The 56,257-nt window shown below is 64.1% G+C and carries 55 protein-coding genes (2 of these 55 running past the window's edge); 27 read left to right on the top strand and 28 right to left on the bottom strand.

All coding sequences use genetic code 11. The features are described 5' to 3' along the window. The 4 genes from ACOOE2_RS08840 to ACOOE2_RS08855 form a co-directional block, all read left to right on the top strand. Window positions 1-2,706, top strand: the 3' portion of a protein-coding gene (locus ACOOE2_RS08840; protein WP_420382645.1) for a beta strand repeat-containing protein. 675 nt of this gene lie to the left of the window's left edge; the window shows 2,706 of its 3,381 coding nt (coding positions 676-3,381); its start codon lies beyond the left edge, outside the window; the stop codon is at window positions 2,704-2,706. A gap of 300 nt (window positions 2,707-3,006) precedes the next feature. After that, entirely contained in the window at window positions 3,007-3,330 is a 324-nt protein-coding gene (locus tag ACOOE2_RS08845; protein ID WP_420382646.1) for an HdeA/HdeB family chaperone, read from the top strand. 75 nt (window positions 3,331-3,405) lie between these two features. Next, window positions 3,406-3,822 carry a hypothetical protein gene (locus ACOOE2_RS08850; protein ID WP_420382647.1) on the top strand — a complete coding sequence of 139 codons (417 nt, stop codon included), beginning with the start codon at window positions 3,406-3,408 and terminating at the stop codon, window positions 3,820-3,822. Between the two features lie 13 nt (window positions 3,823-3,835). Further along, entirely contained in the window at window positions 3,836-4,201 is a 366-nt protein-coding gene (locus tag ACOOE2_RS08855) for a hypothetical protein (protein WP_420382648.1), read from the top strand. Window positions 4,202-4,349: 148 nt separating this feature from the next. Here ACOOE2_RS08855 and accC read toward each other — a convergent pair whose 3' ends face one another. From accC to ACOOE2_RS08880, 5 genes are all read right to left on the bottom strand, one after another. Then, window positions 4,350-5,693: an acetyl-CoA carboxylase biotin carboxylase subunit gene (gene accC, locus ACOOE2_RS08860; RefSeq protein ID WP_420382649.1), complete on the bottom strand. Its 1,344-nt coding sequence runs from the start codon at window positions 5,691-5,693 to the stop codon at window positions 4,350-4,352. A gap of 9 nt (window positions 5,694-5,702) precedes the next feature. Beyond that, the gene (gene accB, locus ACOOE2_RS08865; protein WP_420382650.1) at window positions 5,703-6,173 is read right to left on the bottom strand and encodes an acetyl-CoA carboxylase biotin carboxyl carrier protein; all 471 of its coding nucleotides are present in this window, start codon (window positions 6,171-6,173) and stop codon (window positions 5,703-5,705) included. A gap of 126 nt (window positions 6,174-6,299) precedes the next feature. Continuing rightward, the gene (gene aroQ / locus ACOOE2_RS08870) at window positions 6,300-6,734 is read right to left on the bottom strand and encodes a type II 3-dehydroquinate dehydratase (RefSeq protein ID WP_420382651.1); all 435 of its coding nucleotides are present in this window, start codon (window positions 6,732-6,734) and stop codon (window positions 6,300-6,302) included. Between the two features lie 97 nt (window positions 6,735-6,831). Then, on the bottom strand, window positions 6,832-7,200 hold the full coding sequence (locus ACOOE2_RS08875; RefSeq protein WP_420382652.1) for a hypothetical protein: 369 nt from the start codon (window positions 7,198-7,200) through the stop codon (window positions 6,832-6,834). 34 nt (window positions 7,201-7,234) lie between these two features. Then, window positions 7,235-8,104 carry a helix-turn-helix domain-containing protein gene (locus tag ACOOE2_RS08880; RefSeq protein WP_420382653.1) on the bottom strand — a complete coding sequence of 290 codons (870 nt, stop codon included), beginning with the start codon at window positions 8,102-8,104 and terminating at the stop codon, window positions 7,235-7,237. A gap of 101 nt (window positions 8,105-8,205) precedes the next feature. Here ACOOE2_RS08880 and pobA point away from each other — a divergent pair, with 101 nt between their 5' ends. Beyond that, window positions 8,206-9,375 (top strand): 4-hydroxybenzoate 3-monooxygenase, encoded by a 1,170-nt coding sequence (pobA, locus tag ACOOE2_RS08885; RefSeq protein ID WP_420382654.1) that lies wholly within the window; start codon window positions 8,206-8,208, stop codon window positions 9,373-9,375. Between the two features lie 177 nt (window positions 9,376-9,552). Here the strand turns inward: pobA and ACOOE2_RS08890 are convergent, their stop codons facing one another. From ACOOE2_RS08890 to trpB, 4 genes are all read right to left on the bottom strand, one after another. Then, window positions 9,553-10,860, bottom strand: a complete 1,308-nt coding sequence (locus ACOOE2_RS08890; protein WP_420382655.1) for a bifunctional folylpolyglutamate synthase/dihydrofolate synthase — start codon at window positions 10,858-10,860, stop codon at window positions 9,553-9,555. Between the two features lie 237 nt (window positions 10,861-11,097). Further along, complete coding sequence (gene accD / locus ACOOE2_RS08895) at window positions 11,098-11,946, bottom strand: acetyl-CoA carboxylase, carboxyltransferase subunit beta (protein ID WP_420382656.1); 849 nt, start codon at window positions 11,944-11,946, stop codon at window positions 11,098-11,100. Then, window positions 11,943-12,746, bottom strand: coding sequence for a tryptophan synthase subunit alpha (gene trpA / locus ACOOE2_RS08900; protein WP_420382657.1), 804 nt, complete (start codon window positions 12,744-12,746; stop codon window positions 11,943-11,945). The genes accD and trpA overlap by 4 nt, the downstream gene beginning before the upstream one ends. Next, entirely contained in the window at window positions 12,743-13,993 is a 1,251-nt protein-coding gene (trpB, locus tag ACOOE2_RS08905; protein WP_420382658.1) for a tryptophan synthase subunit beta, read from the bottom strand. Before trpB ends, trpA begins: the two co-directional genes overlap by 4 nt. A gap of 147 nt (window positions 13,994-14,140) precedes the next feature. On the opposite strand from trpB, the gene ACOOE2_RS08910 reads away from it, so the two are divergent. Then, complete coding sequence (locus ACOOE2_RS08910; RefSeq protein WP_420382659.1) at window positions 14,141-14,614, top strand: hypothetical protein; 474 nt, start codon at window positions 14,141-14,143, stop codon at window positions 14,612-14,614. Window positions 14,615-14,661: 47 nt separating this feature from the next. Here ACOOE2_RS08910 and ACOOE2_RS08915 read toward each other — a convergent pair whose 3' ends face one another. From ACOOE2_RS08915 to radC, 6 genes are all read right to left on the bottom strand, one after another. Beyond that, window positions 14,662-15,306 (bottom strand): phosphoribosylanthranilate isomerase, encoded by a 645-nt coding sequence (locus tag ACOOE2_RS08915; protein ID WP_420382660.1) that lies wholly within the window; start codon window positions 15,304-15,306, stop codon window positions 14,662-14,664. Window positions 15,307-15,338: 32 nt separating this feature from the next. Then, on the bottom strand, window positions 15,339-15,863 hold the full coding sequence (locus ACOOE2_RS08920; protein ID WP_420382661.1) for a GNAT family N-acetyltransferase: 525 nt from the start codon (window positions 15,861-15,863) through the stop codon (window positions 15,339-15,341). Next, a complete protein-coding gene (pyrF, locus tag ACOOE2_RS08925; protein ID WP_420382662.1) occupies window positions 15,860-16,543 on the bottom strand; it encodes an orotidine-5'-phosphate decarboxylase in 684 nt (227 codons plus the stop codon). Before pyrF ends, ACOOE2_RS08920 begins: the two co-directional genes overlap by 4 nt. Before the next feature lie 13 nt (window positions 16,544-16,556). Then, complete coding sequence (locus tag ACOOE2_RS08930) at window positions 16,557-16,880, bottom strand: DUF1049 domain-containing protein (RefSeq protein ID WP_420382663.1); 324 nt, start codon at window positions 16,878-16,880, stop codon at window positions 16,557-16,559. A 115-nt stretch (window positions 16,881-16,995) separates the two neighbouring features. Beyond that, window positions 16,996-18,309 (bottom strand): adenylosuccinate lyase, encoded by a 1,314-nt coding sequence (gene purB / locus ACOOE2_RS08935; protein WP_420382664.1) that lies wholly within the window; start codon window positions 18,307-18,309, stop codon window positions 16,996-16,998. Between the two features lie 95 nt (window positions 18,310-18,404). Next, complete coding sequence (gene radC / locus ACOOE2_RS08940) at window positions 18,405-19,157, bottom strand: RadC family protein (RefSeq protein WP_420382665.1); 753 nt, start codon at window positions 19,155-19,157, stop codon at window positions 18,405-18,407. Between the two features lie 48 nt (window positions 19,158-19,205). Between radC and ACOOE2_RS08945 the strand changes: the two genes are divergently transcribed. The 8 genes from ACOOE2_RS08945 (at window position 19,206) to ACOOE2_RS08980 (ending at window position 26,144) form a co-directional block, all read left to right on the top strand. Beyond that, complete coding sequence (locus ACOOE2_RS08945) at window positions 19,206-22,532, top strand: intermembrane phospholipid transport protein YdbH family protein (protein ID WP_420382666.1); 3,327 nt, start codon at window positions 19,206-19,208, stop codon at window positions 22,530-22,532. Further along, window positions 22,529-22,723, top strand: coding sequence for a YnbE family lipoprotein (locus tag ACOOE2_RS08950; protein WP_420382667.1), 195 nt, complete (start codon window positions 22,529-22,531; stop codon window positions 22,721-22,723). The genes ACOOE2_RS08945 and ACOOE2_RS08950 overlap by 4 nt, the downstream gene beginning before the upstream one ends. Next, on the top strand, window positions 22,723-23,112 hold the full coding sequence (locus ACOOE2_RS08955) for a YdbL family protein (RefSeq protein ID WP_420382668.1): 390 nt from the start codon (window positions 22,723-22,725) through the stop codon (window positions 23,110-23,112). Before ACOOE2_RS08950 ends, ACOOE2_RS08955 begins: the two co-directional genes overlap by 1 nt. 454 nt (window positions 23,113-23,566) lie before the next feature. After that, window positions 23,567-23,917 (top strand): AtpZ/AtpI family protein, encoded by a 351-nt coding sequence (locus tag ACOOE2_RS08960; protein ID WP_420382669.1) that lies wholly within the window; start codon window positions 23,567-23,569, stop codon window positions 23,915-23,917. Window positions 23,918-23,944: 27 nt separating this feature from the next. Continuing rightward, on the top strand, window positions 23,945-24,730 hold the full coding sequence (locus ACOOE2_RS08965) for a F0F1 ATP synthase subunit A (protein WP_420382670.1): 786 nt from the start codon (window positions 23,945-23,947) through the stop codon (window positions 24,728-24,730). A 34-nt stretch (window positions 24,731-24,764) separates the two neighbouring features. After that, complete coding sequence (locus tag ACOOE2_RS08970; RefSeq protein ID WP_420382671.1) at window positions 24,765-24,989, top strand: F0F1 ATP synthase subunit C; 225 nt, start codon at window positions 24,765-24,767, stop codon at window positions 24,987-24,989. Window positions 24,990-25,141: 152 nt separating this feature from the next. Further along, complete coding sequence (locus ACOOE2_RS08975; protein WP_420382672.1) at window positions 25,142-25,636, top strand: ATPase; 495 nt, start codon at window positions 25,142-25,144, stop codon at window positions 25,634-25,636. Beyond that, window positions 25,629-26,144, top strand: coding sequence for a hypothetical protein (locus ACOOE2_RS08980; RefSeq protein WP_420382673.1), 516 nt, complete (start codon window positions 25,629-25,631; stop codon window positions 26,142-26,144). Before ACOOE2_RS08975 ends, ACOOE2_RS08980 begins: the two co-directional genes overlap by 8 nt. Before the next feature lie 264 nt (window positions 26,145-26,408). On the opposite strand, the gene ACOOE2_RS08985 is transcribed toward ACOOE2_RS08980, so the two are convergent. The 7 genes from ACOOE2_RS08985 to paoA all read right to left on the bottom strand — a co-directional run bounded on the left by ACOOE2_RS08985 (window position 26,409) and on the right by paoA (window position 35,764). Then, window positions 26,409-27,434, bottom strand: a complete 1,026-nt coding sequence (locus ACOOE2_RS08985; protein WP_420382674.1) for a LacI family DNA-binding transcriptional regulator — start codon at window positions 27,432-27,434, stop codon at window positions 26,409-26,411. 26 nt (window positions 27,435-27,460) lie between these two features. Continuing rightward, entirely contained in the window at window positions 27,461-28,219 is a 759-nt protein-coding gene (gloB, locus tag ACOOE2_RS08990; protein ID WP_420382675.1) for a hydroxyacylglutathione hydrolase, read from the bottom strand. A 188-nt stretch (window positions 28,220-28,407) separates the two neighbouring features. Next, complete coding sequence (rpsA, locus tag ACOOE2_RS08995) at window positions 28,408-30,156, bottom strand: 30S ribosomal protein S1 (protein WP_420382676.1); 1,749 nt, start codon at window positions 30,154-30,156, stop codon at window positions 28,408-28,410. Window positions 30,157-30,412: 256 nt separating this feature from the next. Continuing rightward, the gene (locus ACOOE2_RS09000; RefSeq protein ID WP_420382677.1) at window positions 30,413-31,843 is read right to left on the bottom strand and encodes a glutamate ligase domain-containing protein; all 1,431 of its coding nucleotides are present in this window, start codon (window positions 31,841-31,843) and stop codon (window positions 30,413-30,415) included. A 114-nt stretch (window positions 31,844-31,957) separates the two neighbouring features. Further along, window positions 31,958-34,168 carry an aldehyde oxidoreductase molybdenum-binding subunit PaoC gene (gene paoC, locus ACOOE2_RS09005; protein WP_420382678.1) on the bottom strand — a complete coding sequence of 737 codons (2,211 nt, stop codon included), beginning with the start codon at window positions 34,166-34,168 and terminating at the stop codon, window positions 31,958-31,960. Between the two features lie 4 nt (window positions 34,169-34,172). Further along, window positions 34,173-35,120 carry an FAD binding domain-containing protein gene (locus ACOOE2_RS09010; protein WP_420382679.1) on the bottom strand — a complete coding sequence of 316 codons (948 nt, stop codon included), beginning with the start codon at window positions 35,118-35,120 and terminating at the stop codon, window positions 34,173-34,175. Further along, entirely contained in the window at window positions 35,117-35,764 is a 648-nt protein-coding gene (paoA, locus tag ACOOE2_RS09015; protein WP_420382680.1) for an aldehyde dehydrogenase iron-sulfur subunit PaoA, read from the bottom strand. Before paoA ends, ACOOE2_RS09010 begins: the two co-directional genes overlap by 4 nt. Window positions 35,765-36,024: 260 nt before the next feature. On the opposite strand from paoA, the gene ACOOE2_RS09020 reads away from it, so the two are divergent. Beyond that, entirely contained in the window at window positions 36,025-36,972 is a 948-nt protein-coding gene (locus ACOOE2_RS09020; RefSeq protein WP_420382681.1) for a magnesium transporter CorA family protein, read from the top strand. Here the strand turns inward: ACOOE2_RS09020 and ACOOE2_RS09025 are convergent. Continuing rightward, complete coding sequence (locus ACOOE2_RS09025; protein WP_420382682.1) at window positions 36,956-37,372, bottom strand: nuclear transport factor 2 family protein; 417 nt, start codon at window positions 37,370-37,372, stop codon at window positions 36,956-36,958. The two genes, ACOOE2_RS09020 and ACOOE2_RS09025, sit on opposite strands and share 17 nt — an antisense overlap. On the opposite strand from ACOOE2_RS09025, the gene ACOOE2_RS09030 reads away from it, so the two are divergent. After that, on the top strand, window positions 37,365-37,547 hold the full coding sequence (locus ACOOE2_RS09030) for an acylphosphatase (protein ID WP_420382683.1): 183 nt from the start codon (window positions 37,365-37,367) through the stop codon (window positions 37,545-37,547). The genes ACOOE2_RS09025 and ACOOE2_RS09030 overlap by 8 nt on opposite strands. 120 nt (window positions 37,548-37,667) lie before the next feature. Here ACOOE2_RS09030 and ACOOE2_RS09035 read toward each other — a convergent pair whose 3' ends face one another. From ACOOE2_RS09035 to ACOOE2_RS09045, 3 genes are all read right to left on the bottom strand, one after another. Beyond that, window positions 37,668-38,435 carry an SDR family oxidoreductase gene (locus tag ACOOE2_RS09035; protein WP_420382684.1) on the bottom strand — a complete coding sequence of 256 codons (768 nt, stop codon included), beginning with the start codon at window positions 38,433-38,435 and terminating at the stop codon, window positions 37,668-37,670. 320 nt (window positions 38,436-38,755) lie between these two features. After that, window positions 38,756-40,108: an IS1380 family transposase gene (locus ACOOE2_RS09040; RefSeq protein ID WP_420382685.1), complete on the bottom strand. Its 1,353-nt coding sequence runs from the start codon at window positions 40,106-40,108 to the stop codon at window positions 38,756-38,758. Between the two features lie 343 nt (window positions 40,109-40,451). Then, window positions 40,452-40,907: a PA2169 family four-helix-bundle protein gene (locus ACOOE2_RS09045; protein WP_420382686.1), complete on the bottom strand. Its 456-nt coding sequence runs from the start codon at window positions 40,905-40,907 to the stop codon at window positions 40,452-40,454. Between the two features lie 169 nt (window positions 40,908-41,076). Between ACOOE2_RS09045 and ACOOE2_RS09050 the strand changes: the two genes are divergently transcribed. From ACOOE2_RS09050 to dnaN, 5 genes are all read left to right on the top strand, one after another. Further along, the gene (locus tag ACOOE2_RS09050; RefSeq protein ID WP_420382687.1) at window positions 41,077-41,904 is read left to right on the top strand and encodes an LD-carboxypeptidase; all 828 of its coding nucleotides are present in this window, start codon (window positions 41,077-41,079) and stop codon (window positions 41,902-41,904) included. A 32-nt stretch (window positions 41,905-41,936) separates the two neighbouring features. Next, window positions 41,937-42,872, top strand: a complete 936-nt coding sequence (gene fabD / locus ACOOE2_RS09055; protein ID WP_420382688.1) for an ACP S-malonyltransferase — start codon at window positions 41,937-41,939, stop codon at window positions 42,870-42,872. A 2-nt stretch (window positions 42,873-42,874) separates the two neighbouring features. Next, window positions 42,875-43,639 (top strand): 3-oxoacyl-ACP reductase FabG, encoded by a 765-nt coding sequence (gene fabG, locus ACOOE2_RS09060; protein ID WP_420382689.1) that lies wholly within the window; start codon window positions 42,875-42,877, stop codon window positions 43,637-43,639. Window positions 43,640-43,776: 137 nt separating this feature from the next. Next, entirely contained in the window at window positions 43,777-44,283 is a 507-nt protein-coding gene (locus ACOOE2_RS09065) for a hypothetical protein (protein WP_420382690.1), read from the top strand. Between the two features lie 151 nt (window positions 44,284-44,434). Beyond that, entirely contained in the window at window positions 44,435-45,553 is a 1,119-nt protein-coding gene (dnaN, locus tag ACOOE2_RS09070) for a DNA polymerase III subunit beta (RefSeq protein WP_420382691.1), read from the top strand. A gap of 39 nt (window positions 45,554-45,592) precedes the next feature. Here dnaN and ACOOE2_RS09075 read toward each other — a convergent pair whose 3' ends face one another. Beyond that, entirely contained in the window at window positions 45,593-46,906 is a 1,314-nt protein-coding gene (locus tag ACOOE2_RS09075; RefSeq protein ID WP_420382692.1) for an FAD-dependent oxidoreductase, read from the bottom strand. A gap of 48 nt (window positions 46,907-46,954) precedes the next feature. Continuing rightward, window positions 46,955-47,785: an alpha/beta fold hydrolase gene (locus tag ACOOE2_RS09080; protein ID WP_420382693.1), complete on the bottom strand. Its 831-nt coding sequence runs from the start codon at window positions 47,783-47,785 to the stop codon at window positions 46,955-46,957. Between the two features lie 246 nt (window positions 47,786-48,031). Between ACOOE2_RS09080 and ACOOE2_RS09085 the strand changes: the two genes are divergently transcribed. From ACOOE2_RS09085 to ACOOE2_RS09110, 6 genes are all read left to right on the top strand, one after another. Next, window positions 48,032-50,824 (top strand): EAL domain-containing protein, encoded by a 2,793-nt coding sequence (locus ACOOE2_RS09085; RefSeq protein ID WP_420382694.1) that lies wholly within the window; start codon window positions 48,032-48,034, stop codon window positions 50,822-50,824. A 324-nt stretch (window positions 50,825-51,148) separates the two neighbouring features. After that, window positions 51,149-52,951 carry a translation elongation factor 4 gene (gene lepA / locus ACOOE2_RS09090; protein ID WP_420382695.1) on the top strand — a complete coding sequence of 601 codons (1,803 nt, stop codon included), beginning with the start codon at window positions 51,149-51,151 and terminating at the stop codon, window positions 52,949-52,951. A gap of 442 nt (window positions 52,952-53,393) precedes the next feature. After that, window positions 53,394-54,653, top strand: a complete 1,260-nt coding sequence (locus ACOOE2_RS09095; RefSeq protein ID WP_420384584.1) for an MFS transporter — start codon at window positions 53,394-53,396, stop codon at window positions 54,651-54,653. A gap of 31 nt (window positions 54,654-54,684) precedes the next feature. Continuing rightward, entirely contained in the window at window positions 54,685-55,170 is a 486-nt protein-coding gene (locus tag ACOOE2_RS09100) for a flavin reductase family protein (protein ID WP_420382696.1), read from the top strand. Between the two features lie 109 nt (window positions 55,171-55,279). After that, window positions 55,280-55,894: a bifunctional 4-hydroxy-2-oxoglutarate aldolase/2-dehydro-3-deoxy-phosphogluconate aldolase gene (gene eda / locus ACOOE2_RS09105; RefSeq protein ID WP_420382697.1), complete on the top strand. Its 615-nt coding sequence runs from the start codon at window positions 55,280-55,282 to the stop codon at window positions 55,892-55,894. Window positions 55,895-55,952: 58 nt separating this feature from the next. Next, a protein-coding gene (locus ACOOE2_RS09110) for a phosphoenolpyruvate carboxylase (RefSeq protein ID WP_420382698.1) crosses the window boundary here: on the top strand, window positions 55,953-56,257 show its beginning. 2,479 nt of this gene lie beyond the right edge of the window; only the first 305 of its 2,784 coding nucleotides appear in the window; it begins with the start codon at window positions 55,953-55,955; its stop codon lies beyond the right edge, outside the window.

Consider the following 56,257-nt stretch of genomic DNA (forward strand, 5'->3'; position numbering starts at 1 on the left):
AGCCTGTACCTCGACGCCAGCGGCATGGATCTCAGTGGCTTTGTCATTTCGGGGTTTACCTCGCTCAACACCCAATATTTCACCATCGTGAGCGCGAGCGACGTTGCGGGGTTTACGTCGATCACCGGTACGCTGGTGGTCAACGGCACCGCAGCGATCAGCATGGCGGGCAAGTCGCTGGCCAACTTCGCCATCACGCTGGCTCCAGCCGGTGGTTCGATCGATTTCACGGGGGCGACTGTCACTTCCGGCGGCGCCGTCCCGGGGTCGCCCGGCGTTACCATCAATGGTGGTAGCGGACCCAATACCATCACGGGAAGCAGCGGCGGCGATGTGATCAACAGCACCGGACAGGGCGATGTGATCGAGGGTGCCGGGGGCAACGATAGCGTCACTATCAACAACACTGCGACCGGAACGATAACCGGCACGTATGACGGTGGCACCGGCGTAAACACGATGACTTTCAATGGCGGCGACCTGACGCATGCCGCGATCACCAATTTCGAGTCGCTGGCGATATCGGCATCCGGCGTTTCGAGTGTGACGCTGACCACCGAAGAACTGGCGTTTTTCACGACCAGCCTGTCGGTTGCGAACGTGCAATTGACCGATGGGGGCACTGTTTCGCTGGCCGGATCAACAGGGCAGAATACGCAATTCCATTTGTCGGACGCCGCCACGATGCTCGATCTGAGCGGATTTCTGCAAGCGAACGTGATCGTCACAGGCGGTGCCGGCAACGACACGATCTATGGCCTGTCCAGCGGAACAGCGTCGCCCACGACCGGGTATGTCGATCAACTTTATGGCGGTGGCGGCAACGACGTGCTGATCGGATCGTCGGGCAACGATTATCTCGATGGCGGCACGGGGATCAACACCGCAGTCTATAGCGGGGTCAAGAACGCCTATCGCATCACCGAGGCGGCCGATTACAGCTTCGTCCTGGCTGACTTGCGCGCCGGCTCTCCCGACGGGACCGACCATCTGGCCAGCATCCAGGATCTGCAATTTGCCGACGGGGTGGTTGACCTTACCGCCGCCACGCTTGCGTGGACTGGCGATGGCAATACGTTCGAACTGTATGCCGGCCAGACGCTGAGCCTGTATAACGCCAGCGTGACCGGCGATGCGGTCAACGGCAACAACGGTACGATCGACCTGATTGGAGCCAGTCTGGCCGCGACCGGCAACAACCAAACGGTGGACGCCGACACGGGCTCGCTGAAGGTCAGCAGCAACGGCTCGTCCAACACGATCAGGCTCGAAGGGGCGACTTTGGCCACAGTCGGCGGCAACAGCCAGAACGCTGCGGCCGTAGATACGGTGATTTTTGCGCAGTCCGGCACGACGACCAATGGCGGTTCCGTGATCGAAACCGACAACTCATACGTCAATGTAACCGGCGCGAGCCTGATCGCCACATTGGGCAATGCCGACACAATGGTAATCGACGGCGGCAACGAAACGATCCTCATGCCCGACAGCGGCGATATCGTGACAATGACGGGCACCGCGGGCAATTGGGACAGCGTGACGGGGTCGGGCGAAAACCTGACGCTCAATGGCGCGCAGTCGGCGATTACCGGGGGCGGCAATTCGATCGGGTTTGCCGGCAGTGGCGATATCATCGGGCTGTATGGCACCGACGGATCGTGGGATTCGATTTCGGGATCGGCGGGTACGATCTATCTGACCGGCGCGCAGGCGGCCATTACCGGCGGTGGCGATACGATCAGTTTTGCAGGTGGCACCGGCAACGTCGTCGGTTTGTACGACACCGGCGGAAGCTGGGACAGCGTGTGGGCGCCGGGCGGTGACACGGTCTACCTGACCAGCGCGCAGGCGGCGATTGCCGGGGGTGGCGACACGATCAGTTTTGCCGGCGGCTCCGGTAATGTCGTGGGTTTGTACGACACCGGCGGAAGCTGGGACAGTGTGTGGGCGCCGGGTGGCGACACGATCTACCTGACCAGCGCGCAGGCGGCGATCGCAGGCGGCGGCGATACGATCAGCTTTGCCGGTGGCACGGGCAATGTCGTCGGGCTGTACGACACCGGTGGCACGTGGGACAACATCTGGGCGCCGGGTGGGGAAACGATCTACCTGACCAGCGCGCAGGCCGCGATTGCGGGCGGCGGCGATGCGATCAGCTTTGCCGGCGGCACCGGCAATGTCGTGGGATTGTACAACACCGGCGGTACCTCCGATACCGTCTGGGCGCCCGGCGGCGGCACCATCGATCTGACCAGCGCGACCGCGATCGTGACCGGTGGCGGCGATACGATCGGGTTTGCCGGCGGCACCGGCAATGCGGCGACGCTGCAGAACACCAACGGCGTGTGGGACACCGAATGGGGATCGACCGGCACGCTGAACCTCGTGGACGCGCAAGTAGGGATCAATGGCAGCAGCATCACGGTGAACTTTGCCGGCAGCGACACGGTCACGCTGTTCGGGACGACTGAAACACTGGCGTTCAAGCAGGGCATCGGCGGCAAGGATGTGATCAACGGTTTCGCCGCGTCCGATACGTTGCAGGTGAGCGCGAGCGATTTCGACAACTGGGCGCACCTGATGAGTTCGGGCGACATCACCCAGGTCGGCGCCGATACGCTGATCACGCTCGATGCCAATGACAGCATCCGGCTGACCAATTTCACCGCCTCGAAACTGACTTCAGCGCAAGTGCATTTCACCTGATCCTCCCCTGAACGAAGAGACAGACCGCGCCACTCTTGGGGCGTGGTGGAGGGGTGGCGCGCCAGGGCGATGACATTTCGATGACGCGCCGTCGGTTGGTGCCGTCCCCCGCGGCGCGTTTCGAGGGGCGAGCGGTCGTCCGCATTTGCCGCGCTGCGCACACCAGCGCGTTCCGTTCATAACCGCGCTCTGCGCGAGCGTAACCGTATTCGGATTGTTCAAACATTAAATCCTGATCATGTCGGACCCGGATCGGCCGTGCCGCGTATTCCGTTGGAAGACGATTAGGAAAGCCGAGCTATGATGCGCCTGCCCCTGTCGCTGATCCTTGCGGCTGGCATTCTCGCCACCTCCCCGGCATTTGCCGCGACCCCGATGCACGCAACGATCACCTGCCGCGAATTCGTCTCGTACGACGAAGTCACGCTGCCCAAGGTCGTTTGCTGGGCCGAGGGCGCTTGGAGAAAAGGCAGGCCGCAAGATGCCGTCATGGACATCGAGGAAACCGAGCGTCTCATCCCCATCGTAACCGATCAAGGCCGCCGCGGACCGCAGGCGCCGTTCATGACCGAACTGAAACAGGCGTGGGACAAGTTGAACGACGACATCCGTCGCCATGTCTAGCAACATTATACTTTCGACCCGTGCGGGTGACCGGCGGACCGATGCAACCACCACGATGCCAGAGGAACAAGCGCAATGAAACATCTCCCGTTTGCGATGGCTGCGGCCGCCTCCATGCTGATGATCAGCGGGTGCGCGACTATGTCGAACGTTTCGCACAAGGAAGACGATCTTTCCGCAGCCGGCTTCGTCGAAAAGCCGGCCAACACACCGCAACGACAGGAAATGCTTGCCAAGCTTCCGCCGCACCGGTTCGTCCGGCGCGTGCGCGGCGATCAGGTGAATTATGTCTTTGCCGACCCCACCGGTTGCAATTGCCTCTACGTCGGCGACCAGCGCGCCTATGGCCGTTATCGCCGTGAGATGCAGCGTGAACATATCGCCGACGAGAACGCGCTTGCCGCACAGGAATATTCCGATCCCGCGTGGAATTGGGGCATGTGGGGCGGCTTTGGACCCGGCTTCGGGTATGGACCGGGCTTTGGCTGGTAAGGGTCAGCCGGCCATGAACGGGACGACGATGCGCGGCGCAGCGCTCATGCTGCTCTGCGCGGTCGCGGGCTGCTCCGGCGCGCATGATCGCATCGACTGCCCCGCGCCCGAACGCGGGACAGCAGACACGCTCCATGAAACGCCGGCACAGATCGCTGCGGCCGGCGCGCAGTTGGGACATGGCGATAAAAACGAGATCGCCGAGGTCGCAGCGAGCCTCAGGGCTCGCCACGCTGGAGCATCGCGCGACGAGATTGTGAACTATCTTGTCACCGCGTACTGCCCCACGATCAACCACCACGACGAATTGGGCAAAGCGGCCAAACGTCAAGCGCTCGACAGCTTTTCCAGCCGGGCCGAACGTATCATTCAACAGTGATGCCGCTCATGGCGGTGAAAGCCCGCGGAAGCTTGGCCTTTTCACTGCCAAGCGGACCCCTTTGGTTATCCAAAAACCGTCAGGACCGATCGTGGCGCCGACCTGAAGATCGCAGCCGCCCTGGCGCAGCCCGGAAGCCAAGGCGGTGTCACGCGTCGGTGAGCCATTCCTCGAGGTATTTGATCGAATAATCGCCGTTCAGGATCATCGGATCCTCGAGCAGGCGCTGGTGCAGCGGGATCGAGGTTTTCACGCCTTCGATCACCATTTCCTGCAACGCGCGCTTCAGCCGCATGATGCAGCCTTCGCGCGTGCGGCCATAGACGATCAGCTTGGCGATCATCGAATCGTAATAGGGCGGGATCCGGTATCCGGCATAGAGCCCCGAATCGACGCGGACATGCATGCCGCCCGCCGCGTGATACGCGGTAACCAGGCCCGGTGACGGGGTGAAATTGAACGGGTCTTCGGCGTTGATCCGGCATTCGATCGCATGGCCGGAAAATACGATTTCATCCTGCGTGACCGACAGCGGTCGGCCATCGGCGATGCGGATCTGTTCGCGCACCAGATCGAGACCGGTGATGGCTTCGGTCACCGGATGTTCGACTTGCAGCCGGGTGTTCATCTCGATGAAGTAGAATTCGCCACCTTCCCACAGGAACTCGATCGTGCCGGCGCCGCGATAGCCCATGTCGGCCATCGCGCCGGAAACGATCCCGCCCATGCGGTTGCGTTCTGCGGTCGAAATGACGGGCGAGGGTGCTTCCTCCAGAACTTTCTGGTGGCGCCGCTGCAGCGAGCAATCGCGCTCGCCCAGATGGATCGCGTTGCCTTTGCCGTCGCCGAAAATCTGGAATTCGATATGGCGCGGATTGCCCAGGTATTTTTCAAGATAGACGGTGGCATCGCCGAACGCAGCCTTGGCCTCGCTGCCGGCGGCTTGCATCAGTTGCGCCAGGTCTTCGGGACCGTTGCACACCTTCATGCCACGCCCGCCGCCGCCCGAGGCCGCCTTGATGATCACCGGATAGCCGATTTCGGCCGCGATCAGCGCAGCCTCGGCCGGATCGTCGATCGCGCCGTCGGAACCGGGCACCAGCGGCAGGCCGAGCTTGCCCGCGGTGCGCTTGGCCTCCACCTTGTCGCCCATCGTGCGGATGTGTTCGGGCTTGGGCCCGATCCAGGTGATGCCGTGGGCCTCGACGATTTCGGCGAATTTGGCATTCTCGGACAGAAAGCCGTAGCCGGGATGGATCGCATCGGCCTGGGTGATTTCCGCGGCCGAAATGATCGCCGCAACGTTCAAATAGCTGTCCTTGGCGGCGGGCGGCCCGATGCATACCGAATAATCGGCGAGCCGGACATGCATCGCATCGGCATCGGCGGTGGAATGCACCGCGACGGTCTCGATGCCCATTTCGCGCGCGGCGCGATGGATGCGCAGCGCGATTTCGCCGCGATTGGCGATCAGAATACGCTTTATGGCCATGGTCCGGGCTTAGCCGATCACGACCAGCGGCTGGTCGTATTCGACCGGCTGACCACTGGCGACGAGGATCGCGCTGACCGTGCCGGCCGTTGGGGCGGTGATCGCGTTCATGACTTTCATGGCCTCGACGATCAGCAGCGTGTCGCCGGCTTTCACCGTCTGGCCCACGCTGATGTAATTCGATGCGCCGGGTTCGGGCGACAGATATGCCGTGCCGACCATCGGCGATTTCACCGCGCCGGCGGCTTCTGCAACAGGCGCGGCAGGTGCGGTGGCGGGCGCTGTCGCTGCCGGCGCGGGCGGTGCATAAGCCGCTGCGACCGGCGCGGCAGTGACCGTTCGGGCCACGCGGATCTTGCGCGTGCCATCTTCGACTTCGATTTCGGTAAGGCCGGTTTCGGTCAGCAATTCGGCCAGTTCGCGCACCAGGGCACTGTCTACTGTCATGCTGCCGGTGTTCGCGCCGCGGTCTTGCGCCATGTGTCGTGATCCTCGCGGGGGGATGGATTTCGTGCCTGAACTCATTAGCCAGCGTCAGCCCATGCCCACGCGGTGGCGCGCTGGCAAGAGGGTTGTAAGCGGCGGGCTGAGGCAATCCCCGGTTTTTTACAGTTTTGCGGCAGCTTCCAGCGCGACCAGATAGCTGTTTGCGCCAAATCCGGCGACCGTGCCAAGCGCGGCCATGCCGACAAACGAAGTGTGGCGAAACGCCTCGCGCTTGTGCGGATTGGACAAATGGACCTCGATCACCGGGGTGCGTATCGCCTTGATCGCGTCGTGCAGCGCCACGCTGGTATGGGTAAACGCGCCGGCGTTGAGCAGCACCGCGCGTGCAGTGTTGGCCTGCGCCTCGTGCAGCCAGTCGATCAGGTGCCCCTCGTGGTTCGACTGGCGCATGTCGATTTCCAGATCGAGCGCGCGCGCGCGGTCTTCCAGCATGCCGGCGATATCGTCGAGCGTGTCATGGCCATAGATCTCGGGCTCGCGCGTGCCGAGCAGATTAAGATTGGGGCCGTTGAGAACATAGACGAGACTGGTCATGCGCGCAGGCTCCACAAATTCCGGGTATTCCGGCGTGATAAACAGCCGCGATGAAAGCGCAAGCCATCCCCACCCGTCGCCCCTGCCTGCCCGTGGATCAGTTGGTCAATGTCCCGGGCGGTGGCAATTGCTGCTGCGGCGCGGCGGCGCCTGGCGTGGTCACGATCGGGGCGGTATCGATCACCGGCTGGCCAAATTGGCCGTCGGGCTGACTGTTTTCCGTCTGGCCGGGCGAACTGGCCGCGATCGTTGCCTGATAATGCTGGCCCGCCGCGTCCTCGGCGCTCTTGGCGCGTTTCTCGGCCGACGCGGCGCGCGCCTCGGCCGCAGCCAGCTTTGCCTGCAATTCGGCGGTGTTGTCTGCGGGCGCCTGAGAACAGGCGGCCGCCAGGAACACCGGGATCGGCAGCAGTGCGACAAGCGCAGCTTTGACATAAGGCGGGCGAGGTGCGCGATTGGAAGTCATGGTGCCGGCTTACACGCAAAAGGTTACCCGAAGCTCAACCGGGCGGCGACTTGTCGTTTTCGCGTTCGTCATGCGGACGGCGGCCGGTCATGCGCAGATAAAATCGCGAGAAATACGACGGATCGGCAAAACCCAGCTCGCTGGCGACCGCGCTGGCGCTGGCGCCTGTAAACCGCAGCAGGCGCTGTGCCTCCAGCGCCAGGCGGCGGTTAATCAGCATTTGCGGGCTATGCCCCAGATGGCGCTGCGACAGCCGGGTCAGCGTGCGCACGGTCGTGCCCACCGAATGGGCGTAAAATGCCAGCGAACGATGTTCCGCCAGATGCGATTCGACCAGATGCCGAAACACCGCCAGCCGCTTGTCGCCCGCTGGCGCAGCCGCATCGGCGGCGATCAGGCTGCGCAACAACGCCTCGGCCAGCGCGTCGAACAGCGGATCGTCGATGCCGCCGCTGTGCGCGCCGTCAACGCCCAGCGCGATCAGTTCATCGGCCAGCCGCCGGGCCCGCGCCGCCACATCGCGCGCGGGCGTGCCATGCCCGCCACGCGCGAGCAGTGCGGCCAACGGATCGCCTGCCCCGCGCGCGCGGTGCGCAAAATCCTGCGTCAATGTCAGCACGTGGCCCACCGTATGCGGATCGAAGCGGAAACCATGCACCACGCCTGTCGGCACGACGATATACGCCGGGCCGGTCAGCGGCAGGACCATGCCATCCAGCGAGACATGCGCGGGCCCGGCATGCAGCAACAGCAGTTGCACCGCGCGGTCATGGCGGTGCGGTGCGATCGCCCAGTCGTGCAGCACGCTGCGCGCCGCGATCGTTTCGATATGCGCGAAACCCGCAGGGCTCTGCCAGTCGTCTTCGCCGTACAGCGCAAAAGTCGGGATCGCGGAGGCGCTCATGCACATTGTCTCAAAAGTGCCAGGGTTGTGACGCGCCCATCCCTTCACGCATGGCGGGCCGGCGTCAATATGCGATCGGGCAAACGCCCGGGAGAACCAACATGAAAACCGATGTCGCGATCATTGGCGCAGGGCCGGCCGGGCTGATGCTGGGGCATGTGTTGCGCGCCGCCGGCGTCGCATGCATCGTGATCGAGCGGCAGACCGGCGATTACATCCTGTCGCGGATTCGCGCCGGCGTGCTGGAACGCGGGACGGTCGATCTGATGGCGCGGCTGGGCCTCGATGCCCGGTTGCGCGCCGAAGGCTTCCCGCATGGCGGGTTCAACCTGGCCGATGGCGAACGCCTGATCCGCATCGATGTCGCCGCGCTGACCGGACACAGCGTTACGGTTTATGGCCAGACCGAACTGACGCGCGACCTGATGGATGCGGCCGAGCCGCGCGGGCTCGAAGTGATATACGAGGCCAGCGATGTCGCGTTGCACGAGATCGCCGGCGACGCGCCGTTTGTGACGTATACGAAGGCGGGCACGGCGGCGCGGATCGATGCGCGGATCATCGTTGGCTGCGACGGGTATCACGGGCCCAGCCGCCGCGCGATCCCCGATAATGTCGGGCGCACCTTCGAACGCGTGTATCCGTTCGGCTGGTTGGGTATTCTCGCCGACGTGCCGCCATGCAACCACGAACTGATCTATGCCAACCACGATCGCGGTTTCGCCTTGGCCTCGATGCGCAGCGCGACGCGCAGCCGCTATTACGTGGATGTGCCGCTGACCGAAAAAATCGAGGACTGGCCTGATGAGCGGGTATGGGACGAACTGGCGATCCGGCTGGGGCCCGAGGCGGCGGCGAATATGACGCGCGGGCCGGCCCTGGAAAAATCGATCGCGCCGTTGCGCAGTTTCGTGTTCGAGCCGATGCGCCACGGCAGTCTGATGCTGTGCGGCGATGCGGCGCATATCGTCCCGCCGACGGGCGCCAAGGGGCTCAACCTGGCGGCGAGCGATGTGCATTATGCGGCAGAAGCGCTGATCGCGTTCTTTCAGAAAGGCGATGCCGACGCGATCGCGGGCTATTCGGCCAAAGCCCTGGCGCGAGTATGGAAATCCGAACGCTTCAGCTGGTCGCTGACCAAGCTGATGCACCGCTTTCCCGATGACGGCGCGTTCGAACGGCGGATGCAGGTTGCCGAACTGGATTATATCGCATCAAGCGAAGCGGCGCAGCGAAGCATAGCGGAAAATTACGTGGGATTGGCGATCTAAAACCTCCCCGGAACGGGGAGGGGGACCGCGCGAAGCGTGGTGGAGGGGCGGTGCCTCATGGCGCCGACCTCGCGACAATACCTGCAAATCGCGCGACGATAAGCGCTACGTTGCACAATCCGGAGAGGCCCCTCCACCGCTGCTTCGCGCGGTCCCCCTCCCCGTTCCGGGGAGGATTTAATCAGGCACTTCGTCGTTGCGGCGCAGGATATCGCCGGCGAGGTACAGCGATCCGGTGATCAGCACATCACCGCTTGGCGGCAGCGCGGCCAGTGCTGCGGCGACGTCGGGCGCGCTGGTGATTGCAATCGCGCTGAACGGGGCGAAAGCTGCGGGGCTATGCGCGTCATGGCCGGGCGCGGGTACGATCGTCACCGACAGCGCGTGACTGCCCAAGGGGCGCAGGATGGCGCCGGGGTCCTTGTTGGCCAGCATGCCGATGATCACATGCACCGGGGGCTGATCGGCAAGATGCCGCGCAATGGCCAGGCCGGCATCGGGGTTGTGCCCCCCATCGAGCCAGATCGTGCGCGCGCCCGCCAGCGCGGTCAGCGGGCCGGGGCCCAATTGCTGCAGGCGCGCGGGCCATTTCGCCGAAGCGATCCCGCGCGCCATCGCATCGGGTGATACCGTGATCGCGCTCTGATGGCGCAGCATCGCGACCGCCAGTGCGACATTGTCGGCCTGGTGCGTGCCGGGCAGGCGGGGCAGGGGCAGGCTGAGAGCCCCTTGCGCATCGTGATATTCGATCGTTTTTCCAATCGCCGCGTGCCAGTCGCGCCCGCGTCTCACCACCGGCGCACTGCGCGCGGCGGCGGTTTCGGTAATGGTGGCGGTGATCGGGTCGGGATAGATCTGGGTCACCAGCGGCACGCCGGGTTTGGCAATGCACGCTTTTTCAAACGCAATCCGCGCGAGTGGCTCCTGCGGCACGCCGGCTTCGGGGATCAGCAGAAACGCTTCGTGATCGAGGCCCAGCGTGGCGATGCCGCACACCGCCGGTGCTTCAAGCACATTTGTCGCATCGAACCGCCCGCCGAGCCCGGTTTCGATGACGCAGGCATCGGCGGGCACACGCGCAAACGCCAGGAACATCGCCGCCGTCGTCACTTCGAAAAAGCTGGGCGCGAGATCCTCGCCCACATCGAGCGCCTCGGCGAGCAACGCGGCAAGCAGGTCGTTTTCGATCAGGCGCCCGGCGAGGCGGATGCGTTCGTTATAGCGGACCAGATGCGGCTTGGTGGCGGTATGGACGGTCAGGCCCTGCGCTTCGAGCATGCTGCGCAGGTACGTGCAGGTCGAACCTTTGCCATTGGTGCCGGCGACGTGGAACACCGGGGGCAAATGGCGCTGCGGGTTCCCGAGCCGATCGAGCAGCGCGGCGATCGTTTCCAGACCCAGGCGGCCTTGCGGCACGGTCAGTTCGCCCAGGCGGTCGAGCTGTGCCTGGACCGCAGGGTCTTCGGAAATGGCGAAGTCTTTCATGTCGGTGTGCTCGAATTTCCTCAATTCCAATTCCGCTCATCCTGAGCCTGTCGAAGGATACGCGCCAGCATAAGCCTATAGAACGAATTTGTTGCGCCAAGTTCGGATGTCGCGCGTGTCCTTCGACAGGCTCAGGATGAGCGAAGGTGGTTTGCGGTAGGTGGCAAATGTTCAACCCCTGCCCGCCGGAGGCCCTTAAACGCCCGCCGGAGGCCCTTAAACGCCCGCCGGAGGCCCTCAAGCCGCACGTGCCGCCGTCAGATAATCGATCACGTTTGCAAGCGTCGCTCTCAGCTCGCGGCGCGGGGTGACCATGTCGATCATGCCGTGCGCAAACAGGTATTCCGCGCGCTGAAAGCCTTCGGGCAGCTTTTCGCGGATCGTGTCCTGGATCACGCGTTGGCCGGCAAAGCCGATCAGCGCGCCGGGTTCGGCGATCTGCACATCGCCCAGCATGGCATAGCTGGCGGTGACGCCGCCGGTGGTCGGGTCGGTCAGCACCACGATATACGGCAGGCCGGCGGCGTGCAGCCGGCTGATCGCGACGGTCGTGCGCGGCATCTGCATCAGCGACAGAATGCCTTCCTGCATGCGCGCGCCGCCGGCGGCGGTAATCGCGACGTAGGCGCAATGTTCGCGGATCGCGCGTTCGATGCCGGCGATGATCGCATTGCCCACGGCCATGCCCATCGATCCGCCCATGAAGCCGAAATCCTGCACGCCGACGACCGCGGCCTTGCCCTCGATCGTGCCGAACACGTTGGTATAGGCGTCGGTGTGCGCGTTGGCGGCGCGGGCGGATTTCAGGCGGTCGGTATAGCGTTTGCTGTCGCGGAATTTCAGCGGGTCTTCGCGCACGACTGGCGCGGGCAGCAGGACAAAGCCGGGGTCCATGATCTGATCGAGGCGGGTGTTCGTGCCGATCCGGCCGTGGTGGCCGCATTGTGGGCACACCGACAGGTTGTCCTCATAGTCCTTGATGAACAGCGTTTCGCCGCAGCCGGGGCATTTGATCCACAGCGTGTCGGTGGTGTCGCGCTTCTGGATGAACGGCAGCGAATTGCGGACTTTGGTCAGCCAGTTCATGCGATCACACTCCGTGCGGTGTGAACCGCGTGCGCCAGGGCGGTGACGAGTGCGCGCACCGGCACAGCAGCGTCAGCGCCATGTTCGGCGATCAGGTCGACAATCGCCGAACCCACGACGACGCCATCGGCCACGCGCGCAATAGGCCCTGCCTGTTCGGGTGTGCGTACGCCAAAGCCGACTGCGACCGGCAACGTCGCGGTGGCCTTGATCCGCGTAACCGCCTGCTCGATCGAATCGAGCGCGGCGGATTGCTTGCCGGTGATGCCGGCCACCGAGACATAGTACAAAAAGCCCGACGATCCATCGAGCACGGTGGGCAGGCGCGCCACATCGGTGGTGGGCGTCGCCAGCCGGATCGGATCGATGCCGCGCGCGCGCAGCGCCGGGCCCAGCTCACCGTCCTCTTCGGGCGGGATATCGACACAGATCACGCCATCGACGCCGGCCGCCGAAGCAGCGTCGGCAAACCATTCGGGCCCGCGCGTCACCATCGGATTGGCATAGCCCATCAGCACCAGCGGCACGTCGGGGTGGCGCGCGCGGAAACCGGTTGCGATCGCCAGGATATCGGCGGTTTTGGTGCCGGCGCCGAGCGCGCGCAGATTGGCCGCCTGGATCGCGGCGCCATCGGCCATGGGATCGGTAAACGGCATGCCCAATTCGATCACATCGGCGCCACCGGCGACCAGTGCGTCAAGGATCGCAGGCGTCGCGGCGGGCGTGGGATCGCCTGCGGTGACGAAGCATACCAGCGCCGGGCGGCCTTTGGCAAAGGCTGCGGACAGGCGCTCGCTCACAGGGTTACGCCCAAATGGTCGGCGACGGTAAAGATGTCCTTGTCGCCGCGGCCGCACAAGTTGGCGAGCAGGATCGTGTCGGCCGGCAAAGTCGGCGCGATTTTCTTGACGGCGGCAATCGCGTGGCTGGGTTCCAGCGCGGGAATGATGCCCTCGGTCTGGCACAGCAGCTGAAACGCATCGAGCGCTTCCCTGTCGGTGACCGAGGTATATTCGACGCGGCCCCGTTCCTTCAGCCAGGCGTGCTCGGGGCCGATCCCGGGATAATCGAGGCCGGCGCTGATCGAATGGCCCTCGACGATCTGGCCGTCGTCGTCCTGCAGCAGATAGGTCTTGTTGCCATGGAGGATGCCGGGTCGTCCGCCGGCAAGACTGGCCGCATGTTCCTTGTCCAGGCCGTGTCCGGCCGCCTCGACACCGAGCATTTTTACCGTGGGATCATCGAGAAACGGATGAAACAGCCCGATCGCGTTCGACCCGCCGCCGATCGCGGCGACCAGCAGATCGGGGAGGCGGCCGGTGCGCGACAGCATTTGCGCACGCGCCTCGCGCCCGATCACGCTCTGAAAATCGCGCACCAGTTCGGGATAGGGATGCGGGCCGGCGGCGGTGCCGATGATGTAGAACGTGTCGTGCACGTTCGCCACCCAGTCGCGCAGCGCCTCGTTCATCGCGTCTTTCAGCGTTTTGGCGCCAACCTGTACAGGCACCACTTGCGCGCCCAGCAGCTTCATGCGGAACACGTTGGGCGCCTGCCGCTCGACATCGGTCGCGCCCATGTAGATCACGCAAGGCAGCCCGAACCGCGCGCAGACCGTGGCGGTCGCCACGCCATGCTGGCCCGCGCCGGTCTCCGCGATGATCCGCGTTTTGCCCATGCGCATCGCCAGCAGGATCTGCCCGACGCAATTGTTGATCTTGTGCGCGCCGGTGTGGTTCAGCTCGTCGCGTTTGAACCACACTTGCGCGCCCATGCCCGGCGCTGCGCCCTTGGCCAGCTCTTCGGTCAGCCGCGGGGCGAAATACAGCGGGCTGGGGCGCCCGACATAATGCTCCAGCAAGTCGTCGAATTGCGCCTGGAAAGCCGGGTCTTGCTTGGCCGCGCGGTATTCGCGTTCCAGGTCGAGGATCAGCGGCATCAGCGTTTCGGCGACATACCGCCCGCCGAACTGGCCGAAATGGCCGTGTTCGTCAGGCGCGTTGCGGAAACTGTTGGGAATGGTGCTGTTGGTGATGGTGGGAGTCATGGTGTGGCCTTTATAGCGCGGTGCGTAATTGTCCAGATGGCGCAGGGGGTTCGTTCATCAAGGTGCAAGGGAGGCAGCCATAAATCCTCCCGGCAAGGTCGTGGAAACGGCGGTCGGGGGACTGGTCCAACTTTGAGGGAATACACCATGCGTCTCCCACTCCTGATACCGGCGATTGCCGGCGCTGTCGTCCTGGCGACCCCTGCTCTGGCCGATCAGACCCGTGTCGAAGTCAACACCAGCGGCAATTTCTATGGCGGCGATTATCAGCAGTCGATCGGACTTGCCGCAGGCCACGATTTCACGCTGGCGCCGTTGATCTTTGCCGGGCCCGAAGTGTCGATCAACAAATTGCTGGCAACAGATACCCTGACTTCGGTCGGCATCAGCGGACGCGCCGGCGCCAGCCTGGGGCCCGCGGGCAGGATCTATGCGGTCGGCGGCTGGGCCTCGACGCCGTACCATGGCGGCAGTGCCGACTGGGATTTCGGCGCGGGATACAGCCATGCGTTGTTGCTGGGCACGTATGGCAAGATCGAATATCGCCATTATACGTCGTCTGCCAATGGCGCGACGCCGTCGCGCGATGCGGTAACGCTGGGTTTCGGCGCGCATTTCTGACCTTGCTTGGCTCCCCTCCCCGTCGGGGGAGGGGTTGCAGGTCATCGCTAACCGCCACGCACCGCTGCGCAAAATGCTGCGATCCGCGCGATATCCTTTACCCCCGGCGCGCTTTCCACGCCCGACGACACATCCACCGCCGGTGCGCCGGTGATGGCAATCGCCTCGGCGACATTGTGCGGATCCAGCCCGCCCGCCAACATCCACGGCAGCGCGGGGCGCATACCTTTCAGGATCGACCAGTCGATGCGTAGCCCGTTGCCACCGGGCAGATCGGCACCCGCCGGCGGTTTCGCATCGAACAGGATGCGCGCCGCCGCGCTGGCATAGGCATCCGCCTGCGCCAGATCCGCGCGCGTTTTGACGCCGACGGCTTTCCACACTTCGATGCCGTGCCGCGCGGCGAACGCTGCCACTTGCGCCGGGCTTTCGCGGCCGTGCAGCTGCACGACATCGAGCGGCACCGTGTCGAGCACTTCGGCCAGGAAATCGGGATCAGGATCGACGAACAGGCCCACCACCCGCGCGCGGCGTTCGGCGCGCGCGGCCAGCATCGCGGCTTGCGCGGGCGCGACATTGCGCGGGCTTTTGCTGAAAAACACCAGGCCCACATAATCGGCACGCGCGCCGATCGCCGCGTCGAGCGCGGCGGGCGTGCCGATGCCGCAGATCTTGATCAGGGGATTGGCCACGTGATCAGTTCCAAAGTGTCAATCCCAAAGACTTAATCAAGGTAGTTTTCGAGCACGACCATGGCAAAGGGATGATCGCCGGGCACCGGAAAAGCGCGCGTTTCCTCGCGCAGCACATAGCCGCGCCGCTGGTACCACGCGATCAGCTCGGGCCGGCTGTCGATCACGGTCATTTCCATCAGCCGTGCGCCAAACCGTTCGCGCGCCGTACGCTCGGCGGCCTTGATCAGCCGGCGCCCCATGCCGCCCGCCTGCAATTCAGGATCGACGCACAACATGCCCAGATAACTGCGCCCGTGGCCCTGGTTGGTCACGGTCACCGTACCGACCAGCGCGCCATCGGCCTCGGCCAGCACGACCACGCGCGCGGCCTGGTCGGTGATCGCATCGGCCAGATCTTCATCGGTGGTGCGCTCGTCATCGAGCAGGTCGGCCTCGTGAGTCCAGCCCTGCCGCGCGGTCTCGCCGCGATAGGCGCGTTCCACCAGCACGCGCAGCGCGGGCAGGTCGGCCAGAGTCGCGGTGCGTAATGTCGGTTCGGGTATCGGCGGTGTCAAAGCGTCGCCTCGATCGCGCGTGCGGCAAGGGCCGGGTCTTCGGCGCGACTGATCGGGCGACCGATGACCAGGATGCTGGCGCCGGCATCGCGCGCCGCGCGCGGGGTGACGACGCGTTTCTGATCGCCCACGCCGGCCGCAACCAGTTGCGGTTCGCGCAGCCCGGGCACGACCAGATAGCCGTTTTTCCAGCGCTTGTGCACCGCGCCGACTTCCTGGCCCGAACACACGATACCGTCGAGCCCGGCCTCTTGCGCCAGGTCGGCCAGGCGCAAAGCCTGATCGTATGCACTGCCCGAAACGCCGACGCGCGCCATGTCGGCATCGTCGAGGCTGGTCAGGACGGTCACTGCGACGACTTTGGTGCGTTCGCCGGCGGCGGCCTTGGCATCTTCCATCATCGCGAGCCCGCCTGCGGCGTGCACGGTGACGATCGCCGGTTCGAGCACGTGGATCGCCTGCATCGCGGCGGCGACAGTGTTGGGAATGTCGTGCAGTTTCAGGTCGAGAAAGATCGGCAGGCCGAGATGGGCAATCTCATGCACCCCGTGATGGCCATGCGCGCAAAAGAATTCGAGCCCGAGTTTCAGGCCGCCGACATGCTGGCGCACTTTCTGCGCCAGCGCGACCGCGCTGTCGAGCCTTGGAATATCGAGCGCGAGATAGATCGGGTTGCTCAAAGTCTTGTCCTGTTCAGCGAATGTCGCCGGGGTGTACGATCGGTTCGGCGACGTGGACGGGCGCAGGCGTGTTGACCGCGTGAGTATGGACAGCCAGGGTTGCCTCCATCGACGCGATGCGGCGCAGGAGGCGCCACCGGTTCGCGCGCATCACCAGCCAGGTCGGGACGAACCCGATCAGCAGCGACCCGATCACCAGCGCCCACATCTTGGTGTCGACGCTTATGCCCGGTGCGCCGGGCCAGACATGGACAGAGATGGGCTGGGGATTAAGGTAGATAAACGCGAGCAGCAGTGCGGCGAAGACCACCCAGACAATCGTTTTGATCGTACGCATTATTAACCTCTTGTCGGCTGTCCGTTCGTCCGACCCTAGCCCATCATGGGGACGAGGGGAAATGTGATTTGTCCGCGGAGGTCTGACGTCATTCCAGGCTCATGGATCGCGGTGGCTAAACCCCGAACACCCGATCGAAAATCGTGTCGATTGCCCTGAAGTGATAGTCGATGTTGAATTTGTCCTCGATCTGCGCCGGGGTCAGCGCGGCCGCCACTTCGGGATCGGCCTTCAACAGTTCGAGCAGCGACAGCGCGCCGTCCGATTCCCACACTTTCATCGCATTGCGCTGGACCAGCCGGTACGAATCGTCGCGGGTCAGCCCGGCCTGGGTCAAGGCCAGCAGCACACGCTGCGAATGGACGAGCCCGCCCATGCGATCGAGATTTTTCTGCATGCGTTCCGGATAGACCAGCAGCTTTTCGACCACGCCGGTCAGACGCCCGAGTGCAAAATCGAGCGTGATCGTCGCGTCGGGGCCGATGAAGCGTTCGACCGACGAATGCGAAATATCGCGCTCGTGCCACAACGCCACGTTTTCCAGCGCCGGGGTCACGGCGGAGCGGACCACGCGGGCAAGCCCGGTCAGGTTTTCGGTGAGGATCGGGTTGCGCTTGTGCGGCATCGCCGACGAGCCTTTTTGCCCGGGCGCGAAATATTCCTCTGCCTCCAGCACTTCGGTGCGTTGCAGGTGGCGAATTTCCACTGCCAGCCGCTCGACCGAACTGGCCACCACACCCAAAGTCGCAAAGAACATCGCGTGGCGGTCGCGCGGGATCACCTGGGTCGAAACCGGCTCGACCGCGAGGCCCATCGCGTGCGCGACATGCTCTTCGACCGCCGGATCGATGTTGGCGAACGTGCCGACCGCGCCCGAGATGGCGCATGTCGCGATTTCGGCGCGCGCGGCGGCCAGGCGGGCGCGGTTGCGGGTGAATTCGGCATAGGCCTCGGCCAGTTTCTTGCCGAACGTCGTGGGCTCGGCGTGGATGCCGTGGCTGCGGCCAATCGTGGGCGTGTATTTGTGTTCGAACGCGCGCGTCTTTATCGCGGCCAACAGCTTGTCGATCTGCGCGATCAGCAAATCCGCGGCGCGGGCCAGTTGCACGCTGAGCGTGGTGTCGAGCACGTCGGAACTGGTCATGCCCTGGTGCATGAACCGCGCTTCGGGCCCGACCTGTTGCGCCACCCAGTCGAGGAACGCGATGACGTCGTGTTTGGTCACCGCCTCGATCGCGTCGATCGCGGCGACATCGATCACAGGGTTCGTCGCCCACCAGTCCCAGAGCGCTTTTGCCGCGCTGGCGGGCACGACGCCAAGATCGGCCAGCTTGTCGGTCGCATGCGCCTCGATTTCGAACCAGATCCGATACCGCGCTTCTGCATCCCAGAGTGCGGTCATCTGCGGGCGGGCATAACGGGGGACCATGGTGTTCCTAACGCTTCGGGCGGTGTCCGCGCCGCTAGGGGTTGGGCGCGCTTAACGCAAGGGGCAGCAAATCCTCTCCGGAACGGGGAGGATTTTTAGATCACGCCCTTGGCCTTCAGCGACACATGCCCTTCGCGGCCGATGATCACGTGGTCATGCACCACGATCCCCAGATGCCGCCCGGCTTCCATGATCTTTTGCGTAACCTGGATATCGGCCTTGCTCGGCTGGGGCGAACCCGAGGGGTGATTGTGCACCAGGATCAGCGCGGCGGCGCCGATCGCCATCGCCTTGGCAATGATTTCGCGCGTGTAGATCGCCGATTCATCGAGCGTGCCGTCACTGACCACCTGGTCGAGCAGCAGCCGGTTCTGCACATTGAGGTACAGCACGCGCACCCGCTCGTGCGTCAGGTGCGCCATGTCGATATGCAGGTAATCGATCAGCGCCTGCCAGTTCGACAGCACCGAATCCGCGCGCATCGTCGTCTGCGCCAGCCGGCGCGCGGCGATCCCGGCGATTTTCAGCGAGGCGGCGGCGGTTTCCTTGATGCCCGATACCTGCATCAGCGCGTGTGGTTCGGCATTGAAGACCGCCGCCAGCGAGCCGAATGTCTGGATCAGCACGCGCGCCAGCGGCTTGACATCCTTTTGCGGGATCGCGGTCATCAACAGATATTCGATCACCTCATGATCGGCCAGCGCATCGTCTCCGCCATCGAGCAGGCGCTGGCGTAAGCGGCTGCGATGGCCCGATGTATCGTGCCCGGTTTCGCGCAGCCGGTCCGGATTTGCCTTTCCGCGTGGCCGCGTTAGGGGCGCGGGGAACAGGTTTGGTTCATCGCTCATCGGGGACAGAGCATTGCCCAGGCGAGGCAACTGCGCAAGAAGGGCACGATGACGGACCGTTCCAATTTGGCGGATGATGACGATACCGACCATGAAGCGGCGCCCGGCGGCCCCGTTTCGCGGCGGGGTCTGCTGTTGCGCCTGGCAATGGCAGGGGCCGGTGTCGCTGCGCTGGCGCTGGGCGCGACCTGGGGCATGCGCGAACGGATCGCGGGCAATGTGATCGATCGCGAACTGGCCGCGCTGCATCTGCCCGCGCGGTATCATATCGAATCGGTCGGCCTCGGCCGCGAAGTGTTGCGCGACATCACTGTCGGTGATCCGGCGCATCCCGATCTGACGATCGAGCGCGCCGAAATCGCGCTGCGCTACGGGATCGCCGGGCCCGAAATCGACCGGATCACGCTGATCCGCCCGCGGCTGTATGGGCGGCTGGTGGCAGGGCGCCTCTCGCTGGGCTCGCTCGACCCGCTGATCAACGCGCCGACGACCGCGCCGCTGCGGCTGCCCGACTGGTCGCTGACCCTGGTCGATGCGCGCGCGCGGGTCGATAGCGATTATGGCGCCATGGCCGCGTCGTTTGACGGGGCGGGGCGCCTGTCCGACGGGTTTGCGGGCAAAGTGGGCGTGTTGGTGCCAAGTGCGCAGCTTAGCCAGCATTGCACATTGGCGCGCACCACATTGTATGCGGCGGTATCGACCGAGGCCGGGCGCCCGCGGGTCGCGGGGCCCCTGCGGCTGGGCGGCGGGCAATGCGGCACCATGCGCATGGCCCCGGGCAGGATTGACCTGGCGCTGGGCGGCGATGCGGCACTCGCCAACTGGACGCTTGGCGGGCATCTCGCGCTGGGCCGGATCGATAGCGGTAGCATGGTGTCGCTGGCGGCGCTTGGCGGAGAGGCCGGATTGCACTGGGATGCAGGCCAGGGGCCTGCTGCGCAGAGCACACTGGCGGGGCGGGTCACGCTGATCGCCACCGGGCTGACTGCGCCCCAGGTCCGGCTGGGCTCTGCACGGCTCGACGGCATGGTCCATGCGCGGCAGGATCGGGCGGGGCCGGGGTTCGGGCTCGACTATCGCGGTGATATCGACGGGCGCTCGCTGGCGCGCGGGCCGGTCGCGCTGGCGGCTCTGGGCCGGGCACGGGCGAGTGTGCGCGGCACGCCATTTGCGCCGCTGCTCGATCGCGCGCTCGGGGCGCTGGCGCGCGAAGAACCGGGCGATCATCTGACAGGCTCGATCGGCGTGCACAGTGATGCCGCCGGCTGGCGCGTTGCGATACCGTCGCTGATGCTGCGCGGCGGGCGCAGCGGCCAGATTTTGGCGCGGCTCGACCAGATTGCGGTGACGGATGCTGCCGATGGCATCCCCCGGTTGACCGGCAATGTCAGAACCGGCGGCGCCGATTTGCCCGCGATGACCGGGACGATGCAGTCTGGCGACCGCAGGGGCGCACGTTTCAATCTGGCGATGGCGCGTTACGACGCGGGCACTGCGCAATTGGCCGTCCCGGCAATGACAGTGACGCAGCTGGGCAACGGCGCGTTGACATTTGCTGGCACGGTCGCGCTGGGCGGACCGATCGGCAGCGGCCGCGTGGACAATCTGGTGCTGCCGGTCGAGGGCGCCGTTGCGACCAACGGCCAGGTGTCGCTGCTCCACCGTTGCGCGCGCCCGACGTTCGATCGGCTGGAGATGGGCTCGCTCGATCTGGCGAAGGGCGCGGTCACGCTGTGCCCGACAGATGGCGAAATCGTGCGGACCGATGGCACCACGACGCATATCGCGGCAACTTTGCCGGCCTTTGCGCTGTCGGGCCGATCGGGCGATGCGCCGCTTGCGGTTCATGCCGGCGGCGCGCGGATTGCATGGCCGGGCACCAGCACCATGGCTGCGGTCGATGTGACACTGGGCACATCGGGCAATGCCGATCATGTGCGGCTGGCCAATGTGACGGTCGCGAGCAGCGCCGGTGGCGCGCTGGGCGGCACATTTGCCGGCGGTGATGTCACCATGGCGGCCATGCCGGTTGCGGTTGGCGCGGCGGCGGGCGACTGGGCGCTGAAGGACGGGCGGATGACGCTGGGCGGCGGGGCATTCACGGTGTCCGACACGGTTGCCCCGGCGCGGTTTGCGCCGCTGGCTGTGCGCAATGCAACGATGACGCTGGTCGATGGCGCGCTCGATGCACAGGCGCACATGGTGACGCCCGCGGCCGGCATCAATCTGGCCGATGTGGCACTGCATCACGATGTGAACACCGGCAAAGGCCATGCCGATGTCACGTTGACCGGGGTCACCTTTCGCGACCCCACGGCCAAGGATTTCGCCAAGCAGAAAGGCCCCGCGTTGCAGCCGGCCGACTTGTCGCTGATGGCCAAGGGCCTGATCGCCAATGCCAGCGGGACGATCGCGGGCAAGGCGCGGTTCGACTGGAACACGGCAGCGAAAGGCGGCGGCGTGACCAGCAGCGGCCGGTTCAGCAGCGACGATTTCGATTTTGCCGCGGCAATGGGCCCGGTCGAGGGCTTGTCGGGCACGGTGGAATTCACCGACCTGATCAATCTGATTACCGCGCCGCACCAGATCGTGAAAATCGCCAGCATCAATCCCGGGATCGAGGTCGTGAACGGCGTCGTCGACCTGGAACTGCATGCCGGCGACATGCTGCATGTCAATCACGCGCAATGGCCATTCGAAGGCGGCACGTTGCAGATGGAACCGGTCGCGCTGCACCTTGGCAGTGTCGATCCGTACAAGTTTGCGCTCGTCATCAACGGGCTGGAGGCCGGACGCTTCCTGCAGCACATCAACATGTCGAACCTGTCGGCAACCGGGTTGTTCGACGGGCGCCTGCCGCTGGTGTTCGACACAAACGGCGGGCGGATCATCGGGGGGCAGCTGATCAGCCGGGCCCCTGGTGGCAATGTCAGCTATGTCGGCGCGCTCAGCTACAAGGACCTGTCACCGATGGCCAATTATGCGTTCCGCATGCTGCGCTCGGTCGATTACGGCACGATGACGATCGGGCTGGATGGCGATCTGGCCGGCGAAGTCATCACGCGCGTCAGCTTTGGCGGGATCCACCAGGGCGCGGGTGCGAAGACCAACCTGGTGACACGGCAGATCTCGAAGCTGCCACTGCAATTCAATGTCAACATCCGTGCCCAGTTCTATCAACTGCTCGGCTCGCTGCGGTCGCTCTACGATCCCACGCTGGTGCGCGATCCGCGCACGCTGGGGCTGGTCGATGCGCAGGGGCGGGCGGTGCACCAGCATCACGGGCTGGTCACGGTCGGACCCGTATCTCCGGTCGTTCCCGCCTTATCGCATCCCGACGTCATTCAGCCTCAAGCAAGCGGAACCCTGCCATGAGCAATACGCGACCGATTATCCTGACCCGCCTCGGCATCGGCCTCAGTCTGGCGCTGGGTGGATGCATTACCGTCAAGGCGCCGGACAAGCCGATCGTGATTGAATTGAATGTCAATATCAAACAAGAAGTTATCTATCGGCTCTCGGGCGATGCCGCCCAGACGATAGATAAGAACGCGGAGATTTTCTGATGGTGATGCGTAAACTCATGATTCGTTCGGGCATCGCCATCGCTCTGGGGACGCTCGTTGGCGCGCCCGCTTTTGCACAGAACCGCGATCCGGTCTATTCGGCGGCGCGGTCCGAGGGCAAAGTCGGCGAGATGGTCAACGGCTATCTCGGCTATGTCACGCCGGCCGATGCGGGGCTGAAAAAGGTCGTCGAGGACCTCAATATCCGCCGCCGCGCGGTCTATGCCGAAAAGGCCAAGGCAACCAACGCGACGATCGAGGAATACGCGCTGACCTCGGGTTGTCTGCTGATCAGCCATACGACGCCGGGCGAGAAATACCAGGCGCCCGACGGATCGTGGCAGACCCGCACAGCGGCCGCTCCGCTGCGCGATCCGCGCTGTCCCTGAGGCTTTTCATTGGCAGGGGGTATTGTTGACGACCTGATCAAATCCCGCGCCGATCCGTCACAATAGGTTGCTTGGTTATTCGTCCCCCCACCACATCCCGTCACCCCGGACCTGATCCGGGGTTGTGCTTCTTCTTTCTTTCATCGGCAGCGCTAGAAGAAGCCTTGTCCCGGATCAAGTCCGGGACGACGGGAGGAGGGGGCAGTTCGAGGTCTGGCAGGTTCAGGCCAAGGCAGATTGCGCATACGAATCACCGACGCGATTCCGCCACATTGACGCGCCGGTCGCACCGGGGAAATGCGGAACTTCCAGCCCTGCTAGCGGTTGACTTGATTGTGACCCCCGCTTAAGGGGCAGGCGCTCTCGGCGGACTTGTGTCGGTCGTGTGTCGCATCGTCGGGGGGCGGCGCGGGTTTTTCGGCCCGTTGCCCTGCCCAATTACAGGATGCAACGCATGGACGATGACAGGCCTGACGTGACACCCATGGGTCAGGATAAAGATGGGGATGCGCGCACCCGATCGCTCGATGCGCGGCTGAAAGCAGCCCAGGAGCGTGAAGGGGGCAAAGCTCCATCGCCAGATAGCCAAAGTTCCGATGCGTCGTATAACGCCGGAAACAAGGTTCTGGCGGATCTTCTGGGTGGCGTATTGGGCGGGCTGTTTCTGGGCTGGGTCATCGACCAGTTTGCCGGGACGCGGCCCTGGGGCCTGTTGGTGATGTTGTTCCTCGGGATATTCGTCGCTTTCAGGAACATTATCAAACGCTCCGGCACCGCGACTCCGTCAAGCACGGGGCATGATTGATCTGGTAAGTAGGCAGGAACCTGAAGCGTGGCAGTCGAAGCGAAAGTCGATCCGATGCACCAGTTCGCCATCGAACCGCTGTTCGGTTCGAATGGCTGGGCGATTGCCGGGCATAATATCGCTTTCACCAATTCCTCGTTGTGGATGGGCATCGCCACGCTCGCGCTCATCGTGTTCGTCTATGGCGGGCTGAAGCGCGAAGTCGTGCCGGGGCGCTGGCAGATGGCGGTCGAGAGTTTTACCGGCTTCATCGACAGCATGCTCGCAACGAACGTCGGGCCGGGCGGGCGCAAATATGTGCCCTATATCTTCAGCTTGTTCATGTTCATCCTGTTTGCAAATTTCATCGGCCTGGTGCCGTTCGGCCTCGTCGGCATTCACCCGTTCACGTTCACCAGCCATTTTACCGCGACCGGTGTGCTGTCGGTGATGTCGTTTGCGATCGTGCTGATCGTCGGGTTTGCCAAGCACAAGCTGCATTTCTTTTCGCTGTTCGTTCCGCACGGCACGCCTGTGGCGATGATCCCGCCGATCTTCGTGGTCGAGCTGATCTCGTTCCTGGTGCGTCCGTTCTCGCTGGGACTGCGACTGTTCGTCGCGATGATGGCCGGGCACGTGCTGCTCGAAGTGCTGTCCAGCTTTGTGATCAGCGGCGGCAATGCCAGCCCGCTGCTGTTTGTCGTTGCCGGCGTACCCAGCTTCGTGCTGATGGTCGGGATCTGCGCGCTGGAAATTCTGGTTGCAGGCATTCAGGCTTATGTCTTTGCGCTGTTGACATGCGTCTATCTCAACGACGCTGAAAATCTTCACTGAAACCTTTCACTTAGTTACCAAGGGAGTTTTTACTATGGACGCAGAAGCTGCAAAGCTGCTCGGTGCTGGCCTGGCTGCAATCGGTGCGGGTCTCGCCTCGATCGGCGTGGGCAACGTGTTTGCAAAGTTCCTCGAAGGCGCGCTGCGCAACCCCGGCGCTGCCGACAGCCAGCAGGGCCGCCTGTTCATCGGTTTCGCCGGTGCCGAACTTCTCGGCCTGCTGGCATTCGTGATTGCCGCGCTGCTCATCTTCAAGTGAGCCGCGCCGGCCGGGTGTCATGCCCGGTCGTCACTAACCCGGACGTGATGGTGACGGCGGCCTGTAACAGGGTCGCCGTCTGATCCATCTGGCGCCGGCTTCGCTGCCCGGCAGCGAAACTCATTCGACGTTTGTGCGAGAAGACATCCGACATGCCGCAGATCAGCCAGTTAATGGACACATTCTTCAGCCAGGTTTTCTGGATGCTGGTGTTTTTCGGCCTGACCTTCATCATCGTCGGGCGTGGCATGGTGCCCCGCGTGATGGGCACGATGACCGATCGCAACACACGTATTGCCGATGACCTGGCCGCGGCCCAGGCCGCGCGTACCGCCGCAGAGGCCGAACAGGACGCATGGGCCGAAACTGAAGCAGCCCAGCGCGCCCGTGCGCACGAGCTGGTCGTCGCGGCCAAGCACAATGCCGCCGTCGCCACGCAAACCCGGCTTTCTGAAACGAGCAAGCGTCTTGAAGCGCAATCGGTCGAAGCCGAAGTGCGCATTCTGGCCGCGCGCCACGCCGCACTGGACGATTTCGAAGCGGTCGCCGCCGACGTCACGCAGGACATCGCGCAGCGTGTCGCCGGCCTGACGGTCAGCGCCGAAGACGCGCGCAATGCGGTAAAGGGATCTTTTGCGCATGGTTGATCTGCACGAAGTCGCCGAACCTCTGCTGTTCGGCCTGATCCCGCCGGTAACGATCGTCAGCGCGTCGATGGCGGTGCTGATCGGGATCATGCTGTGGAAAAAAGTCCCGGCAATGGTCACTGGCATGCTCGACAAGCAGATCGGCGCGATCCGCGAACAGCTTGAAGAAGCGCGCCAGCTTCGCGCCGAGGCCGAACGCCTGCGAGCAGAATACGCCGCGCGTATTGCGGGTGCCGAGAAAGACGCCGAAGCGATGCTCGACCACGCCCGCGTGGAAGCCGAAGCGATCGTGGCGCGCGCCGCCAAGGACACCGCCGACGTAATCGGCCGCCGCGAAAAAATGGCAGCGGACAAGATTGCGGCCGCTGAACATGCGGCTGTGGATGAATTGCGCGCGCGCGCGGTGAACGCGGCTGCGGGTGCGGCATCGCAGCTTATCGCGTCGCGATTGAGCACGGAAGCAGACCACGCCCTGGTCAGCCGCGCGATCGGCAGCCTGGCCAACTGATCGACGCTTCGCGCGTCCTAAGTCACCCTTCGACATTCCCGCGAGCGCGGGAATCCAGTCGACCTATCATCTTGAAGCAATGTAGCACTGGATTCCCGCGTGCGTGGGAATGACATGGCTGCTATAAAACCTCATTCTTGATAAAAGCGGCAAGCGCCGCCTCTCGTGACATTGCAAGATCGAGCGCATACGTCTCGCCTCCGCGAATGACGGGTTCCAGCATCGCGCAGATCGCGTCGTCTTCCGTCGCAACGCGCACGGATATCACGCGCGCGTCGATCCGCGCACGATCAGGCGCACCGGCACACGCTGGGGCGAGGGTGCCTCGCCGCCGATCGTCGCGATCAGGCGATCGACCAGCAGCGATCCGGCGACTTCGAAATCGCTTTCGACCGTAGTCAGCTGCGGGTTGGACCAGGCGCCGGCGCGCACGCCGTCGAACCCGACGACGCCGATGTCTTCAGGCACGCGGTAGCCACGCGCGCCGAGTTCCTTCAACGCGCCGAGCGCGATTTCATCGCTGACGCCGAATATCGCGTCGAAGTGCCGGCCGCTGTCGATTAGCGCGGCGGCGGCGCGGCGGCCTTGCTCCTCGCGTTCCAGCCCGCGTTCGATACGCTGCATGAACGGTTCGAGACCGGCATCGTGCATGGCATTGGCATAGCCGTCATAGCGTTCCTTGAACTGGCGCTGGGGCGAGGTCTCTGATCCCAGGCACACGATCGCCTGGTACCCGCGCACCAGCATGTGGCGCGTGGCAAGCATCGCTCCGGCATGGTTGTCGCTGCGCACCCAGGGGAAAGCATCGCTCGGCGCGCCCCAGCACACCCAGTTGTTGCCATCACCGAGCGTACCGAAATACTCCCACGCAGCGGTGTTTTCGCTGGTGCCGATCACGATCATGCCATCGGCCTTGCGTCGTTCCTGGTAGCGTCCCCAGAAATTGTCCGGGGCATCCTGGAATGCGACCAGCACTTCGTAGCCGCGCGCCGCGGCCGCCGCGCACGTGCTGCCCAACAGCGCAAAGTAGAACGGATTGAGATCCTTGCGATCCTGACCCGGGCGGCAGATCATCACCAGCGCCAGCGTGCCGGTGCGGCCCCGGCGCAGCCGCGCGGCATTTTCATCGACCTGGTAGTTGAGGCGCAGTGCGGCCTCGTTGACGCGTTTGCGCGTGGGCTCGCTGATCGAGGTGTCGCCCGCCAGCGCGCGGCTGACCGTCGACTGGCTGACCCCGGCGGCCTCGGCCACGTCGAACGACGTCACCCGGACGATGCGCTTTTCCGCCATGGTATGCCTTGTCCTGCCCCCGCTAATCAGCGAAAATTGTCTTTGGCGGCGCGCAAGGCCGCAAATGTGGCGACCGCGTCGCCGCCGCCCCAGCGTTGCTGCATGGCAGGATCGTCGGCGCGAAGAAAGGGATTGGTTGCCAGTTCGCGCGATAGCGGCGTCGGCACCGTGGGTTCGCCTCGCGCGCGTTTGGCGGTGACTTCGGCGGCGTAGTCCGCCAGCGCGTCATTGTCGGGATCGGCGTGTACCGCAAACCCCGCATTGCTGGCGGTGTATTCGTGCGCGCAATACAGCTGTGTCTCGGGCGCCAGGGCCTTGATCCGCGACAGGCTGGCCCAGAATTGCGACGGCGTTCCTTCGAACATGCGCCCGCAGCCCAGCGCAAACACGCTGTCCCCGACGAACGCCATATCGGGCAACACATAGGCGATATGGCCGAGCGTGTGGCCGCCGACGTCGATCACTTTGGCTTCCTGCGCGCCGATCATGACGACATCGTCCTGCACGACGGTACGATCGATCCCTGCGATCCTGGCCGCTTCCGCCGCCGGTGCAACGATCATGCACCCCGTCTGCGCCTTGATCGCTTCATTGCCGCCGGCATGATCGGGGTGCCAGTGCGTGTTCCAGATCTGCGTGATCGTCCAGCCGCGTTGCGCCGCCTGCGCCAGGTATTCGGTGGCGTCGGGCGTGTCGATCGCGACGGTTTCGCCGCTGACGGGATCATGGAGCAGATACCCGTAATTGTCGGACAGGCACGGGAACTGGTGAACTATGAGCGACATTGCGCGGGCCTCGATGCGGTTTGCTTCCCCCCCCTGAAGGGGAAGGGCTTTCGGTTTCGCTTCTAGACGAGTGCGTCCGACAAAGCAAAAGCCCGCCCCGTGAGGGGCGGGCTTTCGTGTCTGGCGTAGAGAGTGGGGCGCGGCCCCATTCCCGGCCCCTCCCCTGAAGGGAAGGGGGGAAGGCAGGGTTAGCGCTGTGCTTTCAGCGCGGCGCCCAGGATGTCGCCCAGCGAAGCGCCGGCATCCGACGAACCGTACTGTTCCACGGCTTCCTTTTCTTCTGCCAGCTGACGCGCCTTGACCGAGAAGGTCGGCTTTTTCGAACGGTCGAACCCGGTGACCATTGCGTCGAGCTTCTGGCCGACCTGGAAACGGTCGGGGCGCTGTTCGTCGCGATCGCGGCCGAGGTCGCTACGCTTGATGAAGCCGGTTGCGCCGTCTTCGCCGGCCTGCACTTCCAGCCCGCCATCGCGCACTTCGAGCACGGTGACCGTGATGACTTCGCCGCGACGCAGCGAGGCATTGCCGCCGCCGCTGCTGGTGCCTGCAGCAGCGGTGGTGCCGCCCGCTGCCGAAGGTGCGCCAGCGGCTGCCGGTGCGCCCTTTTCAAGCTGCTTCATGCCCAGGCTGATGCGTTCCTTGTCGACATCGACATCGAGCACGACAGCCTTGACGTCTTCACCCTTGCGGTGAAGCGCCAGTGCGTCTTCGCCCGAAATGCCCCACGCGATGTCGGACATGTGGACCATGCCGTCGACGTCGCCGTCGAGACCGATGAACAGGCCGAATTCGGTCGCGTTCTTGACTTCGCCTTCAACGATCGAGCCGACCGGGTGACGTTCTGCAAACGCTTCCCACGGGTTCTGCTGCGCCTGCTTGAGGCCCAGGCTGATGCGGCGCTTGTCGCTGTCGACTTCGAGCACCATGACGTCGACTTCCTGGCTGGTCGAAACGATCTTGCCAGGGTGGACGTTCTTTTTGGTCCAGGACATTTCCGAAACGTGGACGAGGCCTTCAATGCCGGCTTCGAGTTCGACAAACGCACCGTATTCGGTGATGTTCGTGACTGTGCCCGACAGCTTGGCGCCGACCGGGTACTTGGCGGCAACGCCTTCCCATGGGTCGCTTTCCAGCTGCTTCATGCCCAGGCTGATGCGCTGCGTATCCTGGTTGATGCGGATGATCTGCACTTTGACAGTGTCACCGATCGCGATGACTTCGCTCGGGTGATTGACGCGCTTGTAGCTCATGTCGGTGACATGCAGCAGGCCGTCGATGCCGCCCAGGTCGACGAACGCACCGTAATCGGTGATGTTCTTGACCACGCCGTCGATGATCTGGCCTTCCTTGAGGTTCTGGATCAGGCCCGAGCGCTGTTCGGCGCGGGTTTCTTCCAGCACCGCACGGCGCGAGACGACGATATTGCCACGGCGGCGATCCATCTTCAGGATCTGGAACGGCTGCGGAATGTCCATCAGCGGCTGCACGTCGCGCACCGGGCGGATATCGACCTGGCTGCCGGGCAGGAACGCCACGGCGCCGTCGAGATCGACAGTGAAGCCACCCTTGACCCGGCCGAAGATCACGCCTTCGACGCGCTTGCCTTCGCCGAATTCGGATTCCAGCTTGTCCCAGGCGGCTTCGCGGCGGGCGCGGTCGCGGCTGAGCATCGCTTCGCCGTCGGCGTTTTCGACGCGGTCGACATACACTTCGACTTCATCGCCGACCGAAAGGCCGTGCGCCATGCCGGGCGCGGCAAATTCGCGCAAAGGCACGCGGCCTTCGCTTTTCAGGCCGACGTCGATGACGGCCTTGTCATTTTCAATGGCAGTAACTGTGCCCTTTACGACCCGGCCTTCAAATCCACCGTTGGCGGCAGATCCGAGCGTTTCGTCGAGCATCGCAGCGAAATCATCGCGCGTGGGGTTGGACGACATAAGTCTGTTCAAGTCCTGTATATCAAGTATTTCCGGCCTGGCGGTTGTGTCCGCCGGTCTTTCGTCCGCGCTGGGATCGTGATGATGGCGAGAAATTCGCCCGCGGGGTTAAAAGGGCCGTTCCACCCGCCGGGCCGTATGCCGTGGCGGATATCCCGCAAGGGATAGCGCGCCACTAGGCCAATGCGCAGCAAAACGCAAGCGGATCGGTGGGCCGTCGCACTTGCCAAAGCCCCACCCCCCGGGGGATGGCTTTTCAGGGCAGGCGGGCGAGCAGATCGCGCGCAAATCCCGAAAGCGTATCGTCCCGCGCGCCCATGATCACCACACGATCCCCCGGCCGCGCCATCGCCACGATCGCGCTGGCCGCCTCATCGCGCGCAGCGATATGCACCCCGTGTCCACCGGCCGCATTGACCAGCGCAACAATCTGCGCCGACCCGACCGACCGATCGACCGTGCCGCCGAAATACACAGGATCGGTCAGGATTACCGCATCCTGCGCCCCCAGTCGCGTAGCCAGCACCGTCGCCAGTTCCGCGCCCATCTGCCGCAAAGGGCCAAACCCGTGCGGCTGAAACAGCGCGATCACGCGTCCTGGATGCGCGCGCAAGGTATCGAGCGTGGCGGCAACTTTTTCCGGATTGTGCCCGAAATCATCGATCACGGTAATTCCGCCGGGCGAAGTCCCGACAATATCGAACCGCCGCGCCAGCCCCGAAAACCGCCCCAGCGCCGCCACCGCATCGCGCAGCGCGACGCCGGCCAACTCCGCCGCCGCCAGCGCCGCCAGCGCATTCATCAGGTTGTGCCGCCCGGGCACCGCCAGCGCCAGCGCATGACGCGCCCCCGTCCGCCGGTCGACAATATCGGCGCAAATCCCGGTGGCCCCCTCGCGGATCGACGCTGACTCAGCCACGATTACCGCGCCGGCGCCCAGCCCGAACGGCAACACGCGCGCCGCACGCGGTGCCAGCGCCATGCTCTCCGCATCGTCGGCATTGATCGCCACGGCATCGCATCGCGCGCAAAAATCGCCGAACAGCGCGCGCAGTTCCTCCAGACTCTTGTGATCTAGACTGACATTGCCCAGCACCCCGATGCGCGGCCGATACAGCGCAATCGATCCATCGCTCTCATCGACTTCGGCGACGAAATCCCCGCCCGAGCCGACCCGCGCCGCAGCAAATGGCGCATCGTCCGCGACAAAATTCTTCATCACGGCGCCATTCATGATCGTCGGATCGCGCCCTACCGCCGTCATGATCCATCCGATCATCCCGGTGACGGTCGATTTCCCGCTCGTCCCGGCAACCGCGATCGGCTGTGCTGCGCGATTGAACAAGGCGGCCAGCAATTCGGCGCGCGACAGACGCGGGCAACCCAGCGCACGCGCGGCAACGATTTCGGGCACGGTATCCTCGATCGCGGCCGAGGCGACCAGCACCTGTTCCGGCGACACGATCCCGCTGCCATCCTGGGGAAGCAGCGCAAAGCCCAGGCGCTTCAGCCACGCGAATTTCTCTGGCGTGCGTCCTTGATCGAAACTGCGGTCCGACCCGGAGACCCGAGCGCCAAGACCATGCAGAATCAAGGCCAGCGGCAACATGCCCGACCCGCCGATGCCGCAGAAAAACCACGACTGGGCAGCGGGCCGGGCGGCGATCGTTTCGGCGGTGGTGGTCATAGCGCGGGTTATCTACAACAAACCTGCGGCCAGTCCAGCACGCCTGCAACCAGACAACCGTTGCTACGGCGAAGCCACGGCCTTGCTGCAAGACGTGGCCTCGTTCGATCAGGCCTAGGCTAGCGCAGGCAGCTGCTCGAAATGTTTATCGAGGGTGATGGGGTAGTCGCGAACCCGCACACCCGTCGCATTGTAAACGGCGTTTGCGACGGCCGCGCCGACGCCGCACAGGCCCAGTTCGCCAACGCCCTTGGCTTTCATCGGATTGGCGAGTGGGTCGGTTTCGTCGAGGAATACGACATCCTGATGCGGAATGTCGGCATGGACCGGCACTTCGTACTGGGCCAGGTCGTGGTTGATGAACAGGCCGAAGCGTTTGTCCACGGCCAGTTCCTCCATCAATGCGCCGCCCACACCCATCGTCATCGCGCCGATCACCTGGCTGCGCGCGGTTATCGGGTTGATGATCCGGCCGGAGGCACAGATTGCCAGCATCCGCCGCACGCGCGTTGCGCCGGTGTAGGCATCGACGCCGACTTCGACGAAATGCGCGCCGAACGTGGACAGTTGCCACTGCTTGTCGATGCCGCTGAATTCGATCGTGTCTTCGGCCACCAGTTCGCCATCGGCCGCTGCCTTGCGCAAGTCGGCAGAACGGCCTCCGCTGGACACCTTGCCGTCTGCAAACACCGCACCGGCGGAATCGAACCCGAGGCGCTGCGCGATCTGTTCGCGCAGTTTCACGCAAGCGGCATAAACGCCGGCGGTCGCGTTGGCAGCGCCGAATTGCCCGCCCGAACCTGCGGAGACCGGGAAAGCTGAATCGCCCAGCTTCACCTCGACCAGTTCGGCCGGCACGCCCATCATTTCGCCCGCTGTCTGTGCGATGATCGTGTAGCTGCCGGTGCCGATGTCGGTCATGTCGGTTTCGACAGTGACCTTGCCCGATTTGTCGAGGCGGACGCGGGCGCCCGAAGCCATATTCATGTGGTTGCGGAACGCCGCGGCGACGCCCATTCCGACCAGCCAGCGACCGTCGCGGACCTGACCGGGTTTCGGGTTGCGGCGGCTCCAGCCAAAGCGCTCAGCACCCTCGTTCAGGCATCGCACGAGCTCGCGTTGCGAGAAACGCCGTTCCGGATGCTCGGGATCGACCTGAGTGTCGTTCTTTATCCGGAATGCGATCGGGTCCATCCGCAGTTTTTCGGCCATTTCGTCCATGGCGATTTCCAGCGCCATCAGGCCCGGAGCTTCGCCGGGCGCGCGCATCGCATTGCCTTCGGGAAGGTTGAGCACGGCCAGATGCATCGAGATCTTGCGGTTTGCCCCGGCATAGAGCAGCTTTGTCTGGCTGGTGGCGGTTTCCGGTTGGCCGTTCGGCTGGTCGCCAGAGCCGCTGTCGTGCGCAATTGCCGTAATCGTGCCATCTGCCAACGCACCGATCTGGATGTGCTGCGCTGTGGCCGGGCGATGTGTGCTGTTGTTGGGCATCATCGGCCGGGCCATGGCCAGTTTTACCGGCCGGCCCGCAGCTTTGGCGCCGAGCGCGGCCATCAGCGCATCGGTGCGCAGGAACAGTTTTCCCCCGAACCCGCCGCCGACATACGGTGACATGAAGCGGATCTTGTCTTTCGGCATACCCAGGGTTTTCGCAAGGTCGGTGCGGCCCCAGTCGATCATCTGGTTCGACGTCCACAGCTGCAGTTCGTCACCGTTCCACGCGGCGATCGACGCAAACGGCTCCATCATCATGTGGCTCTGGTCGGGCGTCGTATAATGTTGGTCGAGTTTGACCGGTGCAGCGGCAAAAGCATCTTCGAAATTGCCCACCCGGTCCACGAGCGGCGCCTTGCTGTCGTGGCTGCTGCCTTTCAGGGGTGCTGTTTTCAGAGCTTCGGCCAGATCGTACGCGCCTGGAGTGCGGGCATAATCAACGCGCACCAGCATCGCTGCTGCGCGAGCTTGCTCGAATGTCTCTGCCACCACGATCGCGACTGCCTGATGGTAATGGTCGACATCGGGGCCGGCGAGCAGCTTGACCGTGTTGAACTTGCCTTTGCCGAGCGTGCCGGCGTCCTGGGCCGTGACGATTGCGAGCACGCCCGGCGATGCCTTGGCTGCGGCAAGATCAATCGCGGTGATACGGCCTGTGGCGACCGCAGCGCCGACGATATATCCGTAGGCCGGGTTGGCGGGATCGCGATGTTCATACGCATACGGCGCTGTGCCGGTGGTCTTGAGCCGTCCGTCGATGCGGTCATGCGGGCGGCCGACCACTTTCATGCGGTCGATCGGATTGGTGCCTGCAGCGGTGTCGAATTTCATGGGATCAGGCCTTTGCGTCGGCGAGTATTGCCGCCAGCGCGCGGGTGGCGAGCGGCAGCTTGAAGGCGTTGTCGGGGGTCGGCGTCGCGCCCCGAAACGCGCGGGCGGTGACAGCGGCGGCACCGCGCGGCAACAACGCATCGGCTTCTTCCACGCGCCACGGTTTTGGCGCGACTCCGCCAAAGGCGACCCGCCCCGTGCCGTCGGGCGCGATCACGGCTGCGACCGACACCAGCGCATAGGCATACGAGGCACGATCGCGCACTTTTTCGTAAAAGTGCCTGCCGCCCAGTGGTCGCGGCAAAGTCACCGCGGTGATCAGTTCGCCCTGGCCCAGCGTGGTATCCTGTTCGGGATGATTGCCCCACAACCGGTGAAATTCGGCGATCGGAATGCCGCGATGCTGGCCTTGTGCATCGATGGTTTCGACCACTGCGTCGAGCACACGCATGGCCACCGCCATGTCGCCCGGGAAGGTTGCGATGCATTTGTCCGAGACGCCGATCACGCCGAGCTGGCGCGAGACGCCGCCGATTGCGGCGCAGCCCGATCCGGGGTTGCGCTTGTTGCACGGCATGTTGGTGTCGTAGAAGTAGGCGCAACGCGTGCGCTGAAGCAGGTTGCCCGCCGTCGTCGCCTTGTTGCGCAACTGGCCCGAAGCACCGGCCACGATCGCGCGGGTCAGGACGGCATAATCGCGCCGCACGCGTTGATCGGCGGCCAGATTGGTGTTGGTGACCAACGCGCCGATCCGCAGCCCGCCGTCTGCTGTGGGTTCGATCGTGTCCAGGCCAAGGTCCTGCACATCGATCAGATGGGTCGGTGTCTCGACCTCGATCTTCATGAGGTCGAGCAGGTTGGTGCCGCCTGCCAGGAATTTGGCACCGGGACGCGATGCGGCGCGCGCTGCGGCCGCAGGGTCCTTGGCGCGTTCATAGGTGAAAGCTTTCATGCCCCGGTCCCCGTGTTCCCGGCCACTTCCGCCATGGCCTCGGCGATGTTGGAATAGGCGCCGCAGCGGCAGATATTGCCGCTCATGCGTTCGCGCATCTCGATATTGGTGGCCTGCGGCGTTGCGGCGACGTCTGCCTGCACATGGCTCGGCACGCCGCGCCTGATCTCGTCGAGCACGGAGACTGCCGAGCAGATCTGCCCGGGCGTACAATAGCCGCACTGGTATCCGTCATGCTTGATAAACGCGGCCTGCATGGGGTGCAGCTTGTCGGGCGTGCCCAGGCCTTCAATCGTGGTGATGTCGTGGCCGTCATGCTGCACGGCGAGGCTGAGGCAGGAATTGATCCGCACGCCGCCGGCGATCACCGTGCACGCGCCGCACTGGCCGTGGTCGCAGCCTTTTTTGGTGCCGGTCAGGTGCAGATGCTCGCGCAAGGTGTCGAGCAATGTCGTCCGGGGGTCGAGCGAAAGATCGTGCTTCTGGCCGTTTACCGTCAACCGCACGGGCAGCTTTGGCGAAACCGTGCTGCGGTTGGCGGCCTGGGCCGACGCTGCAGCAGGCGCCGCGGCCCAGGCGGTGGTTGCTGCACCACCGGCCAGGACACTGCGTCGCGACATATCAAACTCGCCTTTTTCCATCATGATCTGTCTTTCATCCCACCCGGCCAGGCGCGTGGCGCCTGCCAACCGCGGCCAATCTGTCTGTGAACTAACGCGACCGGCGGTTAAAGGTTGCGTCGATCGTATTTCATTGAACTCCTGCGGAAGGGCGGCGAGGTCCGCACTTCCCGATAATCGCTCAAGGTCGCGCCTGTGGGGCCGGCACCCGGGCAATACAGTTGCGCTGCGCCCCGGTCTCCATCATGACGGGTCGGCCCCGATGCAAATGCGAGACCCGCCGTATGCTAACCGCTTATCCCCGATCCAGCGAACATAACCCCGATGCGGCGGTGTGGTTCGACCTGTTGAACCCCACCGAAGACGAACTGGGGCAAGTGGAGAAATCGACCGGTCTGTCGTTGCCGCGCGCTGGCGCCCTGGGCGAGATCGAGCGGTCGAGCAGGCTTCAGCGGCAGGGTGGGGCATTGATCATGAGTACGCCGACTGCGGTGCAGGCATCGGCTGGTAGTGCGGCAATGGCGCCGCTCGGCTTCATGTTGACAGGCGACAGGCTGGTCACGATCCGGTTTACAGAGCTGGTGGTGTTCGACACGGTCAGGGCGCAATTGCCCGCGGATGAGGCCATCGGCGGAATCGAGATTTTTACGCGGCTGTGCGAGGACATTGTCGATCACATGGCAGATGCGCTCGAGCATCTGGCGGCCGAGCTTGGCAAGCTGTCGCAGGCGACATTTCGCCAGGACGATGCCAAATCCGATCATGGGGTGCGCGCCAATCTGAAGTCAAAGGCGCAGTTGCGGCAGGTTGGCCGGCTGGGCCACAGGTTGTCGGCCTTGCGCGACGGCGCGCTGGGGCTGGAGCGTATTCTGGCGTTTGCCGAGCAATTCGGATGCCATGACACCGCAATCGAGATCAAGGCGCGGTTGACCAGCGTTCGGCAGGATCTGAAATCGCTGGCCGATTACAACGATCAGCTGACCAACAAGGTGCAATTCGTGCTCGATGCGCTGGTCGGGTTGATCGGCATTGCGCAGAACGATATTTTCAAGGTGCTGACGATCGTTTCGATTGTCGGCATCGCGCCGACGCTGATTGCGGGCATTTATGGCATGAATTTCAAGAATATGCCGGAATACAACTGGACCTATGGCTATCCTTACGGCCTGACCGTCATCGCCCTGAGTGGAATTTTGCCGTTGATCTGGTTCAAGTTCAAAGGCTGGTTCTAAGCGCGACCCGCATACGCAGGTTTGGCTGGTTCGCGGTGCTGATTGCAGGGCAGCGGCTACGGCATTCACACAAGTTTTTTACGGTGATGCGGTCGCCTGCAACGCGCCAGATGTGGGCAAACGGGGCCGCCATCGCTTTGCCTGTGGCCTTGCAAACGCCCGAATAGGTGCCGAGCGTCAGAACCCGGTCGCCCAGATCGATGAATTCGTGCGGGCTGGCTGCAAAATCGTCCCAGTCGCGCCCAATCGGCACGAGCAGTTTTTCCACGACATCCATCGGGCAATGCCAGGTCCCGCTATAGTAAGGGAAGCCGGCTGCTTCGGTCCAATCCAGGTGATCGGCCAGAACATTCAGCACGGCAGGCACATCACCCGCCGCCACGGCGGTATAAATGCGCAACCTGTCGGATGGCACAGTGGAAACGGTTCTGGCCGGGCCGGAGCACGCGGTTGAGGCGGCGGTGAGCGCGTGCTGGCGGGGCCCGGCGCAAGCCTGGGTGAGCGCTGTGACGCGCTATGACGCCGCGGTGCCGGAGGCAGCAGCTTTTGTTCGGCTGCCGAATGCTTTGGCGTAGGAAGACTTTTCTTTTTTGAAAAAGCAAAAGACTTTTTTCCATTGAAGCGGCCCGTGTCTGTCTAGCCCGCCTCAACGGATAAAGTCTTTTTGCTTCTTTTGCTTCAGAAAAAGAAGATTCTTACCTACCCGGGGCGGCTGCACTCCCCGCCAGCAGCCCGCCATCAATTACAAATTCGGCCCCCGTCACGTAAGTCGCTTCGTCGGAGGCCAGCAGCATGGCAATGGCCGCTACCTCCGATGGCTGACCGAAACGCTGCAAAGGCGTGTCGGCTACGAAAGCCTGCATACGCTGCTCCAGCACTTCACCCTCCAGCCCGGCCAGCAGCGGCTGCCACATATCGGTCAGGATGGCGGCGGGAAAGATGGCATTGCAGCGAATCCCAAGTCTTTGCCCCGCGCAATAGAGTGCAACGGATTTGGTGTGGTTGCGGATTGCGGCCTTGCTGGCGGCATAGGCTGCCGCGCCGGGAATGCCGACGAGACCGGACCGGCTGGAGATGTTGATAATGCTGCCGCCATGGCCAGCCTGGCGCATTGCGCGGATGGCGTGTTTGCAGCCCAGGAAAGTGCCATGTGTGTTGGTTTCATGCACCGCGCGCCAGCTTGCCAACGTTGCGTGTTCCGGGTCGTGCGCGGCGGCGCCGCTCTCGAAGCCCGTAATGCCGGCATTGTTCACCACGATATCCAGCCGCTGATGTTTGCGCAGGATGTCCGCGGTGACGCGCTGCCAGTCGGCTTCCACGCGCACGTCCAGCACACACGCTGTTTCCGCTAAATCCGAAGCATAGACGGTAGCGCCCTCATCGCGGAACGCCTGCGCAATCGCAGCGCCTATCCCGTGCGCCGCCCCGGTGACCAGTGCAACTTTGGAGTCAAGCCTAAGCATTGGGTATCCCAAAACTGTAGAGAAGCTTTTTTAAATGGGGACACTTCACGTCTCACCCGGCTTCACGTCAAACCCCTCCCGCATAGGGCGTACGCAGATGCACCTGAACCGACATTCCCCAGATGGCCCGCCCACCGGGCCGTCTGAGACGCAGCCTACTCGCCGTCCGACGGCCTTTGCAACGGCGAAAGTGCCGGGACGGCGCCCGCGGCCAGCACCACCGGTCAGTGATTGCCGTCCGGCTGGAGATTCTGCTGGGTCGAGCGACAAATGAACGCAGTTCCCCTGCCGACAGTCAACGCAGGCAGTGACTGCGGCGCTCAGCATCGCGCCGGCGGCAGCGGACGCAGCGCCGCAATGGCGTCGAGGATATGCTGGAACAACCCGCGCGAGACCATGACCTCGGCCATCTGAAACGTGATCGACCGCCCGTGCCTGACGATCTTGGCGCCAATCTTGACCAGTCGGTCCCGCAAGGTGGTCATCGACCAATGGCTGACTGCCTCGGGTAAGGTCAGGGTGCGCAGGAAGTTGGCGAGGTTGTAGGCCAGGGCATGCAGTTGCAGCCGCACCGCGTTCGCGGCGAAGCGGTGGCAGGACAGGCGGGTCCACACGATCGCGTTCTTGCCTTCTTTGATGTGCTGCTCGGCCGTGCCGCGCTGATTGTAGAACAGCGTCACCCGCTCGGGCGGCCGGGTCATGTTGGTCACAATGAAGCCGACGCGCGGATATAACTCACCGGGGTGCCACTCGACCTTCGCCACCACTCGGCGGGACCTGGTCCATGACGCCGCCTGGTAGCTGAAGCTGGCGTAGTAGCGTCGCACGGCATGCGGCGGTCGTCCCACCGGGCGCTTCAGCAGCCACCCGATCCGCTCCTGCAGGACCGCGTTGGCCGGAAGCCGGATCGTATATTTGTAGCCCTCGGATTCCAGAAATTCATAGATACCTGGATTTGCATAGCCGGCATCGCCGCGGAAGTAGCGGCGCTTCATCGTCTGCCGGTAGCGCGCCGTCACCGGCTCCAGCACATTACGCCAGCCATCGGCGCTGTGCACGTTGCCGGGACGGAGTTCGCAGCGCTCCAGATCGCCGAATTGGTTGAACACGAACAGCGGGTGGTAGCAGGTGCAAGCGTAATGGCCGTTATAGGCGCTGCCTTCCTGCATGCCGTGGGTCTCGCTGACGCTGCTGTCCATGTCGAGCACGATCGTCGTCTGCGGACGGCGCGCATGCACCCGGTCGATCCAGGCCCCGGACAGATCGGCCAGGGCGGCGAGGTTGGCCTCGCTGGTCAGCCACTCTGTTTCGAAGCGGCCCATCTGGCTGGTCGATGCAGCTTGCCGATCTAGCCCGGTGCGATCGACCACGGCACGCATCGCCGGATCATGGGCAAGACGTTCGGCATCGTTCACATCCTCATAGCCGGCGAGGCGGCCGAACACCGATTGGCGCAGCAGGCCAGTCAGCATGTGCCGAGTGTTCTTGCCGCGCCGGCACTCCGACAACGCCGCGCCGGCCAGATCGGAGAGGCCGAGCGCGTCGTCCAGTTCCCGGTAGGCCAGCAAGCCGGCGTCGGAGGTGATCCGGCTGCCGTGGAATTCCAGCGTCAGTCTCCGGTCGAAATCGACCCGCAGAGACCCATCATCCGATTCACCCGCTGGGTGTTCCATCGACGCGCGCCCTCGTTGACGACAATACGCTGATATTTATGCCAGATTCGGCCCTCCTGTACAAGGAAATCCGCACTCATCCGGGAAATCCGGGTTTTAACCATCCGTTTTTCAACAACTCCGCTCATGCTGAGCCTGTCGAAGCACACGCGCTGACACCCGCCGAGCAGGAACAAAACTGCGCAAATTCATGCGTCGCGCGCGTCATTAGCTTCGCTGGCCTTCGGCCCACGGGTTCAGGATGAGCGAGATTGCTATTTTGAGCGCTCACGCGACTTGTGTGAATCTCGTAGCCTTCAGGGGGGGGCTTTATAGGGTGTTCGGGTTCTATAGTCTGCCGCTTTCAGGCACGGTTGTCTGTCAGTTCGGCGTCGAGCTGCTCGATCTGGGTACGGCCGGCGACGATGATCTGATAGCAGCGGTCGATCGTGGCGCGGGTCGTCGCCGAAATATTGTCGTCCTTGAGCGCGCGTTCGAACTCTTCCTTCAGGTAGTTTTCGCCGCGCCCGATTTCCTTGACGATCGCTGCGTCGCCGCCGCCGATTGCGACGCGCAGGTCTTCGAAGCGGCGGTGGATCGTCGCCGCTGCGGACCCGAAATCGTTAGGCTCGCCGCCCAGAGCCCGGCTCTGATCCTGAAGCAATGTAACGATCGAGCGCCGTTCGTCGGCCAGGGCGGTCAGAAGTTCTGCAAATATGCCCCCTGCGGCTTTTTGCGCAGAATGTTCATAGCCTTTGACACTGTCGATGGTCGTGACAATCAGGTCGTCGAGCTTGGAGATTTCTGTGTTCAGGGACATCGTTGATTCCTTTGCAGTAAAGATCGCTGGCTTGCGAAAATCAAGATCGAAATGCGTTCATCAATCACCACTATACCGCCGGCAACGCACGATGTTCCGTGCGTAAATCGTTATTATAGTTAGAGAAAATCTAATAATTCTGGTTAATTAGCGGTTACGGGAATGAACCATGCGTATTCGTCTGTGTGCTCCATCGACGCCATTCAATCCGGACGACGCGGCGCGCGTCGTCGCGCTGGCGGGCGACTATCCGGGCGTGACGCTTGATTTTCATCCGCAGTGTTTTGCATCGCAGGGGCATTTTGCCGGGGCCGATGACATGCGGCGCGATGCGTTTGCCGAATGCGCCAATGATCCCGCCTGCGACGCGGTGTGGTTTGCGCGCGGAGGGTATGGCGCGGTGCGGATGGCCGAGGCGGGGATTGCGCGATTGGGCGAAGCCGCGCGGGGCAAGCTGTATCTGGGGTATTCGGATGCCGGGACGATGCTGGGCGGGTTGTATCGTGCCGGCATCGGGCGGCCGGTGCATGCGCCGATGCCGTCCGATATTCGCCGTGACGGGGGCGAGGCGGCGGTGCGTCGCGTGTTGGGGTGGCTGTCGGGCAATGGCTCCGGGGTGGAGGCGGGACTTGATTCGCGGCCGGTGGCGGCATTCAACCTGATGACTTTGGCGATGCTGGTGGGAACGCCGCTGATGCCTGATCTGGCGGGGCATGTCGTGTTGATCGAAGAGGTGGCCGAGCATCTGTATGCGATCGACCGGTTGCTGTTTCATGTCACCGCGGCGCTGGCGGAGGCTGGCGCGGTGGGTATCCGCCTCGGGCGGATCAGCGATGTGCCGCTCAACGATCGCGAATTCGGGATGAGTGCCATGGCCATGGTGCAGGACTGGTGCGCGCGGCGCGGGCTGGAATGGCTGGGGCATGCGGACATCGGGCACGACATTGATAACGCGATAGTGCCGTTTGGCCTTGCCGAGCGCGGGCGCGGCTCGTAATCCGCGCGGCGTAATTACAGGACACAAGACACATGCGCGCATTCGTTTTTCCGGGTCAGGGCAGTCAGAAGGTTGGCATGGGTGTGGAACTGGCCGGCGCAAGCTTGGCCGCGCGCGAGGTGTTTCAGGAGGTGGACGAAGCGCTTGGGCAGAACCTGTTTGCGATCATGTCCGAGGGACCCGAAGACCAGTTGCTGCTGACCGAGAATGCGCAGCCCGCGATCATGGCGCATGCGATCGCGGTGTTGCGCGTGCTGGAAAAAGAGGGCGGGATCGCGATCGGCGATGCATGCGATTTTGTCGCCGGGCACAGCCTGGGCGAATATACCGCGTTGTGTGCCGCGGGCGCGTTTACGCTGGCCGATACCGGGCGGTTGCTGAAATTGCGCGGGCAATCGATGCAGGCGGCGGTGCCGGTGGGCGTGGGCGCGATGGCGGCACTGCTGGGTGCCGACATTGCCAAGGCGACTGCGCTGGCCGAAGCGGCGGCGCAAGGCGAAGTGTGTACAGTCGCCAATGACAACGATCCGACGCAAGTCGTGCTGTCGGGGCACAAGGCGGCGATCGAGCGGGCGATCGCCATGGTCAAGGATTTCGGGATCAAGCGCGGCGTGTTGTTGCCGGTATCGGCGCCGTTTCACTGCCCGCTGATGGCGCCTGCTGCCGACGCGATGGCCGAGGCGCTGGGCAGGACGCCGCCGCGATCCCTGTCGGTAACGCTGATGGCCAATGTCACGGCCGCGCCGGTGACCGATCCGGCGGAGATTTCGCGGTTGCTGGTCGAACAGGTGACCGGGCGGGTGCGGTGGCGCGAAAGCGCGCTGGCGCTGGGTACAGCGGGTGTGGATCAGTTCGTCGAACTGGGCGGTAAAGTCGTGGGGCCGATGATTTCGCGCACGCTGGCGGATGTGTCGATTACGAGCGTAGCGTCGATGGCCGACATCGAAGCCTTTGCGAGGGAGCTGTAAGTATGGAAAACCGTCTTTTCGACCTGACCGGCCAGACCGCACTCGTTACCGGCGCTGCCGGCGGAATTGGCTCGGCGATCTGTCACGCGCTGGCGCGGCAGGGCGCGCGGATTGCGTTGTCGGGTACCAATTCGGCGAAGTTGCGCGCCTTTCGCGAGGAACTGAACGAGACATATGGTCATGACCATGTCGAGATCACGTGCGATCTAAGCCAAGCGGAGTCGGTCGAGCGCCTGGTGCCGGCGGCGGTCGATACGCTGGGCAAAGTGGACATCCTGGTGAACAACGCCGGGATCACCCGCGACGGCCTGATCATGCGGATGAAGGATGACGACTGGGACCAGGTGATCCGGGTCAATCTCGAGGCGGCGTTCCGGCTGATGCGCGCGGCGGCGCGGCCGATGATGAAGGCGCGGCATGGGCGGATCATCACGATTACCAGCGTGGTGGGCGCGACGGGCAATCCGGGGCAGGCGAACTATGCCGCGGCCAAGGCGGGTCTGGTCGGGATGTCGAAATCGCTGGGGCAGGAATTGGCCAGCCGGGGGATTACGGTCAATTGCGTGGCGCCGGGGTTTATTCGCACGGCGATGACCGACGGATTGCCCGATGCGCAGAAAGAGGCGTTGAACGGGCGGATCCCGATGGGGCGCATGGGCGAGGGTGAGGATATCGGTGGCGCGGTTGCCTATCTGGCCAGCCGTGAGGCGGGGTATATCACCGGGCAGACGCTGCACGTGAATGGCGGCATGGCGATGATGTCTTGAGGCATTTATTGCTCCCCTCCCCTTCAGGGGAGGGGCCGGGGGTGGGGGCTCTCGGTTATATTCCACGTTTGCAAAGGTGTTGGCGAGTGGGGCGCGGCCCCACCCCAACCCCTCCCCTGAAGAGGAGGGGCTTTCTGTTGTCTGTCGGGCTTGCGTTGTTTGCGACCTCTGCCCACGCGCGGCCGCCGGAGGGGTTGGCCTGCGCGTTGCAGGCGGCGCCGGCGGGGCTCGATGCGCGGGTGGCGGATGTGTTGATCAGCCGTGATGACGACCGCGGCAAGCCGGCGCTGGATGAAGTGCGCGCGCTGAGCGATGTGTGTGCGCAGGACCAGTTCATGGGGCCCAAGCAGCGCGATGCCTATTACCTGTACGTGATCGGGCGGATGGGGCGCGATGTGATCGATACGCGGCTGACAAAGGTGGGCCTGCCCTCGGCGGTGATCGACAAGGCGCTCGATATCGGGCCGGGCAATACGAACAACCCGGCGCCAAAAGTTACCGAGGGCGATTTGCGGATGGTATCGGACGGTATGCGCGATGCCGGCCATGATCCGGCGAAAATCACACCCGAGGGCTGGGGACTGATCAATGCGTGGATACTGGCCACCAGCAATATGTTCGACGGCCTTCGCGACGTGGACTGATTTGGCGGCAAATCCCCGGAATTATGCACAGCTTCGATCCCGGGCCGGTCCATGACGCTTGCGCGCAAGTGCGGCGCGGTTATGGAAGGTGGTCCGAATTTGCGCCATTTCGTGCGCGAATCTGCGCCTGGACCGAGGGATCGAGACGATAATGAAGGCGACTATCGAACGCGCGACTCTGCTGCGCTGTCTGTCCCATGTCCAGTCGGTCGTAGAGCGGCGCAACACCATTCCGATCCTGTCGAATGTGCTGATCGATGCTGCGGCGAGCGGCGCGGTCAAGCTGACCGCGACCGATCTCGATCTGCAGATCATCGAGGCGATGCCCGCAGCTTCGGTCGAACAGGCAGGCGCGATCACGGTTTCGGCGCACCTGTTGTTCGACATCGCGCGCAAATTGCCCGACGGATCGCAAGTCAGCTTTGAAACCGCCGACAACAAGATGGTGGTCAAGGCCGGGCGCAGCCGGTTTCAGCTGCCCACGCTGCCGCGCGACGATTTTCCGATCATCGTCGAGGGCGATCTTCCGACCAGTTTCGAACTGCCGGCCAAAGTGCTGGCCGAACTGATCGACCGCACGCGGTTTGCGATTTCGACCGAGGAAACGCGGTATTATCTCAACGGCATCTTTTTTCACGTCAGCGATGACGTGCTGAAGGCCGCCGCCACCGATGGCCACCGCCTGGCGCGATATACCCTGGCGCGGCCCGAGGGTTGCGAAGGCATGCCCGATGTGATCGTGCCGCGCAAATGCGTGGGCGAATTGCGCAAACTGCTCGACGATGTGCTCGACACCAATGTGCTGATCGAATTGTCGGCGAGCAAAGTGCGGTTTACGCTCGGCGGGGAATATGGCGTCGTGCTGACCAGCAAGCTGATCGACGGGACGTTCCCCGATTACAGCCGCGTGATCCCGACGGGCAATGACAAGCTATTGCGGATCGACCCGCGCGCCTTTTTCGAAGGCGTTGATCGCGTGGCGACGATTGCCACCGAAAAAACCCGCGCGGTGAAGATGGCGCTCGATGCCGATCGCGTCACGCTTTCGGTGACGAGCCCGGACAATGGTACGGCGGCCGAAGAAGTGTCAGCAGATTATCATGCGGCTGGTTTCGAGATCGGGTTCAACGCCAATTATCTCAAAGACATTCTCAGCCAGATCGATGGCGATATCGTTGAATTGCATCTGGCCGACGCCAGTGCGCCGACGTTGATCCGCAAGGATGACAAGTCGCCGGCGCTGTATGTCCTGATGCCGATGCGGGTGTAACAGCCATGCCGCTCCCCTTCGGGGAGGGGGCATTTCTTGTCAGCTCCGCGCGGCGATCATATCGCCGACCACCACGAACTTTTCACGCGGTGAGTCCGTGCGGGCGCGGCCGGTTTCGGCGGTTTCGATGCGTTTCCAGTCGTCGAAGCTGACGGTGTCGAGCCCGCGCGCCTGCACCAGCGCGTCGAACCCGGCGCGGCCTGATCGCGCAGGCCAATCGCCGGACTCCAGATCCGTCGCGATGCGCTCGATCACGGCATAGCCGTCGGGCCGGTTGGTCCCGATCGTGCCCGAGGGGCCCCGCCTGGCCCACCCGACGCAATAGAGACCTGGCTGGATAAACCCGTCGACATTGGCAAAGCGACCGGCGCGATCGTCGAACGGGACATCGGGGATCGGCGCGGTGCGATAGCCGATGCAGCTGACCAGCAGCGCGGCCGGAATGCGCCGGACGATCCCGGTGCCGACCGGCGCGCCATCGACCATCCGCGTCTGTTCGACGTCGATCGCCGCAATCGTGCCGTCCTCGCCCGCGACGATCGCATGCGGCGCGGCGTAAAATACGAAATCGATCGGCACGCGGCCCGGTTCTTCGCGGTCGTGGTTTTGCGCAAAGGCGCGCAGCTGCGTCACCGATTTGCGGATGCCCGGTTCCAGCGCAGCGTCGTCGGCCAGCGGTGGCAGGTCATCGGGATCGACACGCGGGATGGCGCGGGCCAGATGGCCGAGCTCGCCCAGCTCCTTGGGCGTCATCATGATCTGGTGTGGCCCGCGCCGGCCCAGGATGACGATGCGGTCGAGCGCGCTGGTGCTCAGCCGGTCGAACGCGTGGCCGACGATGTCGGACCCGGCAAATTCGTCGCGCGTCTTGGCCAGGATGCGCGCGACGTCGAGCGCGACATTGCCCATGCCGATCACGACGGCGGTACCGCTGGACAAATCGGGATCGAGCAAGGCAAAATCGGGATGACCGTTGTACCAGCCGACAAAGGCCGCGCTGCCGAACACGTTGCCGGATGTGTCACCGGGCAGCGCCAGCGGCCGGTCGCTCGGGGCGCCGGTGGCCAGCACGACCGCGTCATAGCACGCGGTCAGATCGGCGATCGTGATGTCGCGGCCGATTTCGATATTGCCGCAAAACCGGATGTCGCCCGACAGCGCGGTCGTTTCATAGCGCCGCGATACCGCCTTGATCGACTGATGGTCGGGCGCGACACCGCTGCGGATCAGGCCATAGGGCACCGGCAAGCGGTCGATGATGTCGATCCGCGCCGCGTCGCCCCACCGTTTCTGCGCCGCCTCTGCCGCGTAATATCCGGCCGGGCCTGATCCGACGATTGCGATATCCGGCATGACCTGATCCGTTCCGGTTTTTGAGGAAAAGCTGATGCACTGGCCAGGCTAATCGAGAAAGTCGCCGACCGCTTGCGCAAACCGTTCGGGCTGAGTCAGCATGAACAGATGACCGCCACCGTCGGACAGCTCGATCCGGCTGCCGGGAATCGCGTTGTGCAGGAAATGCGCGTTGGACACCGGGATGAACTGGTCTTCGTTGTCGGCCATGACCAGCACCGGCAGCGACAGCAGCGGCAGGAACCCCGCGCTGGTCCATCCTGCAAAGGCCGCGACCTGATAGGTGTAGCCCAGCGGTGAGGGGGCGGTTGCGGCATTGAGCGACACCTGACCCGCGCCGCCGCCGTTATAGACCATCGCCAGATTGCGCCGCAGGGCTGCCTCGACCGTGTATTCCTTCGGATCTAACAGATGGTTCATCATCGCCGCCCCGGCGGGCATCATCACATTGCCCGACGATGTCGATGCCAGGATCAGTCGCCGGATGCGCGCGCGGTGCTGAAAGGCAAACTGTTGCGCAACCGCGCCGCCCCAGCTGATGCCCAGCACATCGACCTGATCGATATGCATCCGGTCGAACAGCGAGGCCAGTGTCAGTGCGATCTGCGCGATGGTATAGGGAAAGATCGGATCGGGCGATTTGCCGATGCCGGGCATATCGACGCTGATCAGGTGGCGGCGGGGCATCCGGTGCGCCAGCGGCTCCAGCATCTCGATATTCATGCCGATGCCGCCCAGGATGACCAGTGGCGGCATGCCCGGTGCTGTGCCGCCGGCATCTGCATGCCATTGCCCGATTCGCAGGCGCCGGCCGGCCACGCCGACATCGGTAAATGCCGCAGTGCAGGCGTTTGGGCGGCTTTTTGTCTGGCTGGTCATGGCGCGGGGGACGGCCCTTTTGCGGTTGCGGGCGTCCTTGCCCGCTCCGCGCCGGTCTAGCGCGCCGTGGGCACCGTGGCCACCGCGGCGTGACGTGCCGTTTCGGGACGAATGCCTGCGGTGACGCGGCGCATTGGGGCGTGAACGGTAAAACCGGTGGAAAACGTCGATTCCCGCCGGCTTTTTCCATGCAGATCCGGCGCGGGTTAACCCTTTCTCAAAGCCGGCCGGGCCATCGCTTGCTGCATGGATGAGCCGGATCGCAACACGACGCAACGCAGGGCCGGAGACACGGGGGGCCGTGATCCGGGCGATGTCGCGCGCACCAAAGCATTTGCCCGTACCCGCCGCGAGCGCGGAGAAAGCCTGGGCGCAGGCAAGGCCGGGTTTGGTTTCCAATCCGGGTCCTCGCTGCATCGCAGCCTGGTCGCGCCCGAATGGTGGCAGATGGCATTGCCGATGGTGCTGGGCGTGGGCATCCCGGCTGTTGCCGATCATATGGTCTACCGGGGATCCGGTGGCGCGACCGACATGATCTCGCCACTGGTGGCGATGCTGGGCGCGCTGCTGACGCTGACGGCGCGATCGATCAAGCGGCTGGATCATACGCTGCAAGCGATGACGCAACGGCTGGGCCTGGTTGCCGCGATGATCGCGATCCCGATGTTTGCGTATGGCTGGGGCATTGCGCACTGGGCGCAAACGGGCGGTAACCAATGGGGGCACGCGCCCTGGTTGCAGGCGATGGCGGCACTGATCAGCGTATCGCTGCTGGCGATGATCGTCCAGTCCGGCCGGCTGGCCGGGCTGTTGTGCGGGCAGGTGGCGATGTGGTCGGCGGTGACCTGCGTCGTGTCGCCCCTGACCGGCATCATCGTCACTATCGTCGCCATCGCAATCGGAGGCATGGCCTTTGCCCGCCAGCACGATATCGAACAGACCGAACAAGCCAGATCGCAGGACGCGGCGCGGGCGCAAGCCCGCGCGCAGGAAATACTCGCCGATTTCGAGGAAACTGGGCAGGGCTGGTTCTGGGAAACCGACCGGCGCGCCACGATCCTGTATGTGTCGGCGCCGGTGGCGGAACTGCTGGGCCGTACGCCGGATGATCTGGTCGGGCGGCCGCTGTCCGATCTGTTTCAGCTCGACGAACAGATCGCGGGCCAGGTGGCGGGCGCGCCGGGCAATCGCACGGAACGCACGCTGACGTTTCATCTGTCCGCGCGGTCGAGTTTCAGCGACCTGGTGGTGCGCGCCGCGATCCGCGATGAGGAACGCTGGTGGGCCATCACCGGGCGGCCGATTTACGACACATTCGATAATTTTCAGGGTTTTCGCGGGTCGGGCGCCGATCTGACCGAGCGGCGCCGCACGCAGGAACACGTGTCGCGCCTTGCCCATTTCGATTCGCTGACCGGGCTGTCGAACCGGTTCTTCATGTCGCAGTCGCTGGAAAAAATCCTGGTCGCGCCGCAGGAGCAGCAGCGCGCGGTCGCGGTATTCCTGATCGATCTCGACCGGTTCAAGCAGGTCAACGATACGCTGGGGCACCCCGCCGGCGACCAGTTGCTGAAACAGGTGGCGCAACGGCTGGAGCGCGGCGTCGGCGCGGCAGGCCGCGTCGGGCGTCTGGGCGGCGATGAATTTCAGATCATCTTTCCAGGCCGCATCGAACGCGCGATGCTGGCGCAGATTGCCGCGCATGTGATCGAAAGCCTGTCGCAGCCCTATGGCCTCGATGGCGGGCGGGTGATGATCGGCGCATCGGTCGGCATCGCGATTGCGCCCGATGATGGCGTGACGAGCGAGGCGCTGGTGCGCAATGCCGACCTGGCGCTGTATGCGGCCAAGGACGGCGGGCGCGGGCGCTATCATTTCTACGCCGCCGACCTGCACAGCGATGCCGAGGAGCGGCGCCAGCTGGAAAGCGACTTGCGCGATGCGCTCGCGCTGGGGCAGCTGGAGCTGTATTATCAGCCGGTGGTGCAGACCACGACCGAAAAGATCACCGGGTTCGAGGCGCTGCTGCGCTGGAAGCATCCCGAGCACGGGTTTATTTCGCCGGCCAAATTCATTCCGATTGCCGAAGATGCCGGCCTGATCACGCAGATCGGCGAATGGGCGCTGCGCCAGGCGTGTCTCGACACGGCAAAATGGCCCGAAAACGTGCGGGTTGCGGTCAACGTGTCGCCGCTGCAATTTGCCAACCCGGCGCTGCCGGGAATCGTCACCAGCGCGCTTGCCGCCGCGCAGATCGATGCCAGCCGGCTCGAGCTGGAAATCACCGAAAGCGTGTTCATCAACGAGGATGAAAGCAACGACGCGATGTTCCGCGCGCTCAAACGCATCGGCGTGCGGCTGGCGCTCGATGATTTCGGCACGGGGTATTCGTCGCTCGGCTATCTGAAAAAGGCGCCGTTCGACAAGATCAAGATCGACCAGTCGTTTGTGCGCGGCGCGACCGAGCCGGGTAGCCGCAATGGCGCAATCATCGCCGCGATCGTCAGCTTGGCCGAAGCGCTGAACATGGAAACCACGGCCGAAGGCGTCGAGACGCTCGACGAGCTCGATCTGGTACGCCTGCTCGGGTGCAGCCATGTCCAGGGCTTTATCTACGAGCGGCCGCTGTCGGCGCAGGCCGCGCACGAACGGCTGGGCAGTGGGCTGGTCGCGATTGCGCGGGGGCCGCGTGCGGCGCGGGCACTGCGCCAGTCGATCCTGCGCCGCGTCGTGCTCGAACATGGCGGCCACAATTACGAAGCCAACGTGCGCAATATCAGCGCGACCGGCGCTCTGGTCGAGGGGCTGCGCAATGTGCCGGCCGGCACGGTGTTCCGCATCCATTTGTCCGACGGCCATGTGGTGACCGCAAGCGCGCGCTGGGCCGAGGAAGACCGCCTGGGCATCGAATTTTCGCATCCGCTCGAACTCGACGAAACCGGGCGGATCGCGATCATCACCGCGCGCACGAACCGCCGCGTGGCACCATCGGCGGCGTATGGCGCGACGGTGGACATGCCGAACCGGCGGGCGGGGTAAGGCCCAATCCGGCGCCGGCCATGACGAGGCTACGGCATTCACACAAGTCTTTTAACCATCAGTTTTCAAACACCATCCGCTCATGCTGAGCCTGTCGGCCGAAGGCCAGCGAAGCTAATGACGCGCGCGCCGCATGAATTTGCGCAGTTTTGGTCCCCGCTCGGCGGGGGTCAGCGCGTGTGCTTCGACAGGCTCAGCATGAGCGAGGTTATTTTTTGGTCGCTCACGCGACTCGTGTGGATCCCGTGGCACGACGGGGGGGTGGGGCAATGATGCGCACGCAAGCATGATGACACACCCGTGCCGCGCTGCTAACGCGCGCGGATGACCGAACTCGCGCTGATCCGCAATTTTTCCATCATTGCCCATATCGACCATGGCAAATCGACTCTGGCCGACCGCCTGATCCAGTATACCGGCGGGCTGACCGAGCGCGAGATGTCTGCGCAAGTGCTCGACAACATGGATATCGAACGCGAACGCGGGATCACGATCAAGGCGCAGACGGTGCGGCTGGATTACACCGCGCACGACGGCAAGACCTACCAGCTGAATTTGATGGACACGCCCGGCCACGTCGATTTCGCCTATGAAGTCAGCCGCAGCCTCGCCGCATGCGAAGGCGCGTTGCTGGTGGTGGACGCAGCGCAAGGCGTCGAGGCGCAGACGCTGGCCAATGTCTATCAGTCGATCGAGCATGATCACGAGATCGTGCCGGTGATCAACAAGATCGATTTGCCCGCGGCCGAGCCCGAACAGGTACGCGCACAGATCGAGGATGTGATCGGCATCGATGCCAGCAATGCGGTGCTCGCCAGCGCCAAATCGGGCATCGGTATCGCCGAAGTGCTCGAAGCGATCGTCACGCGCATCCCGCCGCCGGGCGGGGATCGCACGGCGCCGTTGCAGGCGATGCTGGTCGACAGCTGGTACGATCCGTACCTCGGCGTTGTCATCCTGGTGCGGATCATCGATGGCGTGATCCGCAAGGGGCAGCATATCCGCTTCATGGCGGGCGATACCGAGCATCTGGTCGACCGCGTCGGCTGCATGCGGCCCAAGATCGAGCAGCTCAACGAGCTGGGGCCGGGCGAAATCGGCTTTATCACCGCGCAGATCAAGGAAGTGGCGCAGGCGCGTGTCGGCGACACGATCACCACGGTCAAGGGTGGCGCGACCAAGGCGCTGCCGGGGTTCAAGGAAGTCCAGCCGGTCGTGTTCTGCGGGCTGTTTCCGACCGATGCCGCCGATTTCGAGAAACTGCGCGATTCGATCGGCAAATTGCGGCTGAATGACGCCAGTTTCAGCTTTGAAATGGAAACCAGCGCCGCATTGGGCTTCGGCTTTCGCTGCGGTTTCCTGGGCCTGCTGCATCTCGAGATCATTCAGGAACGGCTGAGCCGCGAATACGATCTCGACCTGATCACCACGGCACCGAGTGTCGTCTATCGCCTGTCGATGACCGATGGATCGACGCAGGAGCTGCACAATCCGTCCGACATGCCCGACCCGGTGCGCATCGACACGATGGAAGAACCGTGGATCAAGGCGACGATCTATACGCCCGACGAATACCTCGGGTCGATCCTGAAACTGTGCCAGGACCGGCGCGGCATCCAGACCGGGCTGACGTATGTCGGCGGCCGGGCGCAAGTGAATTACGAATTGCCGCTGAACGAAGTGGTGTTCGATTTCTATGACCGGCTGAAATCGATCAGCCGCGGCTATGCCAGTTTCGATTACGAGCAGATCGGGCTGCGCGAAGGCGACCTGGTCAAGATGAATATCCTGGTCAACAACGAGCCGGTCGACGCGCTGAGCATGATCGTGCACCGCAGCCAGGCCGATGCGCGGGGCCGTGGCCTCGTCGAACGGCTGAAAGACCTGATTCCGCGCCACATGTTCAAGGTGCCGATCCAGGCCGCGATCGGTGCCAAGGTGATCGCGCGCGAGACGATCGCCGCGCTGCGCAAGGACGTGACTGCCAAGTGCTATGGCGGCGACATCAGCCGCAAGAAGAAGCTGCTGGACAAGCAGAAAGAAGGCAAGAAGCGCATGCGCGAATACGGCAGCGTGCAGATTCCGCAGGAAGCGTTCATCGCCGCACTGCGCATGGGCGAGGAATAGGCAGCTTCCCCAACCCTGCACCCGTATGCTGTGGGCTGTGAACGCAACTGCCCGTTGCCGAGGTGTCGAGGGAGGACTTGCGGCAACGGGCAGGCATTCGCGAACGGTATATCAGGCGCACATACGCGCACACGATGCGCGGCCATGACCGGTTCGCTATGCACGAAAGGCCCAAGTTTTGCGGCCTCGGACCTTTCGTTAGCGGGGTGCCTCATCGCCGGGTGGGCCGGCGGGTTCGGCATACTCACGAAGTGAATTACGTCCACGCCGGCAAGGCGGATGCACCCGGGACCAAAAAAAAGGGTCTTGCCTTGGCCAACCCGGTATTGTCACTGCGAAAGCAGCGTGCCGGTCTGGCGGGGCGCGATCATTTCGACGGGAACCGGGCTTGGCCACGACATTTCAGCAGCACAGCGAAGTTTCGCCCGTACCCGCCGGCTCGATGGCGATCGCGGCGATGTCGACGATCGTCGAATGGTATGATTTCACGCTGTATCTCTATTTCGTCACGGTGCTGGCGCGGGTGTTCTACGGTGGCGGGGCGGGTTCGGTCGGGCTGGCGCTGGCGGGCTTTGCGATTTCGTATCTGATGCGCCCGCTCGGCGCGACGGTGCTGGGGGTCTATGGCGATCGGCACGGGCGGCGCCGAGCGATGATGGTGTCGATGGCGATCATGACGGTCGCGATGGCACTGATCGCGGCTTTGCCCACGCGCGCAATGGCGGGGCCCTTGGCGGGCTGGCTGCTGCTTGCCTTGCGCTGTGTGATGGCGTTTGCGGTGGGTGGGGAATACACCGGTGTGGTGGCCTATCTGGTCGAAGGCGCGCCGCCGCCCCGACGCGGGCTGGTGGCATCGCTGGCCTCTGCGGCAAGCCAGATCGGCGGCTTGCTCGCAGCGGGGGTCAGCGCGGCTGTCGTGTTGTCGTTTTCGCCCGACACGCTGGAAAATTGGGGCTGGCGCGTGCCGTTCCTGATCGGTGCCGTGCTGGCCGGGATGATCTGGATCGCGCGGTCGCGCATGGCCGAGTCGCCCGAATTCACGACCGCCCAGACCGCCGGTGAAATCGCCGCAAACCCGTTGGCGCTGGCGCTTGGCGCCGAACGCGCCGGGGTCTTGCGCGGATTTTCGATCTCATCGCTGGGGTCGATCTCGTATTATGTCGGCATGACGTTCATCCCGGCGTTTCTGGTAGCCAGCGGCGCCATGGCCGAGGGGCAGGCGCTGGAGTTGTCGACGCTCGCTGCGCTGATGTACATCGCGGTGTCGCCGATCGCCGGCATGGCATCCGACCGGTTCGGTCGCAAGCCGGTGATGATCGCGATTGCGCTGACAGGGGCGGTGACGTCGACCGCGCTGTTTCCGGTCATGGCGCATGGCGGCACTGCGCTGGCGTTGTGTGGTGCGCTGGTTCTGGCCGCGACCAGTGGATCGTGGAGCGCGGTGGCCGCATCGACTACGTCCGAACAGTTTTCCAGTTCGGCCCGGCTGTCCGGCCTGGCTTTGGGCGTGACCTCGGCGACGGCGGTTTTCGGCGGATTGTCCCCGTACCTGGCGCAAAAGGCGATCGGGTTCACCGGGGGCGCCTGGGCGCCGGGCGCGATGATCGCGGTGGTTGCGGCCTGCGTTGTGCCGGTGCTGGCGACGATGCCCGAAACCGCGCCGCGCGTTCTTGCACGCAAGGCCAGGCCAATTTTGGGTTGACCGCGACCCGCCTTGGCGACACGACATGCCGATGATCGACACAGCTCTTTTCCGCAGCGTGCTAGGCGCCTATCCGACCGGCGTTGCCGTCATCACCGCGATCGATGCCGATCAAAAACGCCACGGGCTGGTCGTCGGATCGTTTTCGTCGATCTCGCTCGACCCGCCGCTCGTCGGGTTTTTCCCGGACAAGCGGTCGCAGTCCTGGGCGCAGATCGCGCCGATCGGCCGGTTCTGCGTCAATGTTCTCGGATCCGATCAGCTCGATCTGTGCCGCCGGTTTGCCGCGCGCGCCGATGACAAGTTTGCCGACCTGGCGCACGGGTCTACGCCTTCGGGCCAGCCGCTGCTGGAAAACGCGATTGCGTGGATCGATTGCTCCGTCGAACGCGTGACCGATATCGGCGATCACTATCTGGTGGTCGGCGCGGTCGAGGCGCTGGGGCGCCGCGATACCGGCACACCGCTGCTGTTTTTCAGCGGGCAGTATCACGATCTGGCCGAGCTTCCTGGTTAAGCCTATCCCGTTCCGGGCAGGAAATAAGTATGCGGCCGGTGCGTTAGCGGCTGCACAACACGGTGTTACCGGCTAATTCGGCAGGCGAGCTCACCTGCAGGAATCCGTCATGAAACCCATTGAAACCATCATGCGCACCGCGCCGGTCATTCCCGTGCTGGTCATCGAGGACGCAGGCCACGCGCTGCCGATCGCGCGCGCGCTTGTCGCAGGGGGCCTGCGCGTGCTCGAAGTGACGATGCGCACGCCTGCTGCGCTCGATGTCATCCGTGCGATGCGCAAGGTGCCGGGCGCGATTGTCGGCGCGGGCACCGTGCTCAATGCCGATGACCTGAAGGCCGCGATCGACGCCGGCGCGGAATTCATCGTTTCGCCCGGGCTCACGCCGAAACTGGGCGAAGCAGCGATCGCAGCGGGCATCCCGTTTCTGCCGGGTACCGCCAATGCGGCCGACATCATGCTCGGGCTCGATCTGGGGCTGATGCATTTCAAATTCTTCCCCGCGGCAACTTCGGGTGGATTGCCCGCGTTGAAGGCGTTGGCCGCGCCATTCCACATGGCCAAATTCTGCCCGACCGGCGGGATCAATCTGGCGAGCGCGCCCGAATGGCTGGCGGCCGACCCTGTGCTTTGCGTCGGTGGCAGCTGGCTCGTGGGGCAGGGTACGCCCAATGAATCCCTTATCGAAGCTGCGGCACGTGACGCGGCGGCCTTGCGCGGCTAGAAACGCAGATGCAGCACGCGATTGCTGCAACGCAACGCGCATAAGGAATGGTGTTTCCATGAAAACGGTCCAGGCGTTGCGCGAAAGATTGACCCTGCTGCACCAGCGGACCGCGGAAACGCCGCTATTCAATCCGGTGTTCCAGCTAAGCCACGATCTGTCGCGCGAACTGGAAGCGGGCAAGCTTGCACTGCCCGAGATCGAGGCGATCGTTGCCGAGCTCGAATGCGATGCCCTGCAAACCCGCGCCGCGCGGTTGCGCACGCTGGTCGCGCCGACCGAGCCGGAAGAGAACCTGTCGCGCGTTGTTGCGCTGCTGAACGAGGAAGACGGGTTTGCGCAGTTTTGCGAACGCTGGCAGCG

Source organism: Novosphingobium sp., assembly GCF_965214355.1.
Taxonomy (GTDB): Bacteria; Pseudomonadota; Alphaproteobacteria; order Sphingomonadales; family Sphingomonadaceae; genus Novosphingobium.

What these genes read in the sequence shown, in the direction of transcription:
- ACOOE2_RS08845 (WP_420382646.1), top strand. Translation starts at nt 3,007, where the DNA reads ATGATGCGCCTGCCCCTGTCGCTGATCCTTGCGGCTGGCATTCTCGCC.
- ACOOE2_RS08850 (WP_420382647.1), top strand. Translation starts at nt 3,406, where the DNA reads ATGAAACATCTCCCGTTTGCGATGGCTGCGGCCGCCTCCATGCTGATG.
- ACOOE2_RS08855 (WP_420382648.1), top strand. Translation starts at nt 3,836, where the DNA reads ATGAACGGGACGACGATGCGCGGCGCAGCGCTCATGCTGCTCTGCGCG.
- accC (WP_420382649.1), bottom strand. Translation starts at nt 5,693, where the DNA reads ATGGCCATAAAGCGTATTCTGATCGCCAATCGCGGCGAAATCGCGCTG.
- accB (WP_420382650.1), bottom strand. Translation starts at nt 6,173, where the DNA reads ATGGCGCAAGACCGCGGCGCGAACACCGGCAGCATGACAGTAGACAGT.
- aroQ (WP_420382651.1), bottom strand. Translation starts at nt 6,734, where the DNA reads ATGACCAGTCTCGTCTATGTTCTCAACGGCCCCAATCTTAATCTGCTC.
- ACOOE2_RS08875 (WP_420382652.1), bottom strand. Translation starts at nt 7,200, where the DNA reads ATGACTTCCAATCGCGCACCTCGCCCGCCTTATGTCAAAGCTGCGCTT.
- ACOOE2_RS08880 (WP_420382653.1), bottom strand. Translation starts at nt 8,104, where the DNA reads ATGAGCGCCTCCGCGATCCCGACTTTTGCGCTGTACGGCGAAGACGAC.
- pobA (WP_420382654.1), top strand. Translation starts at nt 8,206, where the DNA reads ATGAAAACCGATGTCGCGATCATTGGCGCAGGGCCGGCCGGGCTGATG.
- ACOOE2_RS08890 (WP_420382655.1), bottom strand. Translation starts at nt 10,860, where the DNA reads ATGAAAGACTTCGCCATTTCCGAAGACCCTGCGGTCCAGGCACAGCTC.
- accD (WP_420382656.1), bottom strand. Translation starts at nt 11,946, where the DNA reads ATGAACTGGCTGACCAAAGTCCGCAATTCGCTGCCGTTCATCCAGAAG.
- trpB (WP_420382658.1), bottom strand. Translation starts at nt 13,993, where the DNA reads ATGACTCCCACCATCACCAACAGCACCATTCCCAACAGTTTCCGCAAC.
- ACOOE2_RS08910 (WP_420382659.1), top strand. Translation starts at nt 14,141, where the DNA reads ATGCGTCTCCCACTCCTGATACCGGCGATTGCCGGCGCTGTCGTCCTG.
- ACOOE2_RS08930 (WP_420382663.1), bottom strand. Translation starts at nt 16,880, where the DNA reads ATGCGTACGATCAAAACGATTGTCTGGGTGGTCTTCGCCGCACTGCTG.
- purB (WP_420382664.1), bottom strand. Translation starts at nt 18,309, where the DNA reads ATGGTCCCCCGTTATGCCCGCCCGCAGATGACCGCACTCTGGGATGCA.
- radC (WP_420382665.1), bottom strand. Translation starts at nt 19,157, where the DNA reads ATGAGCGATGAACCAAACCTGTTCCCCGCGCCCCTAACGCGGCCACGC.
- ACOOE2_RS08945 (WP_420382666.1), top strand. Translation starts at nt 19,206, where the DNA reads ATGACGGACCGTTCCAATTTGGCGGATGATGACGATACCGACCATGAA.
- ACOOE2_RS08950 (WP_420382667.1), top strand. Translation starts at nt 22,529, where the DNA reads ATGAGCAATACGCGACCGATTATCCTGACCCGCCTCGGCATCGGCCTC.
- ACOOE2_RS08955 (WP_420382668.1), top strand. Translation starts at nt 22,723, where the DNA reads ATGGTGATGCGTAAACTCATGATTCGTTCGGGCATCGCCATCGCTCTG.
- ACOOE2_RS08960 (WP_420382669.1), top strand. Translation starts at nt 23,567, where the DNA reads ATGGACGATGACAGGCCTGACGTGACACCCATGGGTCAGGATAAAGAT.
- ACOOE2_RS08970 (WP_420382671.1), top strand. Translation starts at nt 24,765, where the DNA reads ATGGACGCAGAAGCTGCAAAGCTGCTCGGTGCTGGCCTGGCTGCAATC.
- ACOOE2_RS08975 (WP_420382672.1), top strand. Translation starts at nt 25,142, where the DNA reads ATGCCGCAGATCAGCCAGTTAATGGACACATTCTTCAGCCAGGTTTTC.
- ACOOE2_RS08980 (WP_420382673.1), top strand. Translation starts at nt 25,629, where the DNA reads ATGGTTGATCTGCACGAAGTCGCCGAACCTCTGCTGTTCGGCCTGATC.
- ACOOE2_RS08985 (WP_420382674.1), bottom strand. Translation starts at nt 27,434, where the DNA reads ATGGCGGAAAAGCGCATCGTCCGGGTGACGTCGTTCGACGTGGCCGAG.
- gloB (WP_420382675.1), bottom strand. Translation starts at nt 28,219, where the DNA reads ATGTCGCTCATAGTTCACCAGTTCCCGTGCCTGTCCGACAATTACGGG.
- rpsA (WP_420382676.1), bottom strand. Translation starts at nt 30,156, where the DNA reads ATGTCGTCCAACCCCACGCGCGATGATTTCGCTGCGATGCTCGACGAA.
- ACOOE2_RS09000 (WP_420382677.1), bottom strand. Translation starts at nt 31,843, where the DNA reads ATGACCACCACCGCCGAAACGATCGCCGCCCGGCCCGCTGCCCAGTCG.
- paoC (WP_420382678.1), bottom strand. Translation starts at nt 34,168, where the DNA reads ATGAAATTCGACACCGCTGCAGGCACCAATCCGATCGACCGCATGAAA.
- ACOOE2_RS09010 (WP_420382679.1), bottom strand. Translation starts at nt 35,120, where the DNA reads ATGAAAGCTTTCACCTATGAACGCGCCAAGGACCCTGCGGCCGCAGCG.
- paoA (WP_420382680.1), bottom strand. Translation starts at nt 35,764, where the DNA reads ATGATGGAAAAAGGCGAGTTTGATATGTCGCGACGCAGTGTCCTGGCC.
- ACOOE2_RS09020 (WP_420382681.1), top strand. Translation starts at nt 36,025, where the DNA reads ATGCTAACCGCTTATCCCCGATCCAGCGAACATAACCCCGATGCGGCG.
- ACOOE2_RS09030 (WP_420382683.1), top strand. Translation starts at nt 37,365, where the DNA reads ATGCGCAACCTGTCGGATGGCACAGTGGAAACGGTTCTGGCCGGGCCG.
- ACOOE2_RS09035 (WP_420382684.1), bottom strand. Translation starts at nt 38,435, where the DNA reads ATGCTTAGGCTTGACTCCAAAGTTGCACTGGTCACCGGGGCGGCGCAC.
- ACOOE2_RS09040 (WP_420382685.1), bottom strand. Translation starts at nt 40,108, where the DNA reads ATGGAACACCCAGCGGGTGAATCGGATGATGGGTCTCTGCGGGTCGAT.
- ACOOE2_RS09045 (WP_420382686.1), bottom strand. Translation starts at nt 40,907, where the DNA reads ATGTCCCTGAACACAGAAATCTCCAAGCTCGACGACCTGATTGTCACG.
- ACOOE2_RS09050 (WP_420382687.1), top strand. Translation starts at nt 41,077, where the DNA reads ATGCGTATTCGTCTGTGTGCTCCATCGACGCCATTCAATCCGGACGAC.
- fabD (WP_420382688.1), top strand. Translation starts at nt 41,937, where the DNA reads ATGCGCGCATTCGTTTTTCCGGGTCAGGGCAGTCAGAAGGTTGGCATG.
- fabG (WP_420382689.1), top strand. Translation starts at nt 42,875, where the DNA reads ATGGAAAACCGTCTTTTCGACCTGACCGGCCAGACCGCACTCGTTACC.
- dnaN (WP_420382691.1), top strand. Translation starts at nt 44,435, where the DNA reads ATGAAGGCGACTATCGAACGCGCGACTCTGCTGCGCTGTCTGTCCCAT.
- ACOOE2_RS09075 (WP_420382692.1), bottom strand. Translation starts at nt 46,906, where the DNA reads ATGCCGGATATCGCAATCGTCGGATCAGGCCCGGCCGGATATTACGCG.
- ACOOE2_RS09080 (WP_420382693.1), bottom strand. Translation starts at nt 47,785, where the DNA reads ATGACCAGCCAGACAAAAAGCCGCCCAAACGCCTGCACTGCGGCATTT.
- ACOOE2_RS09085 (WP_420382694.1), top strand. Translation starts at nt 48,032, where the DNA reads ATGGATGAGCCGGATCGCAACACGACGCAACGCAGGGCCGGAGACACG.
- lepA (WP_420382695.1), top strand. Translation starts at nt 51,149, where the DNA reads ATGACCGAACTCGCGCTGATCCGCAATTTTTCCATCATTGCCCATATC.
- ACOOE2_RS09095 (WP_420384584.1), top strand. Translation starts at nt 53,394, where the DNA reads ATGGCGATCGCGGCGATGTCGACGATCGTCGAATGGTATGATTTCACG.
- ACOOE2_RS09100 (WP_420382696.1), top strand. Translation starts at nt 54,685, where the DNA reads ATGATCGACACAGCTCTTTTCCGCAGCGTGCTAGGCGCCTATCCGACC.
- eda (WP_420382697.1), top strand. Translation starts at nt 55,280, where the DNA reads ATGAAACCCATTGAAACCATCATGCGCACCGCGCCGGTCATTCCCGTG.